Source organism: Duncaniella dubosii (genome assembly GCF_004803915.1).
Taxonomy (GTDB): Bacteria; Bacteroidota; Bacteroidia; order Bacteroidales; family Muribaculaceae; genus Duncaniella; species Duncaniella dubosii.
Genome location: NZ_CP039396.1, coordinates 2940024 through 2997694 on the forward strand (window position 1 = coordinate 2940024; position 57671 = coordinate 2997694).

General features: G+C 44.5%; 46 protein-coding genes and 2 pseudogenes (2 of these 48 cut by a window edge). 25 read left to right on the forward strand and 23 right to left on the reverse strand.

The genetic code is table 11. The annotated features are described in order from the left end of the window. From E7747_RS13155 to E7747_RS13170, 4 genes are all read left to right on the forward strand, one after another. Positions 1-633, forward strand: the 3' portion of a protein-coding gene (locus E7747_RS13155; RefSeq protein WP_136416447.1) for an ion channel. 165 nt of this gene lie to the left of the window's left edge; the window shows 633 of its 798 coding nt (coding positions 166-798); the start codon falls outside the window, past its left edge; it ends in the stop codon at positions 631-633. A gap of 74 nt (positions 634-707) precedes the next feature. Beyond that, positions 708-1148: a DUF5606 family protein gene (locus tag E7747_RS13160; RefSeq protein WP_136416449.1), complete on the forward strand. Its 441-nt coding sequence runs from the start codon at positions 708-710 to the stop codon at positions 1146-1148. Beyond that, on the forward strand, positions 1145-1828 hold the full coding sequence (locus E7747_RS13165) for a hemerythrin domain-containing protein (RefSeq protein WP_136416451.1): 684 nt from the start codon (positions 1145-1147) through the stop codon (positions 1826-1828). Before E7747_RS13160 ends, E7747_RS13165 begins: the two co-directional genes overlap by 4 nt. Positions 1829-1849: 21 nt before the next feature. Then, entirely contained in the window at positions 1850-2446 is a 597-nt protein-coding gene (locus E7747_RS13170) for a response regulator transcription factor (protein WP_136416452.1), read from the forward strand. A 90-nt stretch (positions 2447-2536) separates the two neighbouring features. On the opposite strand, the gene folE is transcribed toward E7747_RS13170, so the two are convergent. The 3 genes from folE to tpiA form a co-directional block, all read right to left on the reverse strand. After that, entirely contained in the window at positions 2537-3112 is a 576-nt protein-coding gene (gene folE, locus E7747_RS13175; protein ID WP_123614750.1) for a GTP cyclohydrolase I FolE, read from the reverse strand. Between the two features lie 57 nt (positions 3113-3169). After that, a complete protein-coding gene (locus E7747_RS13180) occupies positions 3170-3661 on the reverse strand; it encodes an SPOR domain-containing protein (protein ID WP_123614751.1) in 492 nt (163 codons plus the stop codon). Positions 3662-3834: 173 nt separating this feature from the next. Beyond that, positions 3835-4590: a triose-phosphate isomerase gene (gene tpiA / locus E7747_RS13185; protein WP_123614752.1), complete on the reverse strand. Its 756-nt coding sequence runs from the start codon at positions 4588-4590 to the stop codon at positions 3835-3837. 366 nt (positions 4591-4956) lie between these two features. Between tpiA and purT the strand changes: the two genes are divergently transcribed. From purT to ruvC, 12 genes are all read left to right on the forward strand, one after another. Then, a complete protein-coding gene (purT, locus tag E7747_RS13190; RefSeq protein ID WP_136416454.1) occupies positions 4957-6141 on the forward strand; it encodes a formate-dependent phosphoribosylglycinamide formyltransferase in 1185 nt (394 codons plus the stop codon). A 140-nt stretch (positions 6142-6281) separates the two neighbouring features. After that, positions 6282-7874 (forward strand): DUF6377 domain-containing protein, encoded by a 1593-nt coding sequence (locus tag E7747_RS13195; protein ID WP_136416455.1) that lies wholly within the window; start codon positions 6282-6284, stop codon positions 7872-7874. A 605-nt stretch (positions 7875-8479) separates the two neighbouring features. Next, positions 8480-9256: a dihydropteroate synthase gene (folP, locus tag E7747_RS13200; RefSeq protein ID WP_262710045.1), complete on the forward strand. Its 777-nt coding sequence runs from the start codon at positions 8480-8482 to the stop codon at positions 9254-9256. A 9-nt stretch (positions 9257-9265) separates the two neighbouring features. Then, positions 9266-10042 (forward strand): diadenylate cyclase CdaA, encoded by a 777-nt coding sequence (gene cdaA / locus E7747_RS13205; RefSeq protein WP_123614756.1) that lies wholly within the window; start codon positions 9266-9268, stop codon positions 10040-10042. 193 nt (positions 10043-10235) lie between these two features. Further along, on the forward strand, positions 10236-12179 hold the full coding sequence (gyrB, locus tag E7747_RS13210) for a DNA topoisomerase (ATP-hydrolyzing) subunit B (RefSeq protein WP_123614757.1): 1944 nt from the start codon (positions 10236-10238) through the stop codon (positions 12177-12179). Positions 12180-12272: 93 nt separating this feature from the next. After that, complete coding sequence (rnr, locus tag E7747_RS13215; protein ID WP_136416459.1) at positions 12273-14528, forward strand: ribonuclease R; 2256 nt, start codon at positions 12273-12275, stop codon at positions 14526-14528. A 97-nt stretch (positions 14529-14625) separates the two neighbouring features. Then, positions 14626-15588 (forward strand): polyprenyl synthetase family protein, encoded by a 963-nt coding sequence (locus E7747_RS13220; RefSeq protein WP_123614759.1) that lies wholly within the window; start codon positions 14626-14628, stop codon positions 15586-15588. Positions 15589-15598: 10 nt separating this feature from the next. Then, positions 15599-16378: a TatD family hydrolase gene (locus E7747_RS13225; RefSeq protein ID WP_228449170.1), complete on the forward strand. Its 780-nt coding sequence runs from the start codon at positions 15599-15601 to the stop codon at positions 16376-16378. A 149-nt stretch (positions 16379-16527) separates the two neighbouring features. After that, positions 16528-17484 carry a C40 family peptidase gene (locus E7747_RS16795; protein ID WP_136416461.1) on the forward strand — a complete coding sequence of 319 codons (957 nt, stop codon included), beginning with the start codon at positions 16528-16530 and terminating at the stop codon, positions 17482-17484. Positions 17485-17508: 24 nt separating this feature from the next. Next, positions 17509-18951: a carbon starvation CstA family protein gene (locus E7747_RS13235; RefSeq protein WP_136416463.1), complete on the forward strand. Its 1443-nt coding sequence runs from the start codon at positions 17509-17511 to the stop codon at positions 18949-18951. Positions 18952-18989: 38 nt separating this feature from the next. Continuing rightward, the gene (locus tag E7747_RS13240) at positions 18990-19301 is read left to right on the forward strand and encodes a DUF4286 family protein (protein ID WP_136416465.1); all 312 of its coding nucleotides are present in this window, start codon (positions 18990-18992) and stop codon (positions 19299-19301) included. Continuing rightward, positions 19298-19858, forward strand: coding sequence for a crossover junction endodeoxyribonuclease RuvC (gene ruvC / locus E7747_RS13245; RefSeq protein WP_136416466.1), 561 nt, complete (start codon positions 19298-19300; stop codon positions 19856-19858). Before E7747_RS13240 ends, ruvC begins: the two co-directional genes overlap by 4 nt. Positions 19859-19876: 18 nt before the next feature. Here the strand turns inward: ruvC and E7747_RS13250 are convergent, their stop codons facing one another. From E7747_RS13250 to E7747_RS13280, 7 genes are all read right to left on the reverse strand, one after another. Continuing rightward, entirely contained in the window at positions 19877-20629 is a 753-nt protein-coding gene (locus tag E7747_RS13250) for a glycosyltransferase family 2 protein (RefSeq protein WP_123614764.1), read from the reverse strand. Between the two features lie 136 nt (positions 20630-20765). Further along, the gene (locus E7747_RS13255) at positions 20766-20984 is read right to left on the reverse strand and encodes a winged helix-turn-helix domain-containing protein (protein WP_136416468.1); all 219 of its coding nucleotides are present in this window, start codon (positions 20982-20984) and stop codon (positions 20766-20768) included. A 212-nt stretch (positions 20985-21196) separates the two neighbouring features. Continuing rightward, positions 21197-22630, reverse strand: coding sequence for an alpha-amylase family glycosyl hydrolase (locus tag E7747_RS13260; protein ID WP_136416470.1), 1434 nt, complete (start codon positions 22628-22630; stop codon positions 21197-21199). Positions 22631-22727: 97 nt separating this feature from the next. Further along, positions 22728-23585 carry a phosphatidate cytidylyltransferase gene (locus tag E7747_RS13265; protein ID WP_136416472.1) on the reverse strand — a complete coding sequence of 286 codons (858 nt, stop codon included), beginning with the start codon at positions 23583-23585 and terminating at the stop codon, positions 22728-22730. Positions 23586-23755: 170 nt separating this feature from the next. Then, positions 23756-24385: a tRNA-dihydrouridine synthase family protein gene (locus tag E7747_RS13270; protein ID WP_262710046.1), complete on the reverse strand. Its 630-nt coding sequence runs from the start codon at positions 24383-24385 to the stop codon at positions 23756-23758. Positions 24386-24411: 26 nt separating this feature from the next. Next, positions 24412-24699: a beta/alpha barrel domain-containing protein gene (locus tag E7747_RS13275; protein WP_136416475.1), complete on the reverse strand. Its 288-nt coding sequence runs from the start codon at positions 24697-24699 to the stop codon at positions 24412-24414. 10 nt (positions 24700-24709) lie between these two features. Continuing rightward, positions 24710-27082 (reverse strand): glycoside hydrolase family 127 protein, encoded by a 2373-nt coding sequence (locus tag E7747_RS13280; RefSeq protein WP_136416477.1) that lies wholly within the window; start codon positions 27080-27082, stop codon positions 24710-24712. 307 nt (positions 27083-27389) lie between these two features. On the opposite strand from E7747_RS13280, the gene E7747_RS13285 reads away from it, so the two are divergent. The 5 genes from E7747_RS13285 (at position 27390) to E7747_RS13305 (ending at position 37547) form a co-directional block, all read left to right on the forward strand. Beyond that, positions 27390-32126 (forward strand): translocation/assembly module TamB domain-containing protein, encoded by a 4737-nt coding sequence (locus tag E7747_RS13285; protein ID WP_136416479.1) that lies wholly within the window; start codon positions 27390-27392, stop codon positions 32124-32126. A gap of 39 nt (positions 32127-32165) precedes the next feature. Further along, positions 32166-34445: a translocation and assembly module lipoprotein TamL gene (gene tamL / locus E7747_RS13290; RefSeq protein WP_123614771.1), complete on the forward strand. Its 2280-nt coding sequence runs from the start codon at positions 32166-32168 to the stop codon at positions 34443-34445. A 71-nt stretch (positions 34446-34516) separates the two neighbouring features. Next, the gene (locus E7747_RS13295) at positions 34517-35011 is read left to right on the forward strand and encodes a TlpA family protein disulfide reductase (protein WP_123614772.1); all 495 of its coding nucleotides are present in this window, start codon (positions 34517-34519) and stop codon (positions 35009-35011) included. A 59-nt stretch (positions 35012-35070) separates the two neighbouring features. After that, on the forward strand, positions 35071-35481 hold the full coding sequence (locus E7747_RS13300) for a hypothetical protein (RefSeq protein ID WP_123614773.1): 411 nt from the start codon (positions 35071-35073) through the stop codon (positions 35479-35481). Continuing rightward, positions 35481-37547: a DNA topoisomerase 3 gene (locus E7747_RS13305; RefSeq protein WP_123614774.1), complete on the forward strand. Its 2067-nt coding sequence runs from the start codon at positions 35481-35483 to the stop codon at positions 37545-37547. Before E7747_RS13300 ends, E7747_RS13305 begins: the two co-directional genes overlap by 1 nt. Positions 37548-38299: 752 nt before the next feature. Here E7747_RS13305 and rlmD read toward each other — a convergent pair. The 7 genes and pseudogenes from rlmD to E7747_RS13340 form a co-directional block, all read right to left on the reverse strand. Then, positions 38300-39654 (reverse strand): annotated as a pseudogene (gene rlmD, locus E7747_RS13310) (23S rRNA (uracil(1939)-C(5))-methyltransferase RlmD). A 128-nt stretch (positions 39655-39782) separates the two neighbouring features. Beyond that, on the reverse strand, positions 39783-41009 hold the full coding sequence (locus E7747_RS13315; protein ID WP_136413561.1) for a transposase: 1227 nt from the start codon (positions 41007-41009) through the stop codon (positions 39783-39785). 270 nt (positions 41010-41279) lie between these two features. Beyond that, positions 41280-42209, reverse strand: a complete 930-nt coding sequence (locus E7747_RS13320) for a CPBP family intramembrane glutamic endopeptidase (RefSeq protein ID WP_136416481.1) — start codon at positions 42207-42209, stop codon at positions 41280-41282. Between the two features lie 2 nt (positions 42210-42211). Then, positions 42212-42931, reverse strand: a complete 720-nt coding sequence (locus tag E7747_RS13325; RefSeq protein WP_123614777.1) for a tRNA1(Val) (adenine(37)-N6)-methyltransferase — start codon at positions 42929-42931, stop codon at positions 42212-42214. A gap of 67 nt (positions 42932-42998) precedes the next feature. Continuing rightward, a complete protein-coding gene (locus tag E7747_RS13330) occupies positions 42999-43961 on the reverse strand; it encodes a PCMD domain-containing protein (RefSeq protein ID WP_136416483.1) in 963 nt (320 codons plus the stop codon). A gap of 26 nt (positions 43962-43987) precedes the next feature. Next, the gene (gene radA, locus E7747_RS13335; protein WP_136416485.1) at positions 43988-45358 is read right to left on the reverse strand and encodes a DNA repair protein RadA; all 1371 of its coding nucleotides are present in this window, start codon (positions 45356-45358) and stop codon (positions 43988-43990) included. Between the two features lie 42 nt (positions 45359-45400). After that, complete coding sequence (locus E7747_RS13340; RefSeq protein ID WP_136416487.1) at positions 45401-46168, reverse strand: RNA methyltransferase; 768 nt, start codon at positions 46166-46168, stop codon at positions 45401-45403. Positions 46169-46323: 155 nt separating this feature from the next. Between E7747_RS13340 and E7747_RS13345 the strand changes: the two genes are divergently transcribed. Together E7747_RS13345 and E7747_RS13350 are read left to right on the forward strand one after the other, a co-directional pair. After that, a complete protein-coding gene (locus tag E7747_RS13345; protein ID WP_136416489.1) occupies positions 46324-47712 on the forward strand; it encodes a RapZ C-terminal domain-containing protein in 1389 nt (462 codons plus the stop codon). After that, positions 47709-48476, forward strand: a complete 768-nt coding sequence (locus E7747_RS13350; RefSeq protein ID WP_136416491.1) for a sugar phosphate nucleotidyltransferase — start codon at positions 47709-47711, stop codon at positions 48474-48476. The genes E7747_RS13345 and E7747_RS13350 overlap by 4 nt, the downstream gene beginning before the upstream one ends. Here E7747_RS13350 and menD read toward each other — a convergent pair. Further along, positions 48421-50109 carry a 2-succinyl-5-enolpyruvyl-6-hydroxy-3-cyclohexene-1-carboxylic-acid synthase gene (menD, locus tag E7747_RS13355; RefSeq protein ID WP_136416493.1) on the reverse strand — a complete coding sequence of 563 codons (1689 nt, stop codon included), beginning with the start codon at positions 50107-50109 and terminating at the stop codon, positions 48421-48423. The genes E7747_RS13350 and menD overlap by 56 nt on opposite strands. A 131-nt stretch (positions 50110-50240) precedes the next feature. Here menD and E7747_RS13360 point away from each other — a divergent pair, with 131 nt between their 5' ends. Beyond that, entirely contained in the window at positions 50241-50795 is a 555-nt protein-coding gene (locus E7747_RS13360) for a DUF4924 family protein (protein WP_136416494.1), read from the forward strand. A 342-nt stretch (positions 50796-51137) separates the two neighbouring features. Continuing rightward, positions 51138-52367 (forward strand): IS4 family transposase, encoded by a 1230-nt coding sequence (locus tag E7747_RS13365; RefSeq protein ID WP_136413786.1) that lies wholly within the window; start codon positions 51138-51140, stop codon positions 52365-52367. 532 nt (positions 52368-52899) lie between these two features. Here the strand turns inward: E7747_RS13365 and E7747_RS13370 are convergent. From E7747_RS13370 to gcvPA, 5 genes and pseudogenes are all read right to left on the reverse strand, one after another. Then, a complete protein-coding gene (locus E7747_RS13370; protein WP_123614784.1) occupies positions 52900-54534 on the reverse strand; it encodes a GrpB family protein in 1635 nt (544 codons plus the stop codon). A gap of 91 nt (positions 54535-54625) precedes the next feature. Beyond that, positions 54626-55027 carry a hypothetical protein gene (locus E7747_RS17530; RefSeq protein WP_356948215.1) on the reverse strand — a complete coding sequence of 134 codons (402 nt, stop codon included), beginning with the start codon at positions 55025-55027 and terminating at the stop codon, positions 54626-54628. Positions 55028-55057: 30 nt separating this feature from the next. Further along, positions 55058-55953: pseudogene (locus tag E7747_RS17535) on the reverse strand (dihydrolipoyl dehydrogenase family protein); the annotation flags it as partial. Between the two features lie 39 nt (positions 55954-55992). Then, positions 55993-57474 (reverse strand): aminomethyl-transferring glycine dehydrogenase subunit GcvPB, encoded by a 1482-nt coding sequence (gcvPB, locus tag E7747_RS13380; protein WP_136416496.1) that lies wholly within the window; start codon positions 57472-57474, stop codon positions 55993-55995. A gap of 15 nt (positions 57475-57489) precedes the next feature. After that, a protein-coding gene (gene gcvPA / locus E7747_RS13385) for an aminomethyl-transferring glycine dehydrogenase subunit GcvPA (protein WP_123614787.1) crosses the window boundary here: on the reverse strand, positions 57490-57671 show its end. It continues 1207 nt past the right edge of the window; 182 of the gene's 1389 nt are visible here — the last part of the coding sequence; the start codon falls outside the window, past its right edge; it ends in the stop codon at positions 57490-57492.

The window sequence follows — 57671 nt, forward strand, 5'->3', positions numbered from 1 at the left end:
TGTTGTCTTTTCTTTATTGCAGATGTATTTATCGAGATGAGCTTTGCCCCAAAGCGATGGCTGTATTTCAGAAATCATGCCTTGTTTCTGCTCATATCTATTCCTTATCTGAATATAATCCATCATTTTGACATACATGTAGACGGTCACGTGCAATATATATTACGATTCGTGCCGATGATACGGACGGCTTATGTATTTACGATTGTAACAGGGGTGACCGCTTCGGTCAGATGGGCTAAAAACATGCTGATTACGTATATGATAGTCCTTATCGTGGCTGTGTATTTTTGCTCACTCACATTTTTTGTATCCGAACACGAGGTCAATCCGTCAGTCCCTGACTACTGGTCATCGCTTCTATGGTCGATAATGAGTCTTACGACTGCCGGATGTTCAATACATGCCATGACGGTTACAGGCCGTGTACTCGGAGTGGTGTTGTCGGCTGTGGGGCTGATTTTCTTCCCGATTTTTACGGTTTTTCTTACCGATAGTTATGCCAATCAGTCAAATTCAGATGACAATGATGCACATTCCACATCAATGTCATCAGGAAATATATCGGCTGGAGCCTCTTCAGAGGCTCCTAAAACTGTTGCCAATAACAAATCCCGCAATCAGGCCGAATGAAAATTTTGTGGCATTCCCTAAAATTCGTATCTTTGTCGACGCTAAATAAAACTAAAAAACATTAATCGACAATCATGCTCAAAACAGTCCTTTCAATATCAGGCCGTCCCGGTCTCTACCGTTTGGTCAACCGTGGTAAGAATATGCTTATCGTTGAGTCGATCTCGACTAAAAAACGCACTCCGGCCTATGCTCACGACAAGGTTATTTCTCTTGGCGACATCTCAATCTACACTGAAACTGACGATGTGCCTCTGACTGATGTGCTTGAGGCAGTCAAGGAAAAGAACGGTGGTCAGCCGGTAGACATCAAAGCTATTGGTGACGATGTGGCCGTGCGTGAGTACTTCGCAGAGATTCTCCCGGATTTTGATCGTGAAAGAGTTTACACGTCAGACATCAAGAAGCTCCTCACTTGGTATAATCTTCTTCTTGAAGGCGGCATCACTGAGTTTGCCGATAAGGAAGCATCTGCACCTGAAGTGGAATCAGCCCCCGAAAGCGAGGAGAAGTGAGAAACAACAGACTTTTTACCGCCAAGGACAGTGTGGTCGAGTTGATAGAACATGACTACAACGTCCTCACTGTCCTTAGCCGTTTTTCTCTTCCATTGGGATTTGGCCAGAAATCCATCGGAGAGCTCTGCGATGAGTCTGGCATTCATACTGATGCGTTCTTGCTGATAATCAATTTTCTTCTCACAGGAGAAATAGATTCTGCTTCAATTATGAAAGTCAGCCCGGCCGATGTGGTTTATTTCCTCCATAACTCCCATGATTACTATCTCTCCTATAAACTTCCGCACATAAGGGTCAATCTGATTTCGGCTCTTGATGACAGTCACGGCGACATAAATCCTATTATTGTCAAGTTTTTTGATGATTATACCGAGCTTGTGCGTCAGCATTTCAATTATGAAGAAAATGTCGTGTTCCCATATGTGCGAAAACTATCCGAGCATGTCGATTCGGATTACAGCATAGATGTGTTCAGACGTCATCATGATGATGAGATTGAAGAGAAACTTTCTGAACTGAAAAACATCATATTGCGTTATTATTCCACCTCTATGCCATTCAGGATGTATGACGCTTTGGCTGACATATATAATTGTGAGGAAGATTTAAAGTCGCATTCACGAATCGAAAACGATATATTGGTGCCAATGATTTCAAAAATCGAAGGCCGTAACTAAGCTTGATAGTCAACATTGCCTATGCGTCACATCTCAATAGCTCTCATGATGCCTTCGGCCATATTGGCTTCGGGTCTGACATCTGTCATCAGACGGTTGTCGGATATCCAATGTTCTATCACCGAGATTAGTGGCGAAAATTATTTTGAAGATATTTCGAGGCTTCACCCATCAATCCTTATGGTTGATCCGGTGAATTGTGCGCTACAGTGGGACGCGCTTAAAAGCTCATCATCTTCACCGGTCAAGATTATTGCGGTGCTTGTCCAGCAGATGCCAAAGGAGAGCCTGAAATGGTTTGACGACACTATTTCCATCTATGATTCGGCTTCGGTTGTTATGGAGACAGTCAGGCGTAATGTAATGACAGATGAAAGTGATGACAGGGGGAAGGATCTCAGTCCGCGAGAAAAAGAGGTGATTGTCGGTATTGTCAAGGGACTTTCAAATAAAGAAATCGCATCAGAAATGAACGTCTCGGTCAATACGGTAATGACTCATCGACGCAACATCGCAGCGAAACTTCATATCCACACCCCGGCGGGTCTTACAATATATGCAATTGTTTCAAATCTTGTCAAGCTCGAAGATATAAAATCGGATATGGGAAGACTATAGCTTTGTCGGCCAATGCTATTTTACTGCGGATTTCGGTCAGATGTATTATCTGTACCGGATATGATGTCTGGAAGGATTTGATTAGGAGATTTAATGTGCGAGTGCCTTGAAAAATTCGTCTCTTAAAGCCGGTGATTCATCAAATATTCCAGAGGTTTCGATTGTCGTGGTCGCCGAATTTTGTTTTTCGACACCTCGCATCTTCATACATAAGTGATCACCTGTGCAAACGACGATTACTCCTTTGGCATTCAATTTTTCCATTATCAGATTGCAGATCTGTGCGGTCAGCCGCTCCTGAACCTGCAATCGACGGGCATAAAAATCAACCAAGCGAGCCAATTTGCTGAGTCCGATTGTCTTTCCGTTCGGGATATATCCGATGGATACTTTGCCAAAAAACGGCAATATATGGTGTTCGCATAAAGAATAGAATTCTATATCCTTGACCAATACCATTTTTGACCCCTCATGTGTAAATATGGCCTCGTTTATTATCTCGTCGGCATCCTGACGATATCCGCGTGTCACATAGGCCATTGCTTTAGCCGCGCGCATTGGAGTCTTGAGCAACCCTTCACGTGTGATATCTTCGCCAAGAAGACGGATGATGGCTTCGTAATGCCCTGCGATTTCTTTTATGGTCTCTTCGCTTAACTCTCTCACTTTGTTCCTGTTTTTTGTTGTGCTGATAGTGTGCGTAGGTGTTTGCTGTCAGGAGGATTATTCATGTATGTTTACACGGTCGCGCACCACACGTATTTCTTTGCTATACGACGGGAATGCTTTGCGCAGTTCATCGGCAGCTGCATTTGCCTCTTTCTGTGTTTTGAAGTCTCCGACTTTCAGTCGCCAATAGGGAGACGTGTACATTACATAAGTCTGATAGTTTGGAAAACGGGAGGATATCACGCGCTGTTTCGAACGAGCTTCGTTTTTGGCCGTGCGGGCATTGTTGTCGCTGAACACCTGAACTCTGTAGCCGGCCATTCGTCCGTTGACAGGCCGTGTGGTCTGGTCTTCTTTCTCACGATCTTTTGTTTCGTCTTCAACAGGAGTGGTTACTGGCAGCAGTCGTTTTAGTAATTTTTCAGGTTGATTGATAGCGTTGGAGTTGCCACTGGTGATATGGTCGACGATTGTCACGACTTCGGTTTCTGCCTTGATTGGCGAGGCAGAAGCAAGAAGCATCAAGGTGAAGGCTATTGATTTCATAAAAGTAGCAAGAGGGGAATCGGATAGTCGATGTTTTTGAACTGCATGATTTTTAATTCCATGCGGACATAACGCATGATGATTTCATGAATGATGGCTTGTCCGCATGGAATTCTATTATGAAGCCGTTTGCTTATTTATTACGGCAATGGCATTTTTATCTTAATCCGCTTTTAGAATGCGTTTACGATGCCCATGAACGATGCTGCTTCAAGGGCTGCACCGCCGATAAGGCCACCGTCAACGTCGGGTTTTGCAAATAGCTGTGCTGCGTTTGAGGGCTTGCAGCTTCCGCCGTAAAGGATAGAAGTGTTATCGGCAACTTCTGCGCCATATTTGTCAGCAATGGTCTTGCGGATAAAGGCGTGGATTTCCTGAGCTTGATCATCTGTAGCGGTCTTGCCTGTGCCGATAGCCCATACAGGTTCATAAGCGATGACGATTTTGCCGAATTCTTCCGCGTCGAGGTTGAAGAGTCCTTCTTCAAGCTGGGCCTTTACGACTTCGAAATAGCTGCCGTCTTCACGCTGCTCAAGCACTTCGCCAATGCAGAAGATAGGGGTGAGATTGTTGTCAAGAGCGAGGCGCACTTTTTCGCGTAGAGTCTCGGAGGTCTCGCCGTAATACTGACGACGCTCAGAGTGTCCAAGAATTACATAGGTGGCACCTGTTGATGCAACCATTGGTGCTGAAACTTCGCCGGTGTAAGCTCCGGAGCGGTGGTCAGCACAGTTCTCAGCGCCAAGACCAAGTTTGTTCTTGTCAATTACATTGTTGATTGAAGCAAGGTGTGTGAAAGGTACACAGATTACCACGTCACACTTGGGAGCTTCGCCGGCGAGAGCTGCGTTTACTTCCTCTGCGAGTTTAATGCCTTCGGGCAGCGTGGTGTTCATCTTCCAGTTGCCTGCTACGATATTCTTTCTCATTTTTACCTTAATTAAATGTGGTTATGAAAATTCGTGGACAAAATTAGCTATTTCCTCTGAATTATTCAACCTGATTTCATCTTAATTAAAACTTAAATTCGGTGAATATGCTTAACCCTGTTTTTATTGGAGCTGATTTTTTTGTTTTGATTCTGCTAAGATGCGGGGGTTCGTGCTTTTTTTATCATATGCTGCGTCGAGATGACTTCAAGTCCATCCGGGGAATGATTATGAAAAATGCATGGAAGTCCCCTTTATTTAGCCATTTTGATCCGAGGGCTGCGGTTACTTGGAAAAAAATCGTTAAATTTGCAAATGAAAAAGCAGTACTAATCAATCATATTTCATTTTTTTACATTTATCCCGATGGCAAAAATAGGAAGTAAATGGACCGGAAGCGGCCGCAAGGCTATGCTCTTAGGCAGTGGCGAATTAGGAAAGGAAGTGGCTATCGAATTGCAGCGTATGGGAATCGAGGTCGTTGCATGCGATAAGTATCCGAATGCACCCGCGATGCACATCGCTGACAGTAGCCGCGTATTCAGCATGCTTGACGCAGAGGCTCTGCGCAATGCAATCATGGAGGAGAAACCAGACCATATAATACCTGAAGTCGAGGCGATTGCGACACCCGTCCTCGTCGACCTTGAAGAAAACGGCTATAATGTCACCCCTACAGCGAAGGCTGCTCTACTGACAATGAACCGTGAAGGCATCCGTCGTCTTGCGGCAGAAGGATTAGGTGTCGCAACATCGCCATATCGCTTTGCGTCGGATTTCGATGAATTCAAGAAGGCTATTGATGCTGTGGGAATTCCTTGCGTAGTAAAACCTATAATGTCGTCAAGCGGTCACGGACAGAGTGTGGTCAAATCTGATGAAGATATAGAAAAGGCTTGGAAAATAGCCCAGGAAGGCGGCCGCGCGGGTGCCGGACGAGTAATCGTTGAAGGCTTTGTTAAATTTGATTACGAGATTACCCTTCTGACAGTGCGCTCGGTTGCGGGAACATCGTTCTGTGAGCCGATAGGGCATATTCAAGTTGACGGTGACTACAGATATTCTTGGCAGCCGCAATCCATGACTCCCGAAGCTAAGGCGAAGGCTCAGGAAATAGCCCGCAAGGTGACTGATGCTCTTGGAGGATATGGAATTTTTGGCGTTGAGCTGTTCATAAAGGGCGATGATGTGATTTTCAGCGAAGTTTCTCCTCGCCCCCATGACACAGGCATGGTTACCATGATTTCGCAGGAACTGAGCGAATTCGCTTTGCATGCCCGAGCTCTTGCCGGACTTCCCGTACCTGAGATCCGTTTCTATGGGCCGTCGGCATCGCGAGCTGTTGTCGTTGAAGGTGACAGTAATGAAATCGTGATGGATTGTCTTGAAAAGGTTCTTGAAGAACCCGGAGTCCAGATGCGCATTTTTGGCAAACCGGAAATAAAAGGACATCGTCGTATGGCTGTGATTCTTGCTACGGCTGATTCTGTGGAAGAAGCTCGCGCCAAGGCTGACCGTGCATATGACAAACTGAAGGTGGAAGTGCTTTAAGCACTTCCTCTCTTCTTGCCGTTTTCCGCAATAGCTCAAAAGCCTTGAATCAATCCCTCAATTCATCTGCTGCAAAAAGTAATTATATACAATCTATTAGGTAAGATAAGTATTAACACATATCCGTTATCAACCATAAAATGCACAGATATATCTCTCTTTTCATATCGATAATGTCGGCATTGCTCTTTGTGAATCCGGCAAGTTCAAAAAATGTAATCGGGGCGGAAGATGTGAAGTCGATACTCAATCGCCTTGACAGCGAACTTGACCGTCGCGATATTTATTTGAATATGCGCCACGCGTCAATTGATTCCCTAAAGGCAATTGTGGCCGGTAAAAACATATCGGCAGAGGAACGGCTTGAATGCCTGTTGCAACTCGGCGACAGCTACAATGTGCTAAACACAGATTCAGCCTTGACTTTCTATGCTAAAGGATATGACTTGTCTTTGTCCTTGGGACTCGATTCTGTAAGTACGCGATTCAAGCTACGGACCGCTACGTATCTCCCTTTGCTTGCATTCATAACAGAAGCGGCTGACCGCTTCAATGCCATAGATCGGGAAAGTCTTCCCGATGGACTGATGCTTGAATATTATGACGCCGCCCGTCAGATGTATTCATATATAGCATCGTATTACATCAATTATCCGGAAATATATGATCCATATATGAAAAAGTCGCAGGACGCACAGGCCAAGCTGCTTCCGCTTCTTGAGGATGGTTCGCCACGGTTTTTGCTGAACCAAGGCGAATATTTCTTTTATCATCAGCAGTATTCAAAGGCCAAGGCGGTTTTGCTCCTATTACTTGACCGCATCCCGGAAGAAGACAATTTATACGCCCGCGCCTGTCATCTTCTTGCTGATATTGCAAAGGCAAGGGGCGAACATAATGCCTATGTCTATTATCTTGCATTGTCCGCAATTGCCGATACCCGTGGCGCAACGCTTGAAGTTTCGTCTCTACAGGAGCTCGGGCGCATAATGTATCTGCATGGAGACGTGAGGCATGCGTATGACTATCTTTCCGCTGCATTGTCAGAGGCCGTTGAATGCAATGCACCGTTACGCATTATCCAGTCATCAAATATTTTCCCTATTATAGAGAGTGCCCATAAGGCTGAACTTAGAAAATCAACAGTCAGAATCTATATTGTTATGCCTATCATGGCTGTGCTGCTTGCTGTTTTAGCCATAACACTTTATGTATTGCACAGAAAGAACAGGTTGATGAACAGGATGGCCGTCAAGCTTGAGGAAGCCAATAACACAAAAGATGTTTACATCTCGCAGTTCCTAAATTTGTGTTCCATTTACATGGACAAGCTCAATCAATTTAATAAGATGGTTAATCGTAAAATAATAACCGGAAAGGTCGATGATCTTCTTAAGCTGACAAAGCAGGGCAAATTTATAGAAGAGCAGTCCAAGGAGTTTTATGATGTGTTTGATGATGCGTTCCTGCATATTTATCCAAGCTTTGTATCGGAGGTCAACAAACTTTTGCGAGAGGAAGAACGTATAATCCTCCGGGATGGTGAGAAACTTAATACCGACCTTCGCATTATTGCCTTTATGAGGCTCGGCATAGAGGAGAGTACGCGGATTGCGCAGATGCTTAATTATTCTGTATACACAATCTATACATACCGCAACAAGCTTAAGAATCGGGCAATCTCGCGAGACACATTTGAAGAAGATGTAATGAAGATAAAATCTATGGCATGAATGGTTCATTTGTTTCAAAATACCGTATCGTCTGATATAAAAATACGCAAAACCTTCTAAACAATATCTATATTTATGTGTTAATCTTGGATGCTTAACATGTTTGATGACAGAGTAATAGTATTATAGATGTGTTTATATTTCCTCAATTTCCGATTTTATACCTTGTGGAGGTGAAGAAATAGCTATAATTTTGCAATGAAAAGATGCTCGAAGCACAATCGATGCTTCGCTCTTTAATCAACTACGGTAATAACAAATTTGCATATTTTTAGTTTTAGGGTTAGTATAGATTGTTAGTATCTTAGCGTAAATTCATTAGTTATATGAGAAGAATTGCATAATAGTAAATGTGTTTTTATGTTAGGTTTGTAGAGTCTTATTGCTAAGACAACAATACGACTTCTCCGTGAGGAGAGGTCGTATTGTCGTTTATATGATTTGTCTCGAAAAAGCAGTGGAATTAGAGTTTGGATATGATGCGGATTTTTGTTAATTTCGCAGGTCAAAACATAAGTTTGCAATTCATTTCTGATATCAATATGTTTCAACCCTTTTCATTAAATATACGAGGAGAGTATCGCTCTTATTCCCGCCCATTGGTGATGGGGATTGTAAATGTCACTCCTGATTCGTTTTTTGACGGTTCTCGCGCGATGGATGAGAACGCTATTGCCGAAAGGGTTCTGCGGCAGGTGGCTGATGGCGCTGATATCATAGATGTGGGCGCATATTCATCGCGTCCGGGAGCGGCAGACGTTTCACCGGAAGAGGAGGTCGCACGTCTTAGGGTGGGAATGGATGTCTTGCGGTCGGTCGCACCCGAGGTACTCGTGTCGGTTGATACATTCCGTGCCTGCGTGGCCCGTAAAGCAATTGAAGAGCTGGGAGCTGATATTGTCAATGATATTTCGGGAGGAGATCTTGACCGTGATATGTTCAAGGCAGTTGCTGATATGCACTCACCCTACATATTGATGCACATGCGTGGCACTCCCTCCACCATGCAGACAATGACTGATTACAACGATGTCTGTGCTGATGTCATAGCCAATATGTCGCGCAAACTGCGGGAATTGAGGTTGCTTGGTGTGTCGGACGTGATAGTTGATCCCGGTTTTGGCTTCAGCAAGACAACGGAGCAGAATTTTGAAATTATGCGCAATCTTGATTGTTTCAACGCACTCGGGTGCCCTGTGCTTGTCGGTGTCTCACGCAAATCAATGATAACGCGAACTTTTAACATTACTCCGGCAGAGGCTCTTGCTCCGACTGTGGCCCTTAATACCATAGCACTTACACGCGGGGCTGCCATCTTGCGAGTCCACGATGTAAAGGAGGCCGCATATGCGGTGAAGCTATATGAAATGTCAACTCTCTAAAAATTAGTTATGGATCATTTTGGCATAAAAGATGCTTTTGACATAGCGATAGTTGCCCTCCTTTTGTACTATCTATATAGAATAATGAAGGAAAGTGGCACTCTTAACATCTTTTTTGGTGTGCTCGCTTTTATTGTGGTCTGGGTGCTTACATCTCAGATTCTTGAATTGAAATTGCTTGGTTCGATTCTTGACCAGTTTATGGGAATCGGTCTTCTTGTCCTTGTCATATTGTTTCAAGACCAGATAAAACGCTTCCTTGTAGAGCTTGGCGACCATAAGCGATGGCGTTTTCTTAAAAATCTGTTTCGTCATGACAAGGGCGATTCCTCATCAGACCGACGCAAATACGTGTTGCCGATAGTCTATGCCTGTATGAACATGTCGAAAACAAAGACGGGCGCGCTGATTGTGATCAGGCAGGAAATCCCATTGGAGTCATATGAAAAAAGCGGAGACATAATTGATGCGGATATAAACTCACGTCTTATAGAGAATATATTTTTCAAGAACTCACCGCTACATGACGGGGCCATGATTATTGATCATGACCGCATAAGGAGTGCCGGTTGCATCCTGCCGGTGAGCCATGACCGCAATGTTCCGCGTGCACTTGGCTTGCGCCACCGGTCTGCGCTTGGCATATCGCAGGCGACAGATGCCTTTGCCATAGTCGTATCGGAGGAGACAGGTAATATTTCAGTGGCACACAGAGGTTCGCTTACTACGCGTCTGAGCTCCACCGAGCTTGAACATCGTCTCTCGTTGGCGATGGCTAACGATTGATAGCCCCCTATTGCACGGCGACGTTGGTGCGCGAGGCGCGATTTATTTGCGTCTGCCGTTTGTTGGTGTGGAGGAAATTTTGTAATTTTGTTTGCTCAAAAGCTTGTCGCCTGTCAATGGAACTATGATATTCAGACATTGGCGGCAATATGAATTGTGAAACTATTTCGAGAAAATCATTTTTAACCAGACTATGTCAGAAGACAAAGAACGCGAAGAGGCGTATAGCGCCAGCAATATTCAGGTGCTTGAGGGACTTGAAGCCGTAAGAAAACGTCCCGCCATGTATATTGGCGATATCAGTTTCAAAGGACTTCACCATCTTGTCTACGAGGTTGTCGACAACTCTATCGACGAAGCCCTCGCAGGCTATGCCACACACATTGAGGTGACGATCAATAAGGACAACTCTATTACTGTTGTCGACAATGGTCGTGGCATTCCGGTAGACATGCATGAGAAGGAGCATAAAAGCGCTCTGGAGGTCGTGTTGACCGTTCTGCACGCCGGTGGTAAGTTTGACAAAGGCTCTTATAAGGTTTCCGGTGGTCTTCATGGCGTGGGTGTGTCGTGTGTCAACGCGCTTTCGACCTATCTTCGTGCGGAAGTCCGTCGCGACGGTAAAATTTACATGCAGGAATACTCATGTGGCAAACCCACTTCGGAGTTAAAGGTCATAGGCGAAAGCGACACGACAGGAACTACAGTGACATTCCTGCCGGATGCCTCTATTTTCACCGTGACAGAGTATGACTACGATACCCTTGCAAACCGTCTGCGAGACCTTGCGTTCCTCAATGCCGGAATCACGCTGATTCTGACAGATATGCGAAAACTCGACGCAGAAGGCAATCCACGTACTGAGACGTTCTATTCGCGCGACGGTCTTCGCGAGTTTGTTTTATATCTTGATTCGAACAAGGAGTCGCTTATCAATGATGTTATCCATCTCAACACCGAGCGGCAAGGCATACCTGTCGAAGTTGCATTGACATATAATAATACATATAATGAAAATGTGTATTCTTTTGTCAACAACATTCATACGATTGAAGGTGGAACACATCTCACCGGTTTCCGTCGTGGCCTCACAACCACTCTGAAAAAATATGCCGAGGACAACAAATTGCTTGAAAAATGCAAGGTAGAAGTGTCAGGCGATGACTTCCGCGAAGGCCTTACCGCTGTAATCTCTGTCAAGGTGCTCGAACCGCAGTTTGAAGGCCAGACAAAGACTAAGCTCGGCAATAGCGAAGTTCAGGGTGCTGTATCTGCGGCTGTAAGCGAGGCTCTGAGATATTATCTTGAGGAACACCCCCGTCAGGCCCGTACGATAGTTGATAAAATCGTACTTGCTGCACAGGCCCGTCATGCCGCGATGAACGCCCGTCAGAAAATACAGCGCAAATCTCCGCTCGCCGGAGGCGGTCTCCCCGGAAAGCTTGCCGACTGCTCCTCTCGCCATGCTGAAGACTGCGAGTTGTTTCTTGTCGAGGGTGACTCGGCAGGCGGAACGGCAAAGCAGGGTCGTAACCGTACATTTCAGGCCATTCTCCCGCTTCGTGGTAAGATTCTTAACGTGGAGAAAGCGATGGATCACAAGATTCTTGACAATCAGGAAATCACAAGCCTCTATCGTGCGATGCGCGTGACGATTGGAACGGAGGAAGATCCTATGGCTATCAATCTTTCGCGTCTTGCATATCACAAGATTATCATCATGACCGATGCGGATGTCGACGGTAGCCATATCGCAACACTTCTCATGACTTTCTTCTTCCGCCGCATGCGTCCGATTATCGAGCAGGGCTATCTTTATCTTGCGACTCCGCCGCTTTACAAGTGCTCGATTCGAGGGAAAAAAGAAGAATATTGCTGGACAGATGCACAGGTACAACAGTTCATTGCCATCAATGGTGAGAAAACCAAAGTGCAGCGATACAAAGGTCTTGGTGAGATGAGCGCTGAAGAACTCCGCGACACCACTATGGATCCGGAGCAGCGTTTGCTTAAACAGGTGACCATTAGTGATGCTGTTGAAGCTGACCGTATATTCTCCATGCTGATGGGTGAAGATGTCGCTCCTCGTCGCGACTTCATAGAAGCAAATGCCAACTATGCGAATATCGACGCATAATCGTTCTCTGCACTTCACGGCTGTTTAAACGATTTAGGCAATCTAAACGTTTATTCATAAAATAAATATCAATTTCTACTCACCTCATATTTTATGGCTCAATCAAAGAATGCAGTTGCCGGTTCGCGAAACAATATTGCCCTCATGAAGAAGGTGAATGAATTTGTTGCGCAGCAAAAGAATAACACATATAATTATAAGCAAGTGGCACATGCCATAGGAGCTACAACCGCTACGCAGCAACGCAATATTGCGTTGCTGCTGGTGGAAATGGCTTTCAATGGCGAAATAATTGAAGTGTCACCCGGTAAATATAAATCTCCTCAGCGTGGTAATGAAGCTACCGGCATCTTTGTGCGCAGGAGCAATGGGAAGAATTCTGTCATTACAGATGCTGATGGCGAAACGATATTTGTCGCCGAGCGCAATTCGATGAGAGCCCTCAACGGAGACAAGGTGCGTGTCAGCATCGCTGCCCACCGTCGAGGCGCTGAACCGGAAGCCGAGGTCGTGGAGATTATTGAAAAGAAAGATCAGACTTTCATAGGCACATTGAAAGTTGACAAACATTTCGCATATCTGCTGACTGATTCAAAATATCTTGCTACTGATATTTTCATCCCTAAATCCAGACTCAAAGGTGGACGTACGGGGGATAAAGCTGTGGTAAAGATAGTCGAATGGAAAGAAGACTGCAAAAATCCGAGTGGAGAAGTGATTGACATTCTTGGCCGTACAGGTGAGAACAACACTGAAATCCATGCGATACTTGCAGAATTTGGACTTCCGTATAAATATCCTTCAGCTGTTGAGAAAGCCGCTGATAAAATTGATGCTGGAATAACAGAGGAGGTTATTGCCCAGCGTATTGATATGCGTGATGTCCTTACGTTTACAATCGATCCGGCAGATGCGAAGGATTTTGATGATGCCCTTTCATTCAGGGTACTGCCGAATGGCCACTACGAAATCGGTGTCCATATCGCAGATGTGACACACTATGTTCAGCCGGATACCATAATCGACCGTGAGGCACAGAAACGAGCAACATCAGTCTATCTGGTTGACCGTGTCGTACCGATGCTGCCGGAGCATCTCTGTAACGGTATCTGTTCATTGCGCCCGGATGAAGAGAAACTTGCTTTCTCTGTTATTTTCCATATGGATGATGACGCGAAAGTCATCAGTTCGAAGATTGCACGAACAGTTATTAAATCGAACCGTCGTTTTGCCTATGAAGAAGCCCAGCAAGTCATAGAAACTGGCCTTGGCGACTGTGTTGAAGCAATCCGGAAACTCAATGAGCTTGCGAAAATTATGCGCCGTCAACGCTATGAGAATGGCTCTGTAGAGTTTGACCGTGCAGAAGTAAAATTCCATATTGACGATGATGGAAAGGCTCTCGGTGTCTTCTTTAAAGTCGCAAAGGATGCCAATAAGCTGATTGAGGAATTCATGTTGCTTGCCAACCGCACGGTTGCGACTTTCGTCGGAAAACCAAAGGACAAGAAAAAGAAAAAGCCCAAGGCTTTTGTCTATCGAGTTCACGATGTCCCTGACCCGACGCGCCTTGCCGATCTTTCAGCTATCGCCAGGGCCTTTGGCTATAAGGTGAAAGCGTCAGGCACACCCCGGGAAATCAATCGGTCTATTAATAAGATGCTTTCCGAGGTCAAAGGACGTGGCGAAGAAAACTATCTGGCTACACTTGCCATCCGTTCAATGGCTAAGGCCGTCTACACCACAGACAATATCGGCCACTACGGTCTTGGATTTGATTATTATACGCATTTCACTTCACCCATACGCCGTTATCCAGACATGATGGTTCATCGTCTGCTCGAACGATATATGGCAGGAGGGCGCAGTGTCAATCTTCAGAAACTTGAGGATCAGTGCAAGCATTCCAGTGACATGGAGCAGACAGCCGCAATGGCAGAGCGTTCGTCAATCAAATACAAGCAGGTCGAATACATGCAGGAACATATCGGAGAGACATATTCCGGAATTATTTCTGGTGTCACGGAATGGGGACTGTATATCGAGCTTAATGATAACTTGTGTGAAGGCCTCGTCCCAATGCGTGATCTCGCCGATGACTATTATGACTTTGACGAGAAGAATCATTGCCTTGTCGGTCGTAGATACAATCATAGATATCGTCTTGGCGATAATGTCGACATCAAGGTTGCACGTGCGGATCTTGAAAAGAAACAGCTCGATTTTGTACTTCTCGATGACAAAGGTCAGACTTTGCGTAGAGAAGGAGAAGATGACCTTGGGAAAAAGATGACTGTGGCCGAAGCTCTGTCCAATAACCACGGAAAGAAGAAACGTCGTCGTAGATAATAAAGTAGAATATTTTAATATCAGATAAAAACTATTGCAGCGACCGATGTCAATCAGCATCGGCCGCTGCAAACACAAACGAAAATACAGTGACTAAATGAAAGAATTTGATGAATATCTGGCAATGGTAAATCAAGCGATTGCCAATTTGAGGCTTCCTGAACGTCCTGCTGGACTTTATGATCCTATACGCTATACTCTCGACTGCGGAGGGAAACGTCTGCGCCCGGTTTTGGCTCTTGCTGCGTGCCATGCGATGGGCAAGGAGCCGATGACGGCTGTGCATCAGGCGATCGCGATTGAAATGTTCCATAACTTCACGCTTCTTCATGACGATGTGATGGACAACGCCGACGTGCGCCGCGGACGTCCTACCGTCCACAAACGCTGGAATATGGAAACTGCCATTCTTTCAGGCGATGCAATGCTTACAACTTCTACAATGCTGCTTGCAATCAAAGCGGGTGAGCATCTTGCGTCAGCCCTCGACCTGTTCAACGGCACAGCAATGAATGTCTACGAAGGACAGCAATATGACATGGATTTTGAAAACCGTCTTGATGTAACGGTTGAAGAATACATGGAGATGATAAGATTAAAAACTTCTGTCCTGTTGGGTTGTGCATGCGGTATGGGTGCACTCATGGCCGACGCTGATTTCGACTCACAGCTACAGTTTTTCAACTATGGTGTCAATCTTGGTCTTGCATTCCAGCTTCAGGATGATTATCTTGACACTTACGGCAATCCAGAGACATTCGGCAAGGCAATCGGTGGCGATATTCTTAACGATAAGAAGACATGGTTGCTTATCATGGCTTTGAAGGAAGATGAAAAAGGCATCGTGAAATCTCTTATCGGTAAGAATGACAACCCGGAAGAGAAAATAGAGAAAATCCGTGGCGTATATGATTCTCTTGGGCTTCCCGACAGAATACACGAACTTATCCGTGCTTATATTGACTCGGCAATAGCATGCCTTGACCAGATTAATATGCAGCCGGAGGCACGCTCGTTCTTTATTGATCTTGCGCTGAAATCAGCGACGCGTAACAAGTAATCTGTATTACATGCTGATTGATACACATACACATCTCTATCTTGACGAATTTGCTTTGGAAAAGACAGAGGTAGTCACACGCGCCATTCAGGCAGGCGTGACAAAGATGATCTTTCCAAATGTCGACCTTTCGACTATCAGTCAGATGAAAGAGCTTCATGCGATGTTCCCGAAGGCTTCATATATGGCAATGGGACTTCATCCGACAGAAATAGGGGAGAACTGGGAAAATGATCTCGGAATTGTACGCACTGAATTAGATTCCAATCTCGACGACTATATTGCTGTCGGTGAGATTGGAATTGACCTTTACTGGGATAAGACATTTAAAGATGAGCAGATGAAAGCATTTTCGATGCAGGTTGACTGGGCTATCGAAAGAAATCTGCCGGTAATAATCCATTGTCGTGACGGTCTGAGAGAGACACTTGAGGTATTATCCTCAAAAAATTTAAAACCAAAGGCCGTTTTCCATAGTTTTGGCGGCTCTGTAGAGGATGTAAATGCCATCCGAGAGATAGGGGACTTCTACTTCGGAATCAACGGAATAGTCACGTTCAAGAATTCCGGGCTTCACGAAGTGTTGCCCGAAATCGGGATTGAACGTATTGTGCTTGAGACCGATGCTCCTTATCTTGCGCCAGTCCCATACAGAGGCAAACGAAATGAGAGTGCATACATCGTGAAGACAGCTGAACGTGTCGCAGAAATTCTTTCTCTGAGCGTAGAGGATGTTTCTCGTGTGACAAGTGATAATACCCAGCGGTTGTTTGACCGCATTGGGTGTTAGATTGATTGAATTCACCATGTAAAAATTTCAAAAATGGAGGTTTTAATACTTATATTGTGTCATTTCATAGCCTTTTGAATATAACTTGTCGTCTGTTTTTTGTAATTTTGTGACTTCGGATATACGGAATAAACTCTGATAAATTGCAAATGAACTTTAAATTATCACTAAAATCCATCCTTTTTATACTTTCCGCTATTTTCCCGTTTGCTCTTGTCGCAAATGACAATTGGGCGCAAGTGCGTATACCTGTAGCTTGTATCCGTGATGGTAAAGGACACTCAACAGAGATGACTTCTCAAGCTATTATGGGAACGCCTCTGCGTGTACTTGAGACAGATGGTGAATGGCTTCTGATTGAAACACCAGAGGGCTATAACGGATATATGAATATCTCAAGCGTAGCTGTCAAATCGGATTCCGCGATGGAACACTGGCGTAGCGCGTCACGTTTGGTTTCTGTGTCTCGGCCAGAAGTGAAAATATACGTGTCTCCAGACGAACGCAAACCTTCCGATGTAATCAGCGAACTTGTACTGACATCAATAGTCGAAGGCCGATTGATCAATGACAGTACTGTAATTGTGACACTTCCGGATGGCCGAAGCGGATATGCAGATTCTAAGGCTTTCATCAAAGCTGAAGATTGGGCGTCACGTCCGTTCAATATGGATAGGGCAATGGAAACTGCATATTGGCTGTCAGGGACTCCATATCTCTGGGGAGCATGCTCGACAAAAAGCGTGGATTGTTCCGGGCTTGTTCGTGTTGTTTACTTTGATTGTGGAATCCTGACATTGCGTGATGCGCGTCAGCAAATCGGAATTGGAAAAAGAATTGAACCTGAAAATCTCACCGCATTGAAGCGAGGAGATCTACTTTTCTTCTCTAATACACCTGACGGACGCATTTCACATGTTGCGCTTTATGATGCTGACGGGCGCTATATACATTCGTCAGGACTCGTAAAGATCAATCGTATGAGCGATGATGATCCTGATTTCTCAAAAAGATATTATCGTGGCGCATCGCGTATCGTCGGAATGGAGGACACACCCGGGATAGTCAGGATGATAAACCATCCGTGGTATTTCAACATCAAATAGCTTACTATAGACTTAATTTATTGCATGATTACATTTCTTGTCTGTTTGGCACTGCTTGTCACTGCATATTTTGTATATGGTCGATATCTTGAAAAGCTCGCAGATGTCGACACTGAACGTAAGACCCCTGTCGAACGTCTGGAAGACGGCGTTGATTATATTCGTCTTCCGCGTTGGCGCGTTTTTCTCATACAGTTACTTAATATTGCTGGTACAGGCCCGATATTCGGGGCTATCCTCGGGGCTTGTTTCGGCCCGGTGGCTTTCCTTTGGATAACTCTCGGCGGAATTTTCTTCGGAGCTATGCACGATTTCCTTTCCGGCATGATGATTATGCGCCATGACGGACGAAGTTTACCAGAGATAATCGGAATATATCTCGGTGTTTCAACGCGGGCCGTGGTCAGGGTCTTTTCAATAATCCTCATGGTGCTTGTCGGTGCTGTGTTCATTCTCAGCCCGGCAGCGCTGCTGTCAAGCATGGTGCCTGCAGTCGGGAAGAATATATGGGTATGGATTATTCTTGTTTACTATATTCTTGCCACTATGCTACCGGTGGATAAGGTAATTGGTAAAGTCTATCCGATATTCGGTATCGCACTTGTCGCAATGGCTGTCGGCCTTTTTGGAGTACTGATGACTGGTGAGTACCGGATTCCGGAACTGACGACACTTCATAATTTCCAGCTTGACCCTAAAGCACTGCCGATAATACCGACTCTGTTTATTACTATAGCGTGCGGAGCTATCTCTGGGTTTCATGCAACTCAGTCGCCGCTGATGGCCCGTTGCATAACGAATGAAAAGAAATGCAGATCCGTATTTTATGGTTCAATGATTGCCGAAAGCATCATAGCCCTGATATGGGCGGCCATTGCGATGGCATTTTTTAATGGTCCGGATTTACTTGGAGAGCAGCTCGCTCAACACGGGGGCAATGCAGCGTGGGCTGTCGATGTGATTTCAAACACGACGCTCGGCAAAGCTGGCGCGATTCTTGCTCTTCTTGGAGTTGTGGTCGCGCCGATAACGTCAGGCGATACTGCATTTCGTGGCGCACGACTTATTGTCGCCGATATGTTTAACATTGACCAGCGTCCGATATTGAAGCGTTTTGCGGTCTGCATACCGCTTTTTATTGCCGGTTATTTAATCACGTTGATTAACTTTGACATTGTATGGCGCTATTTTGCATGGGCCAATCAGTCGCTTGCGGCCGTGGTTCTGTGGACTATCTATGTCTGGCTTGCCCGAAGAAAACGTAATTATTGGGTAGCGTTGATTCCGGCGGTGTCAATGACATTCGTTGTGACATGTTTTGTCTTTGTCTCTCCTCAGTTCTTTGGAATAGAGAATCGTATAATAGCCTTTGCTCTCTCGGCATTGACAACACTCGGCTTGTGGCTATTAGCCAATATCCGCGTCAATCAGAAAGTTATTATACCGGAAGAGAGTTCTGCAATTTAATTTTTTTGTAAAACGGAAAACATTTGAAATATTAGACTATGATTATTTTGAATACAAGTTTCCATGTGCATGTGAGTTTGGATGAGCACTTTAAGACTTGGGTACGGAATGTCTATATCCCCGAGGCGCTTGCGTCAGGTAAACTTGCTTCTCCTCGTTTTGCAGCGTTGCTAATTGAGGTTCAGGAGGATTGTGTCAGCTATGCTGTCAGCTTTGAGGCTGCAACAGCAGAGGATGCTGTGGAGTGGCATGACAATATCGGAGCTCGTCTTCGTGCCATACTTCATCAGCGATTTGGCGAAGGAGTAGTGTTCTTCACTACATACATGGAAAATTTATCATTGAAATGACAACCCACGATAAGATTATAATTGGAATCGATCCCGGCACTAATGTGATGGGCTATGGCATACTTGGCATTCATGGTAAGAAACCGGAGCTGATAGCGCTCGGTGTAGTGAAACTGAATAAATTCGACAGCCACTATTTGCGCTTGCTCAGGATTCATGAACGTGTGTTAGGACTTGTTGAGCAATTTCTTCCTGACGAGATGGCGATTGAAGCTCCGTTTTTCGGAAAAAATGTGCAGTCAATGCTGAAGTTAGGTCGAGCGCAGGGAGTAGCAATGGCAGCAGCACTCTCTCGCGACATACCGATAACGGAATACGAGCCAAGAAAGATAAAAATGGCCATAACCGGCAATGGCGCGGCAAGCAAGGAGCAAGTGCGCGAAATGTTAAGACGGATATTGGATATCGCTCCTGAAAAACTTGACATCGAACTTGATGCGACCGATGCTTTAGCCGCAGCTCTGTGTCACCATTATGAATCATCAAGACCGGTCTCTTTGGCTGGTCCTAAATCATGGAAAGATTTTATCGCTAAAAATCCGGATAGAGTGAAATAGTGGAGTCAAAGGCATCGATCAAATGTCTTTCCTTTGCTTTTTCCTTTTGATATTGCGGATAAAAAATTTGACATGGCGTAGGACAGTAGGGAGGACTCCGAAATAATGGCACATGATTTTGAAGCGTTCCCAAAGGGAGGCTTTATGGTTTGCAGTGGTGACACCTTCGGAGAGATAATCTATAAGAATACGGTCTATGTAGCAATTGCGGTGGGAGCGTTGCAGACAGCGGATACACCATTCAAAGTCGGCTGAATATCTATAGCGTGTGTCATAATTGTCCACGAGTTTCCTTAACACGATGAATGCCTGATGACAGACAACCATACCGTCTTTGAAGCTGTCGAGTGTCAATATGGACGGCGCTTTCAAATGCCGGTCTCCGAGCCGACGGCGTGAGGCATCGACAATCTGAGTCTGGCCATAGACTATACCCGGATAATCATTGTCCATGACCGTGTCAGCTATCAACTGCAATGTGTTTGGATTATGAAAGGCATCACCAGCATTTAGGAATATAACATAATCGCCCTTTGCCAGACCAAGACCTTTGTTCATTGCATCATAGAGACCTCTGTCACGTTCGGAAACTATTGTCATGTTATTGATGTCCGCATTTTTTGCTAAGCTGACAGTATTGTCGGTCGATGCCCCGTCGATGACAATATATTCGTAAAGTTTACATGTTTGCTCTTCCACGCTCCGCAATGTTGCCGGGATGGTGGAAGCAGCATTGTAAGTAATAGTGATGATTGAAAATAATGGATTCATATAGCTTTGTGGACGAATAGGATTATTTCAATAACGTGACGGGTGAGTCTTTTATAGGGTTAATCAAAACCTCCTGCCGAAAAATCCGGCAAGAGTTTTGTTATTGGGGAAAGCGTGCAAAAGCACGGCTTAAGGTCTACTTATCTTGTAGGAGAGAGATTATGAGTTCTTTGCTATCCTCGCTCTCGATGAAATTTATTTTTCCTTCACGTGCGAGCCAGCCAAGAGCTGCGAACAGTTCCTTTTCAGTCTTTAGTTTAGCAATCTTTTTCAACTGCTTTGTGTCAAGTGCTTCCGCTTCGTTAAGGGCGCCCCATACGCATCCTGCGTTGTTGCCGATAGTGTCAGTGTTCATTGTCTTTAATTTTTAGTAAATTGATTAGAATCAGTCAGGGTTATTATGCGATTTGTAGATTGACAATAGATTAACTAAAACGTTGCGTTACAAATTTACAATTATTTTTATAAATTTATTACTATTTTGCTAACAAATTTAATCACATAAAAGTTCACAAGGCATCAACGCTTTATGCGTCAATGCCTTGTGTGATTCTGAATACTCTTGCTTTAACGATAGAGCAGGTAGGAGGTCAGGGGTTCGAGTTGTCCGCTTAGTTTGCCACTGTTGACTTTAAAGGAACTGCCGTAGACTGCATCCGTATAGTCTCCATCAGGTAAGGTCGTATCAACTCCGCTGATATTCCGGGGCTCTGACGAAAGATTTATTATCGCAGCTCCGGCATTACCACGGCTGACAACTATTACAGCTCCGTTGTCAGCTGTTGCAATTGTTTCCGGCTGCCCGGACATAGAACGGCGGAATTTGTTGACCGCCACGACTTCCGGATGTTTGAATTCATCGTTTCCGCGAGCTCCGACACGGTTGTTGCCCCAATAGTTTTCACGTGTGCTTCCGGCCGGGCGGCTGAAAAAGAGGGGAGTGCCATTTTGACGTGCGGTCAGGAATACCCATCCCATGCGTATCTGTTCGTCCGTGAGCCCCGCAGATTCATGCTCATTGGCATACGTATCGTGTGATTCTACCCATGTGACAAGATGCTTGCCGTCAACAGGATGATGCCAGTTAAGAAGTGAATCGGCATTGAAATCAGCTTTGTCGAGAACCGTACGTAGTGCATGGCCATAGGCGCTTGCCGTCAGATCCATATATTCTGCATACTCGGACTCCTTGACATTCTTGTCTTGAAGAACCTCGCCATAGATGAACAACGAGTCGGCAGGCACTGCCAGCCTGAGCCCTTTGACTTCTTCACGACCTGTCGCCACGTCCCAGAAATTATTTCTGGCAGCGAGGCTATCGAGCGGATCGGACGGAAGGCCGATATGTTTGGCCGTGTCGTAACGAAACCCTTTTACTCCAAGACTAAGCAGGTCATTGACATAGGTCATGTAGTAGTGCTGGAAGTCCGGGTTTTCAGTATTTACATCAGGAAGGCCGCCCATTTCCCCTGTGGTGCACTGATAACGGTCGTTATAATCTTTTATAGGAGTGAAACCGTTGGCGTGATAAAGTTTGTCGTGACCGCCGACTGCTTCATCAAGAGCCGGAAGAACCGCGGTATGGTCTATGGCTGTATGATTGGGCAATACATCGACAATGACTTTTACATTATATTTATTTGCACTGTCCATCATGGCTTTAAACTGATTGCGGTCGCCAAGAAGATAGTTGCCTATTTTCCAGTCTGTCGGCTGATAATAGTAATACCACTTGCCTGTGACTGAATCTCCGGGCTGAGAGAATAATGCAAGACCGCCGTTTTCTCCGATATAACATGTGTTGGCAGGGGATGTCTGTACATACGCATAACCTGCTTCGGCAATATCTTTCATATTGGCTGCAATAGTGTCAAACGACCAAGACCATGCGTGAAGTATGACATCGTCGTTTGTCGTGGCAGTCGCTTTAGTGTCATTTCCATTGCCACAAGAAGCAAATATGCCTACCCCGGCAACGGCAAGATAGAAAAAGTGTTTCATTTTAGATAAATAATAGTGTGTAGTATGATATATAATTCTGATAGTAGATGGTAAGTCATATTATGATGAATACGCGCCGGACTTTTTATTTCAGCTCTCAGGCATAGAGCAGGAGAGCTGTCAGATAGAGCAGGGTTGCCGGAATAACAAGCAGCAGCGAGTCGATTCGGTCAAGAATTCCACCGTGGCCAGGCAGGAGTGTTCCGGAATCTTTGACGCCAAGAGTCCGTTTTATAAGCGATTCAATGAGGTCTCCCCACGTAGCAAAAGCCGCTACTACCGCACCAAGACCTATAAGTCCGCAGAGCGATATGTTTGTAAAATATAGGGGGAAGCAATATTTGAATACGAAAACAGAAGCAATCACAAATGCGACACCACCAAAAAAGCCTTCCCATGATTTCTTAGGGGATATTCTTGGATATAATTTATGCTTTCCAAGCAGAGACCCTACGCAGAATGCCCCAGTGTCGTTAAGCCATATCATTATGAAAACGGCAAGCAGCAGGTGCATCCCATTTGGAAGCGTATAATACATTGACATAAGTCCGATTGGAAGAGCAACATACATCTGCCCCATGTATGAATACGCGAGATTGGTAAGAGGGGAAGATTCTTGATTATACAGCTGCATGACAAGTCGGACTATCATATATAGCAGATATATAGTAAAAAAAGTCCCGCCCATGACAGCTGTGGTGAAGGGCGTCAGCACACCGGTATTGACACATCCGAGTCCGACACATAATATGAGACCGCCGGCCACATCTATGATTAGCGTTGTGACATTCTCTCCGCCGGTTGATGCATTGGTGAGGTTATAAAATTCTTCAAGAGCAAGTATTGCTATCAGGCCGAAAAATACAATGAACAGCCATCCTCCGGAAAGAACGCTCGCGCAAATTAAACCAACGTAAATTATTCCGGTAATGCTTCGTAATATGAGGTTTTTCATCTTTTACAAGTAAATTTTTGCAAAAATAGCGAAAATTTATTTATCATCCATTGTTTTGTGGAATTATTTCCCGGACATGTTTTATAATTGGCTTGATATTGCCACGGACAACTGTTACTTTGTCTGAGATTTTACTCCGCACCGTAGAGACTATCTGTGACACGGATGCTTTATGCCAGTTGCATGACAGCTATGCGATAGCCGCTGATACTGTTTGCTTTGATGATTTTCTTTATGGCCTTACGCTCAAATTCTGTCCCTAAATATTCCCATAGCGGTTTTATTTTTGACAGAATTTGAGCGTCTCCCCCTGTCAGAGTCTTGCTGTAATGTTCGAAGATTGCTTCGTGAAGATCCAATAAATGGGAGACTCGTTCCGCATGTGTCCATTCTCGTTGCTGATACCATTCGGCAATAACCGATGGTCGCTTCAATAACCCTCTGCCAAGCATTATGCCATTAAGTTCGGAATGGCTTTCACGAATAGCGTCAATCTGTGAAGGAGATTCAATGTCGCCATTGAAAATGACAGGATTTGTAGACTGTTCGAGAAGACGGTTGAATTCATCGGTATGTAATTCGCCGGCATATTGTTGGGATGCTGTACGCGGATGTATTGTCAGATGACTCAACGGCATATCATTGATTATACCTATTATATCGCGCCAGTCTGTAGGCTTTTCAACTCCGAGTCGCATTTTAATTGAAAATATCATATCGGTCATTGACTGTACATGGCGGCTTATTTCGGAAATGACATCAGACCTGACGAGCATTCCAGCTCCTCTGCCTTTGCGCACTTGTGGAACAAAAGGACAGCCCATATTCAAATCAACCCTCCTATGGCTTTGACTGCATTGACAAGTGCTATAAATTCATTGACATCTCTGAAAATTATCTGAGGAATCAGCCGATGGTTGGAATTCAGTTCAGATGTCACATCGCGTAGATCTCGGCTTCTTACTTCACCCCGTTCCCAACGAATGAAAGGGGTGAAGTAAGTCAGTCCATGTCCTTGAATTCCGTAAATCTCAGAATGGTAATGCCTGAATGGAGCTTCTGTAAATCCCTGAAGCGGTGCTCCCATTAACTGAAATTCTGAACTTAGAGTCATATTCGGTTTATTATTTTGTTGTATCACGACGGATAAGACGGATATGATAGATCCCTCCGGCGGTCTGATTTTTTTCTCCGGCAAATTTTACTGTAATGTATTCTTTGCCGTCTGTAAGATGGGACGGAATGGTGTATTCTTTCTCGACAAATTCATCGCGTCTCCATTTGCCTGATGGATTTTCTGACGCAATAATGTTGTCGTCAATTAAGATATTGAATTGCCTTTTACCTGTTTCGTTGCCCCAGAATCTAAGTCGCAGAATCAAATCCGAATATCCGTCCGTTTTCAGTTTATATGAAAAGAAACCACCGTTTGAGGCGTCGCGCCAAGGCTCGCCATTGAAATTTCCGGCTACCGATGATTTTGCCTCCATAAAATGATCGGCCTCTGGCTGCTGTTCGCCGGTATTTACGGCATCGACAGTTATGCGGTCAAGAGCCAGTCTGCGTTCTTCGTCTTTACGGGCATTTTCACGATAGGTATCATACCGTTTCTGTGTCATTGACAGCCAGTATATCATATAACGCGAATCATGAATACGGTAGAACGGTTCAAGTATGACATTGCCAAATTTTTCATCAAACAATCCGGGAACGGTATATGCCATCTCCATACCATCGACGGGTTTCATTGCATTTAGTTTTTTTATTATTTCGGAACGCTTACCTATAAGCAGTGGTGTATCGAACACCGATACAAGTTCACCTCCGGCTATATGTGCCCAACGGTGATCGTCGGCAACCAGACCATGCAACGGCTTACCGTTGTCAAATCTCGCGGCCATCACTATAGGCCCTCGCATGATGCTTATGTAGTCAGGAAGATATTTCAGTTCTTCAATAGATACTTTCATAGGCATTTCAAGTTCGACAACATCTCCGTCTTTCCATTCACGGTTTAGAGATATATAGGATGACGGTTGTGATTTTACGTTGATGTATTCGCCATTTATCTTAACTTTTACAGCATCACACCAAGCAGGGTGGCGGAGGAGCAAGCCAAAAGTCCGGGATGTAGTGCTGTTGACTGTAAACCTGACCAATCCATCTTTTGGAAATTCGGTTTCTTGAGTCAGTTTTATTCCTTTTTCTTTCCAGTCAAGAACAGATGGGATGAAGAGATTGACCCAAAGCGAATCGTCAGAATGTGTGTATATGAATTGCCCATACTTGCCATGATTTTCCATTCCTGTACCGACACAACACCACATTGCACAGTTTGGCTTCGAATATACGCGATAATGGCCGGGGCGTGCTGATGTGAAATAAACATAGCCGCCGTGGACCGGATGTTGGGTTGAAAGGATGTGGTTATATAAAGCCCGCTCATAAAAATCGGCATATCTGGCTTCGGGCGACATACGGAAAAGGCCTTCTGTCAGTTTAAGCATATTGTTGGTATTGCATGACTCCGGGCCCTCGCGGTCATCGACATAGCTTTTGGCATCGGCCTTTGAGGCAAAATGTTCACGCCGGCTGTTGCCGCCTATTGAAAGTGAGCGGTTGTTGACAACTGTTTCCCAGAAAAAACGTGATGCTCTCTCGTAATCGGAATCAGAATCAAGTTCGGCAATCCTCTGGAATCCGACAACCTTTGGCACTTGGGTATTCGCATGCCTGTTGTCCAGATTATCGATACCGGCTACTATATCGTCAAAGAGCTGATGATGCGTGAAACGACGTGCAGTTTCAAGATATTTCTTGTCGCCTGTCATCGCGTAGGCATCGGCATAGACTTCGTTCATACCTCCGAATTCATTGTCAAGCATCGATTCCATCTGGTCATCAGACAGAGATGAAGTGATTCTGATGCCCCAGTCACACATCCCAAGAAACAGGTTGCGTCCTACTTGAGATCCTGCATATACCCAACTGTCGCGAAGTCCGGCATAAATTTTATGAATGTTGTACCAAGGAACCCAGTAATTCCAGATTTCACCGATATTGCCGTTGCGTATTTCCGCCCAGAGGGCGTCACCGCCGGGGATACCACCGATATATCCGTCGCCTCTTGCTACGGCACACATCGACAGTTGTGAAAGCATATAATCCATGCGGTCTTTAAGCGCACTGTTGCCGGTTGCCGCATAGTGGATTGCCAAAGCCGACAGATAATGGCCGCCGATATGACCGTCAAGGCCATCCCAGTTGACAAAACTTTCTCCTTTTGGCGCAAGTCCGGCAGCCTTCAGGTATGGAGCGAGCAGACGGTCGGTGTCATAGCTTAGCAATATATCGGTATTTAGCTCCATTGCATGACGGAACGGGCTGTCAAGCAGCCTGACATCAGACAGTGGAAATTCATTCTCATATAATCTCGACTGGGAGAATGCGGATGAGACACATGATGCTGCCAGAAGAATGAAAGATAAAATTCTCATTGGATAAATGATTGGTTATTTTTGAAATGCTTATTTTTGCCTGTGATAGGGTAACATCAGCAAAATTACGCATATTTCACATTTCTGTAATCCCTTATTCAATCTTTTACATGTCTATTTGTTTCATTTGACCTGTCGAAACGAGCTAAATAAGTTCTTTATTTAACTTTTAAAAGATATTTTAAAACAAATATACTACTTTTGTGGTTAATACTATCGTAGACGCAGATACTTTTTATGTCTGACAGAGGGGTTTCTGCCATGCAATTCATCACTCGGAAGTATAACCTTTTAAATTTAATGTGCATTGAGCCGTAACATTGGTAAAAAGTCGCTTAGAGCATTCCTGTGGACGCTTCTTGGTCTCGTATTGTTACTGATTGCAATACCGATTCTCCTTTATGTACCGGTTGTTCAGGATTTTGCTGTTAAGATAGCCACGCAGCAGGTAAGCAAGTCGACTGGCATGAAAATCGGAATTGGAAAACTGCGTCTCGGATTTCCATTGAAGCTGAAAGTCGAGGAGGCAAGTGTCATAATGGCTAACGGCGACACAATGCTGACATCAGCTCGTCTGGCTGTAGATGTCAGACTGATGCCTCTTTTAAAAGGCGAGATTGAGGTAAGTGGTGCTGAACTTGAGAGTGCGTTCTACCAGCTTGGCAATAATGATTCGGTTATGTGGCTTAGAGCAAATGTCAACCGTGCCGACATAGATGGAAGTGAAATCAATCTCAAAACCGGACGCATAGATTTGTCGACTGTAGATATAGATGGCGTCCGAGTCAGATTGCGCATGCTTAATGATACGACCACGACACCTGTCGATACGGCACAGGCAACGCCTTGGAATGTGAATGCTGACCGTATCACGATTTCCAATCTTGCCTACGAGATGTCAATGGAGCCGATCATCGATAGTCTTGGCTGTATGGTAGACATGATGGAACTTCGTGACGGACATTTCGATATGGCTACGAAAAAAATCTATGGAAGAAGTCTACAGGTTGATAGTGTGACCGCAGCCTACATCTATCCGCTGGTTGGCAATGGAACGTCAACTGATATGAGTACCGATAGCGTTACAGCTGTAGAATCCGATTTGTGGACAATCACAGCAGACTCGCTTCGTCTGACTGCCCGCAGTGGTCTTTATGCACAAAAAGGTGTTAGACCGGCTAAAGGTTTTGATCCTTCTTATATAGAAGTCAGTGACGTAAATATAGAGGTTGATTCATTTTTCAACAAGGGAACAGCGATACGCGTGCCTCTGAAAAATCTATCAGCAAATGAACGTTGCGGACTGATGTTCCATGCCGACGGTCTTTTTGAAATGGACAGTAAAAAAATGTCTGCCCGTGATTTCTCAATTGAAACTCTGCGTTCCTCGCTACTGGTTAATGCTGAAATGGGAATGGGAGATTTATTGACAGACCGTTCCCTCCCATTGGGGCTGAAGGCATCGGGCCGGATTGATCCCAAAGAGATTATCATGGCATTCCCTGATATGAAAGCTATGCTTAAGCCTGTCACTCCTATTTCGCTTTCAGCTGATATTGAAGGAACTCCGTCGTTGCTCAATGTATACACTCTTGATTTACGGATGCCGACGCTCGCTCATATTGCTCTTGAAGGTGAAATCAGCAATCCTTTTAATCCTGAAAAGATTGGTGGACAGCTTAATATAGACGGAACTTTGTCTACCATTACCGACAAACAGTTTGCATTCCTCCCGATAAAAACGGTTCCGGCACTCTCGATTAACGGCACTGTCGATTATTATCCGCAGAAGGTGTCCGGTGATGTTGTACTTATGACCGGCGGAGGCAAATTGGCCGGTGCAGGCCGATGGGTGGGAAAGGCTGAATCATACAGTGCGACCCTTAATCTTCATGATTTTCCTGTAGATGCCTTTGTCCCTGAATACGGTGTCGGCAGAGTCACTGCCACCCTGACTGTTGATGGTAAGGGATATAATCCGCTAAATAAGTCTACCTATATTGATGCGGATGTAAAGGTGGGAAGTATTGTCTACAACAAAGCGACATACAGTGATATTGCCCTCAATACCACGCTTCATGACGGAAACGCATCAGGGTTAATCGAAAGTTCTAACCAAGATGCGGATGCATCTGCCCGCTTTGACGCGCAGATTGATGGCGATACAGTCGAATGGAATCTCAATGCAGACATACGCAATGTCAACCTTCAGGCGCTTGGCCTTTCGCCTACACTGAACCGTGGCAGTCTCGACCTTACTACCTCAGGTCGATATAATGTCGCAAAATCCTCTATTGATGCAAGGGCGGACGTTTCCAATCTCACATGGAATCTTCCGGAAATTGATATAATCTCACCACAACCAATCAATTTGTCGCTTGTTTCTTCCGATTCAATTCTTAACGGCGGACTTGTAAACGGAGACCTTGACCTTAAGCTCAGTTCTGATAATTCGCTGTTTGGTTTTATGGATGGCTTGACGGCCGGAATGAAAGAGGTGACAGCACAGATGGACAGTATGCGTGTCGATGTCGGAAGACTTCATCTGTCTTTTCCGCATTTCGATATGATTTTAAACATGGGCAAGAACAATGTGGCAGCCAGATATCTGAATGAATCTTCAAAAATAGAATTCAATAGATTCACAGCCGGGCTGCACAACGATTCGCTTCTATGGATCAATATGCTCGCCAATGGATTTATGACAGGAACTACACGTCTGGATACCATCTCTTTCAATGCTATCCAGCATGGAACTTATCTTGTATACAAAGCCGACATTAATAACCGACCCGGGACATTCGATGACTTCGCTCATGTCGTGCTCAACGGTTTTGTAGGTTCTAATAGGTTTTCAGCTTATTTAAAACAACAAAACATCAAAGGTGAGAATGGTTTTAATCTCGGCTTGACTGCTATGCTTGTCGACAGTGTTGTTACAGTAAAACTCGTCCCTACGAAGCCGACAATCGCCTACAAACCTTGGACAATAAATAAGGATAATTTCATAAGTTATAATCTTGCGGCACGCCATCTTGATGCGTCGCTCTCTCTACAGGGTGAAAAAAGCTTTATAAAAATTTTCACCGAACATCCTTTGACCGCTGATTCCCTTACCCGCAATGTAGAAGGTCATCCGGTCTGCGACGATTTGATTGTGCAGATTTCTCAGGTAGAGCTTCAGGACTGGCTCTCAATCAATCCATTCGCTCCTCCTATCAAGGGTGATCTGAATGCGGATATGCGTATACACTATGAAGATGGCATTCTGACAGGCAAGGGTGACATCAGCCTCCTTGATCTTTTCTATGGTCGTGACAAGGTCGGAGATTTCGATCTTGCTGTCGATGTCGCAAATAGCCATAACGGAAAACTGATGGCAGATATGAGCCTGATGGTTGATTCCGTAAAGACAATCACGGCTCATGGCGTGCTCAATGACAGTACGGCGGAGAACCCATTCATGCTTGATTTCAGAATGATTAAATTCCCCCTAAGAATAGCCAATCCGTTTATACCGGAGGGAATGGCAAATCTGTCAGGCATGCTTAACGGTGAGATGGAAATCACAGGCTCAATGTCGCATCCGGTATTTAACGGATTTATAGATTTTGATACAACAGCGGTAAAGGTCAAGATGCTTGGGACTTCTTTCACTTTCTCCGAAGAGAAAATACCTGTTGACAGTGGTATCATTTCATTTAATGATTTTACTATCAAGGGATGCAATGACAATCCATTTTACCTGAACGGAACTGTTGACGCACGAAATCTGGCAAATCCAGCACTCGATATCTCAATAAATGCAAAGAACATTGAAGTTGTCAACAGTTCGCGCGCAAGAGGCGGTGCGGATATATATGGCAAAGCCTTCCTTGATGTTAATGCAAAAGCAAAAGGAGATATGACACGCATAAATCTTGATGCTGATTTGGGCGTTCTTGCCGGAACGAATGTCACATATGTATTGTCAGAAGCATCACAGGCTCTGTCATCACAATCGACAGAAGATATGGTTCATTTCGTGCAGTTCAACGATACGAGTTCTGTAGCTAAGGCTGACTCTATAGCCAATGCACCTATGGCCATTAACCTTGATGCCCGTCTTTCAATCGAAGAAGGCTCTATAATAAATGTGGATCTTTCGGCAAACGGCAGTAACAAGGTGCAGGTGCAACCTTCAGGCAACGTCGTCTTCACTATGTCGGAGCTTAACGGTGACCGTATGACAGGACGTATAAATATCAACAATGGCTTTGTGCGTTATACACCGCCGTTCATGAGTGAGAAAAACTTTGCTTTCCGCGAAGGATCATACATCTCTTTCAATGGAGACATGATGAATCCGATACTCAATATTCAGGCAGTAGATATAATAAAGGCAAATGTGACACAAGACGGTCAGGATTCACGATTGGTTAATTTCAACGTGAAACTGTCTGTCACCAATACACTCGACAATATGAATGTGGCATTTGATCTTTCGACTGACGATGATATAACTGTCCAGAATGAACTTGCTTCGATGTCTGCCGAACAAAGAGCCAATCAGGCTATGAACCTGTTGCTCTATAATGTCTATTCAGGTGCCGGGACAAAGGGAAATGCAAACCTATCTGGAAATCAGTTGTATTCATTCCTGACATCGCAACTCAATTCTTGGGCTGCAAACAACATCCGTGGTGTAGATCTTTCATTCGGCATTGATCAGTATGATAAGACGTATGGCGGTTCGACATCGACCACTACTTCATATAGCTATCGTGTAAGCAAGACATTCTTTAATGACAGATTTAAAATAGTTGTTGGAGGCAATTATTCAACAGACGCGGATGCAGATGAGAATTTCTCGCAGAATCTGATTAACGACATATCGTTTGAATATATGCTCAACAAGTCAGGATCAATGTATATAAAGATATTCCGTCATACCGGCTATGAAAGTATACTTGAGGGAGAAATCACTCAGACCGGAGTCGGCTTTGTCCTCAAAAGAAAGCTTAATACTTTGTGGGAACTGTTCGGAATACGTCGTGAAGACTAAGATGTATTCTGCAGACAACAAATATGTTCTGAATCAATTATGAGAAAACTAATCATATATTTAGCAGCAGGCTTGCTGCTTGCCGGTTGCTCGACGACAAGGCGCATCGGCAAGGATGAAATCCTGTATACAGGATTAAAAGGAGTCAATGTGCAGACCCCGGAGAATGAAAAATTTCCGTCAGATGTAAAATCGACTCTTACGGAAGCTGTGTCTGTAAAGCCAAATAATTCGCTATTGGGCTCTGCATCGGTTCGCTATCCGTTCCCTCTTGGGCTTTGGGTCTACAACAACTGGCCTAATCCACCCAAAGGACTGAAGCATTGGATATATGAGAAACTTGCGACAACGCCTGTCCTTGTCAGCGATGTTCGTCCGGAGGTGAGAGTACATATGCTTGACCAGTTGCTTGATAATAACGGATATTTTTCCGGGACATCTGCCTATGAGCTCGTACAGAAGCGCAACAAGAAGAAAGCCTCTATATTATATAAGGTGGAGGCAGGCAGACCTTACCTGCTGGATTCACTCATACTGCTTCCTGATTCAGTCCACCTCTATCATCTGATTGACTCGGTGGCAGAGAAATCGAAGTATTTTAAGGTCGGTTCTCGTTATTCAACAGATTCATTGTCTGTATTGCGGATCGACATCGCGAATGCCGTCCGGAATCGTGGATATTATTATTTCCGTCCGGAATATATCCAATATCTTGCCGACAGCACAATTAATCCGGGAAGTATCGCGTTGAAACTCGATATCGCAGACAACACTCCGGCAATAGCCCTCGCACGTTACCGCACAGGTGAAATTACCACCTACATATATAGAAACCGAGGAGGAGGTGCTCCTGACACTATCGATACAAAAAAAGGTACTCTTATCAGATATATGCCATCGCGTTTACGCGATGGATTGATTCCGTCATGTATCGCTTTCCGGGAGGGACGTACATTCTCCGTCCGTCAGATGAATAACACACAAAGTCGATTGTCGCGTCTTGGCATTTTCAATGATATAAACATTACTGTCACACGTGACACAGTCCATACCGATGAGAACCTTCTTGATGTTGCTATTGAATGTACTTTTGACCGTCCGCTTGAAGCTTCTATCGAAGCCAATGTGTCTTCCAAATCCAACTCTTATCTTGGTCCGGGTCTATCGCTTGGGCTCACAAACAGAAATCTGTTCGGAGGAGGAGAGCTTCTCAACCTCTCGTTGACCGGTGCTTATGAGTGGCAGACAGGATCCGGCAAGAAAAATTCTGTTTTCAACTCTTATGAGGTCGGTTTGAATGCGACCCTTGCTTTCCCTCGTCTGTTAGCCCCTAAATTTATCCCTAGGACTCGCCGTGATGTCAGCTGGACACGTATTTCATTAGGTGCTGACCTTCTCAACCGTCCGCACTATTTCAAACTGAGCCAGTTTAATGCCGGTCTTGCATATGACTGGCAATCGTCAAAATATATTTCAAACACCTTCACTCTGTTTAAGCTTACCTATAACAAACTTCAGCATACCACTCCGGTCTTTGACTCGATTATGAATGCCAATCCGGCGATCGCACTCAGTTTCCAGAGCCAATATATCCCGCAGATGTCTTATAGCCTTGTTTTCGATCGGGCAACTCGCCGGAACACATTCAACCTTCAGCTTACTCTTCAGGAAGCAGGCAATATCTTCTGGTCGATATACGAATTGTGTGGCAAGAAGGGCGAAAAATCATTATTCAAAACCCCGTTCTCGCAGTTCATCAAAGGATATGGACAATTCGTTTATGGCAGAAGACTTTTCGGAGATCATTGGCTTGTAAATCGTATCGGTGTCGGAGCTGCATATGCCTATGGCAATTCATCGCAAGTGCCTTACAGTGAGCAATTCTATTGTGGTGGTGCGAATTCGGTGAGAGCATTTACCGTACGTTCCATTGGTCCCGGTTCATATCGCGCACCTGCCGATCAGGTCAACGGCTATTTTGATCAGACTGGAACGTTTACGTTTATTGCAAATTCGGAATACCGTTTTCCGATACTCGGGCCTCTACACGGTGCATTATTCCTCGATGCCGGAAACGTATGGACACTTAAAAACGAGCCGGAACGCCCCGGTGGCCAGTTGAAAGCAAACACCTTCTTTAAAGATCTTGCGCTCGGTACGGGAGTTGGATTGAGGTTTGATATTTCTATGCTTATAATTCGTGGCGACCTTGGAATAGGAATCCATGCTCCATATGATACCGGGAAGCGCGGATACTACAACATGGAGTCATTCAAGAAGTCTCTTGCATTCCACCTTGCCATTGGCTATCCGTTCTAAGCAAATTCACCGAAAGAACTTTTTATGGGTTTGAGTTGTCTTAATTATATGGACAGTTCAAACCTATTTTTATGAAAAAGACCTTAAGTTACATAATATTCTTTTTAATCCTGACAGTTCTGGTAGCGGCATATGCCGATAGAGTAGTAAAAGCCGATAAAGGTTATACCGCACCTGATATTGAAATGCTCGCAAATGATTCGGTTAATGTGTCGCTTGACAAATTGAGAGGTAAATATGTCCTTGTCAATTTCTGGGACTCTTCAAATGCGGTTTCAAGAATAGCCGCAGGAGAATATGACCGTTTTTTACACAACAACGGAAATTCATTTTCACTTTTGTCAATAAATACCGACGAAAATCCAGAGCTTTTTAAGGAAATCGTGAAGAAGGACAACCTCGATTCTTCAACCCAATTTCACATCTCGGATGCTAAAACCCGACACCTCTCTGAAAATTACCGCCTTGATTCTGGATTTTCATCATATCTAATTGATCCTCAAGGCAAGATCGTTGCTGTTAATCCATCGGTCACCACTCTTGAAAAATATCTCTCTCAACATTGAGAGCCATTGGATGTTTGCTAAAATTAATAATTCTCATTAAATTTGCATCACAATTCATCATGAAACGATTTCTGTCAATCATCATTTTAGGTTCATTTGCCTATATGCCTTTGTCGGCAAAAGTAGTTAGGAACTACGGCAGTACATCTGATAATGTGCTGACTTTTGCTGTCGACAGTATCGACTATCGCAAGGATCTGACACGTGTCTACGGCAAGATACACGGACGGCCTCACACCTCTAACCGAATAGATGAAGTGCAATACATATCTACCGGCAATGCAATGATGTCAACAGATATTGACGGTGTTGACTTTCGTCGCTACTTCCAGTGGGAGGATGACGGTCTGATACCGATTGAAATCGATTTCCCCGCAACAAAGCCTGATTCGGGAGTTCAGCTGCTGTTCACGACCGCCCATGGACAGTCGACTACTACCGTAAAAAAGATAGCCACAAAACATAGATAATGAAACTCTGTATCACCGAGAAACCAAGTGTAGCCAAAGACATAGCCCAGATACTTGGCGCTGATGTGCGCCGTGACGGATATTTTGAAGGAGGGGAGTATAAAGTCACATGGACCTTCGGCCATCTTTGCACCCTTAAAGAACCCGGTGATTATGAGGAACGTTGGAAACGGTGGGCTCTTGGCGTGCTCCCGATGATTCCGGCTCGCTTCGGTATAAAAGTCATTCCTGACAAGGGGATTGAAAAACAGTTTCAAGTCATAGAAAATCTGATTTCGGAAGCAGATGAAGTGATCAACTGCGGTGATGCCGGTCAGGAGGGTGAATTAATCCAGCGATGGGTGATGCAGAAGGCTTCTGTCAATTGTCCGGTCAAGAGACTTTGGATTTCATCTCTGACAGATGAGTCTATACGCGAAGGGTTCGCACGCCTTCAGCCTGAATCAGATTTCGATAATCTCTACCATGCAGGCCTGTCTCGTGCAATCGGGGACTGGATTCTTGGAATGAATGCTACTCGTCTTTACTCGCTGAAGTATTCTTCACCTGGTAATGTTTTGTCAATCGGTCGTGTTCAGACTCCAACTCTTGCCCTCATAGTTCAACGGCATTTTGAAATAGAAAATTTTAAGCCGGAGGATTACTGGGAATTGAAAACTCTTTATCGTGGAGCGCTGTTCAACGCTACTTCTGGTCGCTTCAAATCTCCTGAAGAGGCCGAAGCCGCACTCGAAGCGATAAAGTCTTATCCAATGGTCATAAAGGATGTGCAGAAAAAGAAGGGTAGGGAGGCTCCTCCTCGTCTTTTCGACCTAACATCCATGCAGGTGGAATGTAACAAAAAATGGGGATGGACTGCAGATGAAACTCTAAGGCTCATACAGTCTTTATATGAAAAAAAAGTGACGACCTATCCACGTGTCGATACTACGTATCTTTCTGAAGATATCTATCCTAAGGTGCCGGGTATACTTCGGAATATGACTCCTTATGCAACCTTGACATCTTCGATACTCGCTGATAAGTTGCCGAAAAGCAAGAAAGTATTTGATAACACTAAGGTGACTGATCACCATGCCATTATACCTACCGGTCAGTCTCCGTCTGTGCTTGTTGGCAACGAACGGCAGCTCTATCATCTTATTGCGCTGCGGTTTATTGCTGCATTCTATCCCGATTGTAAATTCCTAAGCACAACAGTACTTGGCGAGGTAGATAAGACCGGCTTTAAGGCAACAGGTAAAGTGATTGAAGATGCTGGTTGGCGTATTGTATATGATAATACACAGTCGAATGATGATACCAAGGATGACGAAAATTCTGACGATCGTATTCTACCAGACTTTACGATAGGAGAGAGCGGCCCACATGAACCGTCATTACAGAAACGCACCACTCAGCCTCCCAAATATTATACTGAAGGAACGTTGTTGCGTGCGATGGAATCAGCCGGTAAGACCGTGGAGGATGAGGAACTTCGGGAAGCTATGAAAGAAAACGGCATCGGACGTCCGTCGACACGAGCTGCTATTATCGAGACGCTATTCAAACGTAAATACATTTATAGGAATCGAAAGTCCATCATGGCTTCTCAGGCTGGAATTGACTTGATTTCGACCATAAACGAGGATCTTTTGAAAAGTGCGAAACTTACAGGTCTCTGGGAAAATAAGCTGCGTCGAATAGAAAGAGGCGATTATTCGGCCTCGGACTTCATTCAAGAACTTAAAATATTGATTAATGAAATTGTAATCAATGTTTTAAGCGATAATTCAAAATCAAAAATTATCGTAGATAATACCTCAAGAGGTTCAGACAAAAGTGGTGGCGATGATAGCGATTTAAAAGAAGGCAACTCAGTAAAACCTACCAAGCCAAGAGCGCCTCGCACGACTAAATTCGAACAAGTAGAGTGTCCCATCTGTGGAAAGGGGCATATATTGAAAGGTAAGACAGCCTTTGGATGTAGCCGTTTTAGAGAAGGATGTTCTTTACGCCTTAGTTTTATAGACTATCCGGAATCTCTAACGCCAGCCAAGCTGAAAAAAATATTGAAAAAGAAATAAGATGCTTTGACGGACGGCGTGCTTACGTCGTCCGTTGCCGATTTATCGAAAATCGTTCTGCGTATATAGCCCCAATAATAAATTCTGGTTTCATTTCCTGTAATAACAACGAAATAGGGCATCTTTCAGAAAAAGCCAAACATGCTATTTAACATAATCGCGATTATGAGACAAATAATCTCTATGAATTGTCAGAGGTTTTATTTATTGATATTATAAGTCCGACATTATTATTAATCATTTTTTACTTAATATTCCCATGATTGTTTCTTGTAGTAGTTAAAACAGCTAATCATTTAGCCAATAAGCGTTAAGCTTATTGTGCATATCAATGTTTATGTCTAATTTTGCATCACAAAATAAGCACATGATTTCGTATATGTTCTAAATATTATGATTATACACAAAGAAAAGTTCCAACCCTTAAGCTAAAAGAAGAATATAAGATTATGAACCTATCATATCACTAAAAACATATCTTATCCTTTTCTGAATTAATTATTTACCGCTAATTTTCCTATTTCCTATCAATTTAAGCAGTTATCACTCTGTAATGGATAAACTATATCCGAGACAGAATGAGTTTGAGAAAACGAATACCGATAATTAGAATTGATGATTATAATTTCGGACGTCACACTACGAGATGTAGCGGGCGTCCTTTTTATTTGGTTAATAGAATATGGCATTTATAAATTTGATAATCACACCATTATAAGTACGCGTGATTATCAAATTTATAAACGAGACTATCATCTAAGTGTTAATGCCACTACATTCTCGACATGTTGGGTATGAGGGAACATATCGACAGGCTGTACAGCCTCAATATCATATTTTTCATGAAGGAGAGCAAGATCCCGAGCTTGAGTCGCAGGATTACAGCTCACATACACAATGCGTTTAGGGGCAGCATCAAGAATCACTTTAACGACATCATCGTGCATACCTGCTCTTGGGGATCAACTATCATTACATCCGGACGCCCATGCTGAGAGATGAAATCAGAAGTCAGAACATTCTTCATGTCACCGGCATAAAATTCAGTATTTTCCAGTTTGTTGACCGAGGCATTGACTTTTGCATCCTCGATTGCTTCAGGAACATATTCAATTCCTATGACATGGCTGACATTTGGAGCGATGAAACAAGCGATGGTCCCTGTGCCTGTATACAAGTCATAGACCAGTTCATTACCAGTCAGTTTTGCAAAATCTCGCGCAACGCTGTAAAGTCGATATGCCTGTCGTGAATTTGTCTGGTAAAATGACTTTGGTCCGATTCTGAATTTAAGGCCCTCCATCTCTTCTTCGATATATTCGCGTCCTTTGAACAGCAATATTTCCTGATCGGCTATCGTATCATTAACCTTGGTGTTTATAACATATAGGAGCGATGTGATTTCCGGAAAGTTCTCAGCCACAGCAGTGAGCAACTCCCCTATCTTATCACTGTCATCCTCGCCAAATACCATGACCGCCATGACCTCTTCGGTAGAAGAGATACGTATCATAAGTGTACGCAAAAAGCCGTGCTGTTCCCGCAGATCATAGAAACTGTAATTATGTTCCATTCCGAATTTCTTAATGAACACGCGCAACCGGTTTCCAAGATCCTCTTGAAGATGACAACGGTTTATATCGAGAACTTTGTCAAAAGCTCCTGAAATATGAAATCCGGCAGCTCTTCGTTCCGGGAAATCCGCACCCGAACGAAGCTGGTCAAATGTCAGCCATTTCTTGTTTGAGAAAGTGTACTCCATTTTGTTTCTATATTCCCAGATGTTCTCAGAACCAAGAATCGGAGTAAGTTCGGGAAATGGAATTTTGGCGATACGCTGCAAAGCATCCTCTACCTGTTTCTGCTTACATTTAAGCTGAAATTCGTAAGGAAGATGCTGCCAGCGACATCCACCGCATAGAGTGAAATGTTCACATCGAGGCTCTACACGTATCGGTGACGGCTTCGAAAGATTTTCTATATGACCTTCGGCATAGCTGCGTTTCTTTCGGTCTATTTTTATATCCGCAATGTCGCCCGGAGCTCCAAACGGAATAAAAACGACCATCTCGTCGACGCGGGCAATTGAATTACCCTCGGCGGCCACATCAAGTATTTCAACATCGCTCAAAAGCGGTAGTTCTTTCTTTTTTCTTGCCATATTGCACTCACTTTATAAGTTTGTGACTTGTTTTTTACAATGATTCGGTAAAATTTGAGGTTGTTCAGCCTAGGCTAAGCCGCTAACTGAGCCAACCGATGATTTATTTTCTGAATTATTTTGAGATGCGGAGATTTTCCGCAAGTCGAAATAATTGTTGAGGCGAGATAAGATTCAAACATAAGCCGTTTGAACTGTGCTAACGAAAGATCCGGATAATCTTTCCTTATGACCTCCTTGCAGACATTGAGTGCAGTGAAGGAAAGATTGAATGCGAAGTCAAGCCGGTCTTTGTCGCGTGTCTGTTGCGACTGGAGTCCTGTAAACTGTTTGGCATCGCGTATGCCGAACTCAATCTGAAAGCGGGTGCGGTAGAAACCGATGATCTTTTCAGACCTCATATTGGTGTCTGTAGAGAAGTAAAGAAGAGGCTCTGCGTTTTCAACCGGACAGACCACGATACGGATGTCGCGTTTCAATGCCCTCGAATGTACGACCGCCGTGTGACATCGGTTTTTGTTTCCTTTGGAATCCTCATATATGAATGAGGTGAACACGGACATATCAAGATTGGAGAAATCCACTTTCTCTCCATACTTTTTCTTTCTGCCGCGTCTTCGCGGGGCGGAGGAATCCGGTATGGCCAGATACCTCAGATATGAGTTGGCACGTAATCTCCCGACAAATCGAAATCCCATGCCAATCACTTCATTTACAAACTCATATTTGGAGAAAAAGGCATCGGCAACCAGAATATCCGTCAGTGAGAGCAGCTCTGTCGCCTTTGACCTGACAAGTGCCACATACCAGTCAAGCATTGACATTTGTTTCTCAGATTCAAGAGTCCTGAAGTTCGGTGACTGGACAGCACCGAGCATCACGCATGTATGTTTACTCAGACTTATTGCCCCGATCGCCATTATCTCCAGACCGCGTTTGACACGTTGTGCCACCCCTGACCAGAAACGGCCTATGCCATACGTCAGTCTGCCTGCTTTTGAAATGAACGACGGATCGATTGCCACTGCCATGTCATCGGCCGGCCCAAAACAATCCTGCGCCATACCTATGTTGACTTTCATCCAGTCTACGGATGTCTTGAAATTGGAGGCAAAGGTCTTGGCTGTACGACCGCCATAGCGCGACAGCCGGGTAAAATTGACTTTGCCCGGAATCAACGCTACAGTGCGTATTGTTAAAATCAGCCAGTTGAGGAACCTTTTGCTCATCTTGGTTGTAGTATTTTCAAATACCGACTTACACCGAAAGGTGAAGTCTTTGAGAATCGCCAATACGTTCATGGTATAAGTGTTTTATAATGAACGCTTTGGCGATTCATTTGTATTTGACAATTCGACATATTAACTTAAGTTTCAACTACTTCGGTAATTTTTACCGAATCATTGTTTTAGGAATTTAAATAAAAAAGTTTCGTCGGCAATGACCGAAAGGTCATTAACCGACGAGGTTTTATGTATTTTCTCAGTAAGTTAGGTTAAGATGTCATTTCTCATATAATTTATGACAAAATTATATATTATTTCGATATTAATCAATTTTGCAGTATGGTTTTAATCATTATTAACTATATTGTTTTTCGCGTCATCTTTTGAAACCATCGAATATCGGAAGAGACATTTTAGGAGGAATGCTGTGAGGATTATTGATGTGATTACCTGCATCGGAGAATCCCCCCCAAGATGGTTTATTGTCTCGCTCTCTGGAATACCGGTTAAATTTTTATACCATAAAGTGAAAACTACAAGCGAATTATTAAATACATGGAGTATTATCGGTAGCCATAAAGACTTAGACCAATAGAACAGATAGCCGAAATATGCTCCCAAAATCAGGCGTGGAAAGAATCCAAAAAACTGGAGATGAAAAGCACTGAATACAATAGCGGTTATCCAGATCGCACCATGTGGATTAATCTTGCAGCTAAACAAGATGCGTTGGAGCGCTCCGCGAAAAAACAACTCCTCGCTGAAACCTGCAAGTACACCGACTATCAATATATTTACAATGAGGGAACCTATGCCCTGATTACCAAGTAGTATGGATACCGATGACTGAGCCTGTTCTTCAGCCTCTCGCATCCAGCGCTCCAATTCAGAAAATATTGATGGGAGAGTCATATTTTCGTTAAGTACGACAAGCGCATTCATTGCCGGTATTGACATCAACATGGCGGCAATAGCAAGGATTATTTGCATTAGAGTAAACCGCCTCTCTATTCCTAAAAATCGAGCCGGATATTGGCTTATCAGCAAAGCCGAGACGATAGCGGGAAGAATGAATATTATGCAATCCTGCAAAATGGTTGATATGCGCAACGACTGGGCACTGACTCCATTACGCATTATCAGACCGATTATAACCGAACCGAAAATAGAGAACAGACATAATGCAACTATCAGCACTATGATACGCTGTCCGGGCAAAAAACGCAGGTTAATAAATTCAGGTTGTATATTCGAATCAGATTTACTATTATTCATCGTTATTTATCAAGATAAAAATCAGTTGTTAAGGATAGATATTGTGAGGTGAGATTATTGTCCATATCACGGATGAAAAGTTCTTCACATACAATGCGTGCACATCCCGGGCATTCAAGACCAACCTGCCACAACGTGCGTATTGGTTCTTTCTCTTTTCGTGAAAAAACTCTGCATCGTCTGCGTGGACTCAGCCTTTTTAGTGCCAACATAAATTCGATTTCGTCATCGCGTGATGCTGGTGCGATGAAAGCAAGGGAATCATTCACTGACTTGAAGTGTGATGCCGCGATATCAATCAGCTCCCCGATTCCGAAATCCACTCCGTGTCTTGCCAAAGCTCTTGAAGAATCTGGCGATTTGAGTTTTTCGTTAAAAAAGGGAGGATTCGAAATTATAAGCATTGGATGGGAACATTGTGGAAAAAACTTCGTGATGTCAGCCTCCATGACCTCTACACTATTTTCCCACGGAGAATTAGCGATATTGTCCATCGCATCCAGACAAGCGTCATGATTAATATCCACCGCTATGATTTTAGTATTGTCATGGCTGCGTTGTGCTACCATAAGAGATATGACACCAGATCCACATCCGGCATCGACAATCGCTGAAATTCCGTCAAGACAAGTCCACGCACCAAGTAAGACTGCATCTGTCCCGATTTTCATAGCACATCTGCCGTCTTCCACGCTGAATTGTTTGAACTTAAAAATTCCCATAATACACCTGTCCTCTATTAAAACTTAGATTTGATTTTTGGTTATTCCTGAGGGAAAATCGAGAACTTTAATATTCAAATCCCACATTATCTATATAGAGAGTCAGTCCTTCTGTACCGACATACGGATCTCCGTTGCCTGCTGAGAACATTACTATGGCATGTGTCGGAACTGCATTTGCATCATCCCATCCTTCTTCTACGACAGGGACCATTTTTCCTTTGGAATTTCGGGCATAGTAACAATTGCTGCTACTGCGCAATTTTAAATACGGTGCTACAGCTCCATGAGCACTCAAATCTCCATATATGATATTCACCTTATGGCCATTGGTCCATTGGGCTGATTTTGAGAATAATTCTCCACCTGTACCGACACGTTTTGCATGCAGATTACCCTTTTCATCTTCCCAGCGACGCTGTAGATAGACAAATACCACAGCCTGATCACGTCCCGGTAGCTTTTTCTTTGAACCGAATCCTGTAGACTTGATTCGATAGTCGACGTCTGGCATATCAACCTTATAATCAAAGACAAGCGCGTTCGGACGTTTTTTGAACGGAACACCCATCTCCATCTTTGAATATGGATTTTTTGTTGAGGTCACAGGCTCAAGCATTTCACCGAGAAACATTGATCCGGCGACCATAACATCCATGTTTATGAGCCCCAAAACCTTTACTGTTTCAATTTGTGTACACAGTTTAGCGCACTTGTTTCCGGCCGAACGTTCTGCCGAATAAACTGCATTGGAGGTTTTTACGACTCCTGACACTTTTGCATATACATTGCTTGTGGCCCAAGGAGATCCTCCAAGATTACGGTAAGGGTTGTTGCCATTGAGTGTACAAGTAGGCCCGACCTCGTAGAGAGTCTTCTCTTTACCTCCTATTACCGCTGATTCTTTTAAGTTACGTGTCACCCAATTGGAAAAATCGCCATATTTGATTCGGTCGATATTCTGACCATTTGCCGACATTAGTCCTGCTATGACAAGAGTTCCGGATAATACGTTTGATTTTAGGCTCATAAGACAAATAGATTTAAGTGTGAGATTCATACAAATAGAGTCCGGAATGCTTCTTCAACCTTTGCCACTTCTATGATTTTTATATTCAGCCCGGACAAATCGATTCCTTTGAGGTTATGACGTGGTATGATTATAGTTTCCATGCCGAGCTTCTCAGCCTCACGTATACGCTGTTCAATTCGCGTGACAGGTCTGACTTCTCCCGAAAGTCCGACTTCACCGGCCATACATATTCGTTTGGGTATTGTTATGTCGACATTCGACGAAAGTATTGCGCATATAACCGCAAGATCAAGGGCCGGGTCATTGACTTTTAGCCCTCCGGCAATGTTGAGAAACACATCCTTTGCTGCCAGCTTAAATCCTACACGTTTTTCAAGAACTGCAAGTAGCATATTCATACGCTTCGAGTCAAATCCGGTGACAGACCGCTGGGGTGTTCCGTAGGCGGCTGTGCTGACCAACGCCTGTACCTCGATGAGAAAAGCTCTTATGCCTTCCATTGTGACACCTATGGAGATTCCGGAAAGATCATCGTTGCTCATTGAAAGGAACATTTCGGAAGGATTGGACACTTCTCGAAGCCCCCGCTGACACATTTCATATATGCCAAGCTCAGCTGTAGAACCGAAACGGTTTTTAATGGACCGAAGTATACGATATATGCCCTGTCGGTCTCCTTCGAACTGGAGGACAACATCGACGATGTGCTCCAATACCTTCGGGCCTGCGATGCTGCCTTCTTTTGTTATATGACCGATAAGCATCACCGGGACAGCCGTCTCTTTGGCATATTTCAGCAATTGAGCCGCGCATTCCCGAACCTGTGAGACACTTCCCGCGACAGATTCAATATCGTCGGAAGCTATGGTCTGGATAGAGTCAATGATTATAAGTCCCGGATTCACTTCTTCGATGTGGTCACGGATATTCTGTAAAGAAGTCTCACATACAATGTACACATTGTCATTAGGCCGCCCGATACGGTCAGCCCTCATTTTAAGCTGACGGGCACTTTCCTCTCCTGACACATAGAGTATCCGACGTGAGCGAATCGACAATATGTTTTGCAACACAAGGGTTGATTTTCCAATACCCGGTTCTCCTCCAAGCAACACAAGACTGCCCGCAACGAGTCCTCCGCCGAGCACTCGGTTGAGTTCGGCAGACGGCATTTTTATACGTGGTTCTTCGTCGAGCTCTATTTCATGTATAAGCTGTGGACGAGTCCTTCGCGAACCGTGTGATACAGGGGTCAACGTTTTGGATTTTTTTTCACTCACGATTTTCTCCTCTACCATCGTGTTCCATTCGCCACAGGCCGGACAGCGGCCTTGCCATTTTGGCGCCTGTGCCCCACAGCTTGAGCAAAACCATGCAGTCTTTACATTTTTCATCTTTGTGTAAGCTTACATATTTGTTAGACATTTGGTTGATCATCACACATGCCTGAATTTTGCGAGTGTGATAGCTGTTGCGATTGCCGCGTTGAGCGATTCTCCTGTCACTTCTCCTTGTGGGTACGAGGGAATGAGCAGACGCTCGGTCACGACAGCCTCTACTTCTTTAGATATACCTTTACCTTCGTTACCTATGACTATAATGCCGTCTTCTCCAATCTTGGCCTCGCTGATACTTTCTCCATCCAGAAAAGTGCCATAGACCGCAGGCGCTTTAGTTTTGGATATCATATCCGGCAGATTGCCATAGTAGAGTTTTACCCTTGAGATTGATCCCATTGTCGACTGAATGACTTTTGGCGAAAAACAGTCGACAGTCTCGGCGCTACACAGGATTTCACGGACTCCGAACCAATCGGCAACTCTGATGATTGTCCCGAGGTTGCCGGGATCCTGTATCGTGTCAAGAGCAAGGATAAGTCCGTGTGACAGATTGCTGAATTCAGGTTCTCTTTTGGGGATTTCATAAACAGCGATGACATCTGAAGGAGTGGTGAGACTCGACATCCTTGAAAGATCGTTGCGTGTCACCTTGACAACAGTCCCTATGCCGGAAAGCCGTTTCACTTGCTGCGAATGGGTTTCAAGCCATTCGTATGTCGCAAAAAGATAGCGAAGTGTAAAATGCCCCAATGTATCGAGCACACATTTTGTGCCCTCTGCCTTGAACGCGTTTTCCTTTCTGCGGGTTTTGCGCTCGTCAAGTGATTTTACGGTGCGATATAGATTCTTTGTCAATTCAGTCATAAATACGTTTTTAAGGAGTCCAAAGTTACATATTTTCATAAAAATAAACAAAAGGCCATCTGAAGGACGCGTACCGATTGGATATTTTGACTACATTTGTAGCAAAGAACATGATATAACATTGTTCCCCCCGATCTATAAACAGTCATATATAAATGTTAAAGGATTTATACGAAAAAAAGTTCGGAGCAGCACCTGCCTCAATCATTCCACTGACTCCGGCAGGAAGCAATCGACAATATTTCAGATTAACCGGCCCTGAGACCGTAATCGGTGTCATAGGCTGTTCGGTTGATGAAAACAAAGCGTTTATTTATCTTGCACGCCATTTTAAGTCCAAGGGGCTTCCTGTTCCCGGTGTCATCGCTGTTTCGGACGACGGAACGGAATATCTTCAAGATGACTTGGGCGATTGTCTGCTTTTCGACTGCCGTGATTCTGTCGAACTGTTGAAAAAGACGGTAGCATTGTTGCCCGATTTCCAGTATCGTGGCGCGGAAGACCTCGACTTTTCACGTTGTTATCCTGTCAGTGATTTTGACAGTCAATCCATTTTATGGGATTTGAATTATTTTAAATATTGTTTTCTGAACACGACAGGAATATCCTACAAAGAAGAATTGCTGGAAGAGGATTTTCGCCGGATGTCATCACAGCTGTCTACACCAGACTGCATGACGTTTATGATACGTGATTTTCAATCTCGCAATGTGATGATTCGTAATGGCAATCCATATTTCATAGATTTTCAAGGCGGACGACGTGGTCCTGCCGAATATGACCTTGTGTCATTTGTAATGCAAGCCCGTGCGGCATATCCGTTATACGTTAAGGAAATTCTTATTGAGACCTACATCAAAAGTGCCTCGCGATACACAGTCATTGATCCTGATACTTTCCGTCAGCGGTTCAGGTCGTTTTCATTACTTCGGACACTACAAGTGCTTGGAGCTTACGGATTTCGTGGCAAATTCGAGCGAAAGGCCCATTTTATAAAGAGCATTCCCGCAGCACTTGCAAATTTGGCAGAACTGCTGAAAGAACCTTTTGACGATTATCCGTATCTTTCGGAGACTCTGGCCAGAATGCTTGAGTCTGAACAGGCAAAGACAGATATATGTGAGGAAAAGCCTAAAAGCGCGCTGACTGTAACAGTCACAAGCTTCTCATATAAGAAAGGTATCCCGGCAGACTTGTCTGGTAATGGCGGTGGATTCGTGTTTGACTGCCGTGGCATGGAAAATCCGGGCAGATATGACGAATATAAACAGATAACCGGACTTGATGCCCCGGTAATTGAATTTCTCGAACGCAAGGGAGAGATTATAACTTTCCTTGACCACTGTTTCGGGTTGGTAGACCCTTCTGTTGATTGTTACGACCGTCGCGGTTTCACATCACTTGCCGTCAATTTCGGTTGTACCGGCGGTCAGCACCGCAGTGTCTATTCTGCTCAGAAAATGGCTGAACATATCAAAGTTCGGTTTCCACATGTGAATGTCCACCTTATCCATCGAGAACAAAAAATAGATCTCACACTATGAACGCCATGATTTTTGCAGCCGGTCTAGGCACGCGCCTTGGCGCAATAACTTCGGCAAAGCCCAAGGCTTTGGTCGAAGTAGGAGGCGAACCGATGTTGAAACGAGTGATTCTGAAACTAAAAAATGCAGGTGTCAGCCGTATGGTAGTCAATGTCCATCATTTTGCCGATGCCATCGTATGCTATCTCAAGGCAAATGATAATTTCGGAATTGACATCAGAATCAGCGATGAACGTGCGCTTTTGCTCGATACCGGCGGAGGATTGCTCAAAGCCCGTCCATTTTTTGATAGTAACGAACCGATAATAGTTCATAATGCCGACATTCTGACAGATTTCGATATTTCACAAATGCTTGATTCTCATATAGAATCTAAAGCCGACGCGACTCTGCTCGTGGCAGACCGCCGCACATCACGCTATCTGCTTTTTGATGCCGACAGGCGTATGAAGGGTTGGAAAAATGTCACGACCGGCGAAATCCGCAGTCCTTGGCCTGATATAGTTTCCGCTGAAGGGATTATTCCTCTGGCATTTGGCGGTGTTCACATAATCAAACCTTCCATATTTTCTAAGCTTGAAAGATATAGTGATTCCTCGAAATTCTCAATCACGCCATTCTACACGGACCAATGCGCCGATTTATACATAAAAGGCTACACTCCGAAAGAAGTTTTTCACTGGATTGACATTGGTAAGCCACAATCGCTTATTGAGGCTGAAAATATTGTTTCAGAACTGCGGCCGACTCCTCTGCCGGAGTGAATACCGCAAGAATTGACGGACGGTCTGTGACCGCAATGAATTCGCTGAATGATTGAGCCAATTCCTCCGCAGAGCTGGCTTCATGATATGAAAATCCGTAGCCGTCTGCAAGCTGGCGCAGAGGGAGACGTGTCCCTACTGCAAAATATCTGTCAAGCTCAGGAAGCGATGATGTGGATGAGATAAAGCGGAATATCCCTCCTCCGCCATTGCAGATTACGATTATTTTAAATCGTGGAGTGACAATCATTGACGACAGTGCAGCAATATCATACTGGCAACTCATGTCGCCGGTTATAAGTAGGGTCGTGTCCTTATAGACAGATGATGCACCAAGGGCTGTTGATGTACATCCGTCAATACCGCTGACACCTCTGTTGCAGTCGCAACGATGGATATGGCTGCAATCCATCAATTGTGCATAACGTACAGGCGTGCCGTTTGACAGATGTAAATTCCATCGTTGCGGAACGTGCGGTATGATATAAGCGAAAACACTCATGTCCGACCACGGAACTGAATCGACATATTTTTCATGAAGTTTGGCGGCTTTAGATGCGAGATTATGCCAGCGTACGGCATAATCAGAAGACGCTTTATGAATCTGCAATGCAGATGCAAGCTGCCGGAGGAAAACAGCCGGCTGCATTTCCACTCTCAGAGCCAGATGGCGGAAGCAATCGACAGTTGTATGTGTGATCCCTATATGCCAGTGCTCAACTTCGGTGTCGAGCGAACGCAACCATTCTTTTACAAATCGTGACACGAGCGCTCCCCCGGCAGTTATAACGACATCCGGGGCCATTTCAATGCGTTCTGTTTCTGTCATTCGGCATAATGTCGAATCAATACGGCTGACGAACAATGGGGAGTGGAGATTTGCTATTGTCTCAGTCATAACTGCGACGTTCGGGAGACGAGCAAGTTTTACCAGCGCCCGGTTTAATTTTTCATCAGGTTCGTGAAACCCTACTATGATAAGCACCTTGCGCGGAGATGCGATGTTCTCCCCTATCCGCCGAGCCTCGGCTGTCGGCAGCTCGACTGAAGGGGCAACCATTCTGACAACCCGGCTTCGGCCATCGTCGAAATCAGATATGCGGTCAAGCGGAGCGTCTATCCGTATGTTTATATGCACCGGGCCTTTCCGCCCTGCAAGAGCTTCAAGCAGCAAGTCATTGACAAGTCTGTTGCATACCCATTCTCCGTTTGGAAAATCAGTATGAGCCGGCAGGTCACAACTGCGTTTGACATACGGCGCGAGAGCATCCTGTTGCCAGATGGTTTGCGAATCATCCTGATCAATCCATTCCTGTGGCCTGTCAGCAGAAATCACTATTAGCGGGCAGCAACGATAGAAAGCTTCGGCAATTGCCGGAGCATAGTTAAGCAGAGCAGAACCACTTGTGCATACTATTGCCACAGGCTCTCCGCTTTGGACAGTCATGCCAAGCGCGATAAATCCCGCAGAGCGTTCATCAATGACCACTTGCGTAGCCAATTCTTTACGACGAGAGAGAGCGACTATCAATGGCGCGTTTCTGCTTCCCGGTGATAGAACGACATGCCGCACACCATGAGCGACAAGGAGATCTGCGAGGATGTTACATGAGAGTTTATCGGTTGTAAGCATGATCAGATTGATTGAAATTTCGTGCAAAAATACAAATATTGGCGCAACCTCACATCAAATTATTGTGGAATGTGTTAATTTTGTATGACGGAACTTCAAATCAGTCTTTGAATTTATAGTTACAGCATATTATGTATATAGCATCTAAGAAACATAAGGAAAATATTGCGGAATATCTGCTTTATATGTGGCAGATTGAAGACCTCATACGTGCCAACGGACTTGACATCGATCGTATCAAAGCTAATGTCATTGACCGTTTTAATCTCGACCCGTCTCAAGAAAAAGAGATGGTTGAATGGTATGAATCGCTGATTGACATGATGCGACGTGAGAACGTGGAAAAAAGCGGACATCTGCAACTGAACAAAAATGTCATAATACAGCTAACCGACCTGCATCTCGCCCTGCTGAAAGATCCACGTTTCCCGGAGTATACCGCTGAGTTCTATAAGACACTACCTTTCATTGTCGAGCTTCGGGCTAAAGCCGGAGATAAGCCTCTCGGTGAGATAGAGACATGTTTCAACGCCCTCTACGGAATGCTCATGCTTCGTCTGCAAAGCAAGGAAATCACTCCTGAAACAAAGAATGCAATCACACAGATTTCCCGTTTCATCGCCCTTCTGACCAAGGACTATCATCTTGATCGTGAAGACAAGCTGTTCCCGCCTGAAGAGCAGTAATCTGAACAAACAGTCATATCAATACCCATTGCTGTTGTAATGACGCAAGGAAGCCAAGTGTCATTTCCGGCTACGGGGTTTATCGTAACCAAAAATGACACTATGTTTTTTACCCGAATAGCTTTAATGGCAGTAGGAGTATATGGCAACAAAGATTGTGATATCACCTGACTGACATTCCTTTTTGAATATCCACAATCTCTTTTTTACCGTTGACCATAAGAATTACTTTTATTGCTGTCCGATAAAACTTTTTGAGGCAAAACAAAATTAGGACTGGCACCTATTGCAGGAGTCAGTCCTTTTAGTTTAGTTTGTGTTGGTCAAAACATATTCTAAACTATGCCCAAAAGTAGTCATTTTAGCGGACAGCCGCTCTATGGTCAGGTAATAAAACTGCTTGACAAGTCGAAAATTCTTCAGTTTAGCCGCGAATACGGAGGAGAGAGATATACCAAACGGTTTAACTGCTGGATTCATCTGGTGGTAATGCTCTATGCCGTGATAATGCGATTCGACTCATTGCGTGAGATAACAGCCAGTTTGCTTGCCGAGACGCGTAAACTGTCTCATATAGGTATTACTTTCAAAATCGGGCGCAGCACACTTGCGGATGCCAACAAGAGGCGCCCCGAAGCTATATTTGAGGCTATATATCGTGATCTATATGCCACTTACCGCCACGTTCTTTCCTCGGACAGCCACAGCCGCAAGACTCCAAAATGGATGAAACGACTGCAGATTATCGACTCCACGACTATTACTCTGTTCTCCAACCTGCTGTTCAAGGGAGTCGGACGCCATCCAAAGACCGGAAAAAAGAAAGGCGGAATCAAGGTTCATACCGTCATACATGCCAACGAAGGTGTGCCGTCGGATATAAAGTTCACATCAGCGGCTACAAACGACTCATTCATGCTCAAGCCAACAACATTGAGTAAAGGCGACATAATGGCAATGGACCGCGCATACATCGACTATGAGAAGTTCCAACAACTGACGGAGCGTGGCGTAACATACGTCACCAAGATGAAGAAGAACCTGAAATACAGCATATTGTCGGACACTATGTATCAGACTCCTGACGGACTGATGGAGGTCAGGATACAGCAAGTGGAGTTTGTAAAGCAGGTTAAAGGCGGAGAGGTCATTCGACATAAATCACGCATAATCACTTATGTGGATGTCAAGAAGCGCAAACTGATATCGCTGCTGACCAACGATATGGAGTCCGACCCGGAGGAAATCATCGCGATATACCGACAGAGATGGGAAATTGAGCTGCTGTTCAAGCAGATGAAACAAAACTTTCCACTTAAATACTTCTATGGCGAGAGCGCCAATGCCATCAAGATCCAGATCTGGATCACACTAATCGCCAATCTACTGCTGATGGTTATGCAGAAGGGGCTGAAACGCCAGTGGAGCTTCTCCGGGCTGGCAACAATGGTCAGAATTACCCTGATGTACTACGTTGACTTCAACAGCCTGTTTAACAACCCGGAAAAAGAGTGGGAAATCATCCTTTCCGAGGCCTCCGGAGCGCCTCCCGAACCGTCATTGTTTGACTGAGGGGGCTTGTAAGGTAAAAAAGAAGACTCGAACACCGTAAAATCAGCGTTCGAGCCATACTTTATTGCGCTATTTGAGTTTTATCGGACAGCAATAAATTACTTTGCAATTTTTGAAGACGGTAAGACGCTTGAACTTCAATCTGTATATCGCCACGCCGTTAATGATGTTGCATCTGATTTGTGTGGCAATATATTTCTTACCGTTGTTGGATAACACTGCTTCGGTAATTTTAATATCTGAGGGCGCTTGCTTATCAATCAGAACTATGTTCGTCCCTTCGATATTATTGATACTTTGATAGGAAATCTTAGCATGGCTTACGAATGCGCACAGACAGAGAACTGCCAGTAAAAATAATCTTTTCATATATTACCTGTTTTTGAGTTTGATGTGACAAAATTAGTCCTAAAAACAAGTAACAGCAAGAGAATACGGACTGGAATTGTCCTCATTTAAGCAGCTAAGCCGTTGATAATCAGTAGATGGGAACAATCAATAATTCCTCATATTGATTATCAATAGTTTAGTGTCACATTTTAGACACGAAATATTCCTTATCCAGTGCGTCAGAGGCAAGAATACGATCCTTGAGCCGACTTCTTCGATTATAAAAGTTTTTTATTTTTATGTTAGTGAAAATACATACGGCTCGCGGGGAAAATCCGGCATAAAGATATGTAAGGAATATCCGATCGTTTTTATTTAATTCCGGCAACTGTTCTCTGATTCTGATCAATATGTTGTCGAGAAATGTATTGACTATTCCTTCAAGTTCGGCAATACTTTTCGTGTCCCGTAATGCAAGAATATGTTTCTCTACTTCATTATAGAGTGTAAGTTTCAGCTTATCCGATTCGCTCTTTTCAAAATACTCATTGCATAACATATTGAGTGTGTCAAGGCGACTTCCATACAAAGCATCTACCTTGGCCTCAAGTTCGAGGTTTCTATCTGTTCTTTCAGCAATAAGCAATGACAGCTCCTCAATTTCTCTGTGTTTCTGGACAAACCGACGATGGACGATTACAAAAACGGCACCTCCGACAGCAATGACTCCTGTCAAGACCATGACTAAAATATTCCATGCCATGCGAGAGCTTTTCTTTGAAGTGTCTATCTGCATCTCGTAATCATTGGTAAGAATCTCTATTGTCTCTCTCAATTGTCCTTCTCTTGATGTCGGACATCTTATGATTCCTCTGTCGGTATAAAGGATTAAAGTATCATATTCATCAAATATACTACTGAAAGGGAAGTCAAGAGTTATATGCCATTTTGTATTTTTACCTGTCGACTCATTTGTCTGGGCAATGAGAGAGAATGGTTCCATTGGTTCATACATACTGTCACAATGTTGCCATTCCGCTTTATAAATAGTGAATGGAGCATTGGTACTTTGTAGTTCAAAGGACATTCGGACTCTGTTGTCCGCGTTAGACAACCACTTAAACAGCATCCTAAGCTCTTCGGATGAAGAAGTCGGGATACTATCTGAAACAGAATATGTGACGATATTTACAGCATTAAGAGGAACGCATAAAAAGAAGATTGCAACCAAGCAAATTAACAGCCGGTTACAAAATTTTTGTGATATTTCAATAATTGCGAAATTTTCATTACTGGCATCTTTAGCAAGAGCGGTAACACGTCTTACAAATTCAGTCTTGGCTTCGGTATACTTGTCCCTGTCATGACTGTATTGTGGCAAAAGAGACATTTTAAGCAATTCATATTCATGAGCTACATCCGGATTCTCTCTCAGATAGTCACGAAAAATAATTTCGTCATTGTCACCTTTCAGATGAATGTGTATATGAAATACGCGTTCGGCATACCCTGCAGATGTGTAACCCTTATTAAAACTCAGTCTGCTTGATGACGACGACATGCAGATATAGCCTGCATTTTCCATTGTATTCCTAAGGCGTGACAGATTTTCATTATGTGTGATTTCCACCAGAATATCAACAATCGGCTTTGCCTTGATATCAGGGATTGCCGTACTTCCTATATGATGGATTACTGGTGAACAATCTGATAAAAGTCTTTTAAGTTGATCTATTTCATCATCGGCCCACTCTTTCCAGCATGGGTTATTAGGAACGAGAACTATGGGAAACAATTGCCACAGTTCATCCAATGTCATATCTTTGAGATTTTTCATCTTGACAGTTAAGCTATAGATATAAGCCTACGCTACCCGTACTAATTATATCGACAGATAGCGTAGGCATTTTCCCGTGTAAGCCCCGGTATCACATTGCTGCGGCCATAACCACTTCTCCTAAGGTCGGATGGGCATGGACTGCGGAACTGATAGCTGAGACACCGAGTCGCGCCTGCATTGAGGTTGCGATTTCCTGAACGAGATCTGCGGCATGAGCACCACAGATATGACATCCGAGCAGTTCGCCGGTTTTTGCATCAGATATGATTTTGACCAGACCGTCGGGCTCACCCATTGCCAATGCTTTTCCGTTGGCTCTGAATGTCGCTTTCCCGACTTTTATGTCGCGCCCAAGCTCAAGACATTTTTCCTCAGTGAGACCCACCATCGCACATTCAGGCACAGTGAAGACAGCCGAAGGAATCACATCAGTCAGTTCGCGAAGTCCGAGGACGACTTTCCCTTGCATTGTGGCTGCGTGAGCGAGCATGCAACGTCCGTTGACATCTCCTATGGCATAAAGCCTGACATCTGACGGCTCTTGCCCTTCATCAAACATAACAGACATATCATCGTTGACAGCAATGGCATTACGATTGAACTTCACTCCAAGTTCAACAAGCCCATCGGGTACTACCGGCCTACGTCCGACAGCCATCAGGACAACTTCAGAAGCGATTGACTTCTCTTTCTCCTTGACAATGTAATTTACGGTCGGGCCGGCTTCGATTGATTTTACTTCTGCACCGGTGATAATGTTTATCCCTCGTTTTTTGAGAGACATGCGCAGACGTTTGGCAATTTCTGCATCGAAAGGAGGAAGAATCTCCTTGCAATACTCGACAACTGTCACTTCGACACCTAATGCAGAGAATATTGAGGCAAATTCCATACCGATAACCCCCCCCCAATAATGCACATTGATTCAGGGAGCGTTTCAAGCGAAAGAATTTCATCGCTGGTCATCGCCAGTTCTTTTCCATCTATCGGTAATAAGGTGGGCGCGGAGCCTGTAGCGATGATGATTGTCGGTGCTGTATATTCAGTGCCGTTCACATCGATGACTGACGGTGAAATGAAACGAGCCTCACCATTGACTACATTGACATCCTTAAGCAATGTGGCCACTCCTTCGCGAAGCTCTGCTACAACCCGGTCTTTACGCTGCATGACTGCCGGAAAATCGAGCGATGCAGTTGTCTCAGCGAAACCATAGTTACGGGCTTCTGCAAAATCAAGGGCGATTTGGGCGGTACGGCATAAAGCCTTCGTCGGAATACAACCACGGTTGAGACATGTCCCCCCAAATTTATCACGCTCGATAAGAGTCACGCTTTTACCGAGAGCTACGGCCTCGACGGCTGTTTCATAACCGCCGGGGCCAGCTCCGATAATTATTAGATCAGACTTTTCCATATCGTTGGATTTGGTATAGAACAGTGATTTCTGTATCTGTCAGTCAAGTTCGGCAAAAGTAACCACAGGATTAAGAGCGGCGGCAGTGTCGTCTGGCTTTCGGATTGGAGTCTCAAGTGGAGCGTTCTTAACCGTTTCGGGATCTTCTGCTGCTTCACGGGCTATGTCGCGCATAACCGCGATGAACTCATCAAGAGTCTCCTTGCTTTCCGTTTCCGTAGGCTCTATCATGAGAGATTCATGGAATAGAAGCGGGAAATAGATGGTCGGTGCATGGAAGCCATGATCAAGAAGACGCTTGGCCACATTCAGAGTGGTGACCCCGGTCGATTTATTGGCAAGTCCGTCGAACACAAACTCATGTTTGCACACACGGTCAATCGGCAGAGCATAAAGGTCGCGCAATGATTCCTTGACATAATTCGCATTTAATGTCGCGAGTGTGCCGGCAAGTTTCAGACCGTCGCTGCCGAGTGAAAGGATGTAGGCAAGCGCACGCAGTTCGACTGCGAAATTTCCGAGCCACGATGATATGCGCCCGAGCGCGTGTGGGGCTTTCTCTGTGCCGAAATCAAGATGGAAAAGTGGATCGTCGTCACCGCTGTGTTTTACGACACGGGGATTTGGCAGGAACTGTTCGAGCCCTGCACGTACTCCGACAGGCCCTGCACCCGGACCGCCTCCGCCATGAGGTGTGGAGAAGGTCTTGTGAAGGTTGATGTGCATCACATCAAATCCCATGTCCCCCGGACGTGCCACTCCGAGGAGCGGGTTGAGATTTGCACCATCATAATAGAGAAGTGCGCCACAGGCGTGGACTATCTCGGCTATTTCCGGTATATTATGTTCGAAAATCCCGACTGTATTGGGATTGGTCATCATTACAGCAGCAATAGTGTCGTCAAGCAACGGGCGGAGAGCATTGACATCGACAGTGCCGTCCGGCAGACTCTTGACTTCGACAACCTTGAGTCCGGCTACAGCAGCTGATGCGGGGTTAGTTCCGTGAGCTGAATCTGGGACTATCACTTTTGTACGCTTCGTGTCTCCACGGCTTTCATGATAGGCACGTATGACCATCAGGCCTGTCAGTTCTCCGTGTGCACCGGCATAGGGATTGAGGGTAAATTCGGCCATACCGCCTATTTCACACAGCATCCGCTGTAAGGTGTAGTAGGCTTCGAGCGCACCTTGTACAGTCGCTGACGGCTGGAAAGGATGAAGCGACGTGAAAGCCGGAAGAGAAGCCATTTCCTCGTTGATCTTCGGATTATACTTCATGGTGCATGAACCAAGAGGATAGAATCCGGTGTCAACGCCAAAATTATTGGTCGACATGTTGTTGTAGTGTCTGACTGCTGTCAGTTCGTCTACTTCCGGAAGCTGCGGAGCGTTTTGGCGCAACAGTCCGGCAGGGAGTGTGGGAAGCACGTCGTCACAACCGTTTGACGGCAGACTATAGCCCTGACGTCCCGGACGTGAGAGCTCAAAAATTACTTTTCCGTAATATTTCTTATTCATGGTTTCGGGACATCATCAGTTTGACATTTCATTAGCTGCAACACCACCGTTCATCGCAGGAACGGTCGCTTTTGAGAAAGTTTCAGCGCGCCAGACATAGCGGTCGATTTCTTCCTTTGTACGTGTTTCGGTAACGCAGACAAGAAGTTCGTCTTCCGATATCATCACTCCGGGCAGACAACCGCAGGAATTACATA

Coding starts and splice junctions, on each gene's coding strand:
- purT (WP_136416454.1), top strand. CDS start 4,957: ATGGCAAAAATAGGAAGTAAATGGACCGGAAGCGGCCGCAAGGCTATG.
- menD (WP_136416493.1), bottom strand. CDS start 50,109: ATGCTTACAACCGATAAACTCTCATGTAACATCCTCGCAGATCTCCTT.
- E7747_RS13195 (WP_136416455.1), top strand. CDS start 6,282: ATGCACAGATATATCTCTCTTTTCATATCGATAATGTCGGCATTGCTC.
- rnr (WP_136416459.1), top strand. CDS start 12,273: ATGGCTCAATCAAAGAATGCAGTTGCCGGTTCGCGAAACAATATTGCC.
- E7747_RS13180 (WP_123614751.1), bottom strand. CDS start 3,661: ATGAAATCAATAGCCTTCACCTTGATGCTTCTTGCTTCTGCCTCGCCA.
- E7747_RS13315 (WP_136413561.1), bottom strand. CDS start 41,009: ATGAACGTATTGGCGATTCTCAAAGACTTCACCTTTCGGTGTAAGTCG.
- E7747_RS13250 (WP_123614764.1), bottom strand. CDS start 20,629: ATGAATCCATTATTTTCAATCATCACTATTACTTACAATGCTGCTTCC.
- E7747_RS13365 (WP_136413786.1), top strand. CDS start 51,138: ATGCCCAAAAGTAGTCATTTTAGCGGACAGCCGCTCTATGGTCAGGTA.
- E7747_RS13295 (WP_123614772.1), top strand. CDS start 34,517: ATGAAAAAGACCTTAAGTTACATAATATTCTTTTTAATCCTGACAGTT.
- radA (WP_136416485.1), bottom strand. CDS start 45,358: ATGAAAAATGTAAAGACTGCATGGTTTTGCTCAAGCTGTGGGGCACAG.
- E7747_RS13280 (WP_136416477.1), bottom strand. CDS start 27,082: ATGAGAATTTTATCTTTCATTCTTCTGGCAGCATCATGTGTCTCATCC.
- E7747_RS13260 (WP_136416470.1), bottom strand. CDS start 22,630: ATGAAACACTTTTTCTATCTTGCCGTTGCCGGGGTAGGCATATTTGCT.
- E7747_RS13225 (WP_228449170.1), top strand. CDS start 15,599: ATGCTGATTGATACACATACACATCTCTATCTTGACGAATTTGCTTTG.
- tamL (WP_123614771.1), top strand. CDS start 32,166: ATGAGAAAACTAATCATATATTTAGCAGCAGGCTTGCTGCTTGCCGGT.
- E7747_RS13300 (WP_123614773.1), top strand. CDS start 35,071: ATGAAACGATTTCTGTCAATCATCATTTTAGGTTCATTTGCCTATATG.
- E7747_RS13320 (WP_136416481.1), bottom strand. CDS start 42,209: ATGAATAATAGTAAATCTGATTCGAATATACAACCTGAATTTATTAAC.
- E7747_RS13325 (WP_123614777.1), bottom strand. CDS start 42,931: ATGGGAATTTTTAAGTTCAAACAATTCAGCGTGGAAGACGGCAGATGT.
- E7747_RS13235 (WP_136416463.1), top strand. CDS start 17,509: ATGATTACATTTCTTGTCTGTTTGGCACTGCTTGTCACTGCATATTTT.
- tpiA (WP_123614752.1), bottom strand. CDS start 4,590: ATGAGAAAGAATATCGTAGCAGGCAACTGGAAGATGAACACCACGCTG.
- E7747_RS13370 (WP_123614784.1), bottom strand. CDS start 54,534: ATGAAAAATCTCAAAGATATGACATTGGATGAACTGTGGCAATTGTTT.
- E7747_RS13340 (WP_136416487.1), bottom strand. CDS start 46,168: ATGACTGAATTGACAAAGAATCTATATCGCACCGTAAAATCACTTGAC.
- E7747_RS13350 (WP_136416491.1), top strand. CDS start 47,709: ATGAACGCCATGATTTTTGCAGCCGGTCTAGGCACGCGCCTTGGCGCA.
- E7747_RS13240 (WP_136416465.1), top strand. CDS start 18,990: ATGATTATTTTGAATACAAGTTTCCATGTGCATGTGAGTTTGGATGAG.
- E7747_RS16795 (WP_136416461.1), top strand. CDS start 16,528: ATGAACTTTAAATTATCACTAAAATCCATCCTTTTTATACTTTCCGCT.
- E7747_RS17530 (WP_356948215.1), bottom strand. CDS start 55,027: ATGCTCGCTCACGCAGCCACAATGCAAGGGAAAGTCGTCCTCGGACTT.
- E7747_RS13170 (WP_136416452.1), top strand. CDS start 1,850: ATGCGTCACATCTCAATAGCTCTCATGATGCCTTCGGCCATATTGGCT.
- ruvC (WP_136416466.1), top strand. CDS start 19,298: ATGACAACCCACGATAAGATTATAATTGGAATCGATCCCGGCACTAAT.
- gyrB (WP_123614757.1), top strand. CDS start 10,236: ATGTCAGAAGACAAAGAACGCGAAGAGGCGTATAGCGCCAGCAATATT.
- E7747_RS13255 (WP_136416468.1), bottom strand. CDS start 20,984: ATGAACACTGACACTATCGGCAACAACGCAGGATGCGTATGGGGCGCC.
- cdaA (WP_123614756.1), top strand. CDS start 9,266: ATGGATCATTTTGGCATAAAAGATGCTTTTGACATAGCGATAGTTGCC.
- folP (WP_262710045.1), top strand. CDS start 8,480: ATGGGGATTGTAAATGTCACTCCTGATTCGTTTTTTGACGGTTCTCGC.
- E7747_RS13265 (WP_136416472.1), bottom strand. CDS start 23,585: ATGAAAAACCTCATATTACGAAGCATTACCGGAATAATTTACGTTGGT.
- E7747_RS13330 (WP_136416483.1), bottom strand. CDS start 43,961: ATGAGCCTAAAATCAAACGTATTATCCGGAACTCTTGTCATAGCAGGA.
- E7747_RS13275 (WP_136416475.1), bottom strand. CDS start 24,699: ATGACTCTAAGTTCAGAATTTCAGTTAATGGGAGCACCGCTTCAGGGA.
- E7747_RS13345 (WP_136416489.1), top strand. CDS start 46,324: ATGTTAAAGGATTTATACGAAAAAAAGTTCGGAGCAGCACCTGCCTCA.
- E7747_RS13220 (WP_123614759.1), top strand. CDS start 14,626: ATGAAAGAATTTGATGAATATCTGGCAATGGTAAATCAAGCGATTGCC.
- gcvPB (WP_136416496.1), bottom strand. CDS start 57,474: ATGAATAAGAAATATTACGGAAAAGTAATTTTTGAGCTCTCACGTCCG.
- E7747_RS13360 (WP_136416494.1), top strand. CDS start 50,241: ATGTATATAGCATCTAAGAAACATAAGGAAAATATTGCGGAATATCTG.
- E7747_RS13305 (WP_123614774.1), top strand. CDS start 35,481: ATGAAACTCTGTATCACCGAGAAACCAAGTGTAGCCAAAGACATAGCC.
- E7747_RS13160 (WP_136416449.1), top strand. CDS start 708: ATGCTCAAAACAGTCCTTTCAATATCAGGCCGTCCCGGTCTCTACCGT.